Raw genomic sequence first — 57,671 nt, 5'->3', positions numbered from 1 at the left:
CTAGTAGCTCCTGGTGCGAAACCGCCTGTAGCGCGTATTATGGATTACGGTAAATACCGATTCGAACAACAGAAAAAAGAACGTGAAGCTCGCAAGAAACAAAAAGTGATCAACGTTAAAGAAGTTCGTTTAAGTCCAACGATTGACGTAAACGACTTTAATACAAAACTTCGTAACGCACGCAAATTCTTGGAAAAAGGCGACAAAGTGAAAGCTTCGATCCGTTTCAAGGGCCGTGCCATTACCCACAAAGATATTGGTCAAAAAGTTCTTGATCGCTTAGCTGAAGAAACTGGCGATATCGCGACAGTGGAACAAAAAGCGAAGATGGACGGACGTAGCATGTTCTTAGTGCTTGCACCGAAAGAGAAGAAAGACTAGCAATAATTTTGAGAATGCTTCTTTGACATTCGTTGAAGAGTATGCGAAATGAAAAGTAGGAGGAAATTTAGTCATGCCAAAACAAAAAACACATCGCGGTTTAGCAAAACGCGTAAAACGCACTGGTAACGGCGGTTTGAAACGTTTCCGCGCGTTCACGAGTCACCGATTCCACGGGAAAACAAAAAAACAACGTCGTCAATTACGTAAAGCATCAATGGTATCAAAGGGCGATTACAAACGTATCCGCCAACAATTGGCACGCATGAAATAATTGCGCAACCTGCTTTACAATTAAAAAAATTCAATGATTTATTTATTAGGAGGAATTAAACATGGCACGTGTTAAAGGTGGAACTGTAACTCGCAAACGTCGTAAAAAGACATTAAAATTAGCTAAAGGTTACTACGGTTCTAAACACACTCTATTTAAAACAGCTAAAGAACAAGTAATGAATTCATACAACTACGCATACCGCGATCGTCGTCAAAAGAAACGCGACTTCCGTAAATTGTGGATCGCTCGTATTAACGCAGCGGCTCGTATGAACGGCTTGAGCTACTCAAAATTAATGCATGGTCTTAAAGTTGCCGGTATCGAAATCAACCGTAAAATGTTAGCTGACTTAGCAGTTCACGATGCAGCTGCTTTCACTGCACTAGCTGACCAAGCAAAAGATTCATTAAACAAATAGGCTTATAAACGTTGATGTATCAACGTAAACCCCGCTCTTATTGAGCGGGGTTTTTCTTTTGATCAAATCGTCTTACAGTCTGAGCACTTATTTTGAAAAGTCTTTCTTTTTTAGATGGATCGCGACGACGATCGCTAAAAGAATTGAGAATCCGACTACTAGAAAGAAACCTGTACTGGAGCCTTTTCCCGGCAGTCCCCCAGTGTTCATTCCCCATATTCCAGAGATGAGTGCTGGGATTGCTAGAATCAGAGCGGCAGAATCAAGATATTTCATCAGATGGTTCAGATTATTATCCATCATATCAGTGAAAAGACCACCGACTGTTTCCAGTAAGTCTCGATAAATTTTGATGAGCTCTTCTGCATGTTTTTGATGCAGGCGAATGTCGTAAAGAACTTTGGGATTGTTTAATGTTTCAAGAAAATTCTCTTTCTTCCATAAATGCTCCAACGTTTCTTTTTGACCAGCAAGCTTGTGATCGATGTAAACAACTTTTCTACTAGTATCTGCTAATTGGAACAATGAATTGTTTTCGGTTGTTTTTCTTGCTGCTTCATCTAGCGCGTCGATCTCTTTTTTGATTTCCATCAGTTCACTGATGTAGTGGGTGTACACCATGAAAATACTAAAAGCAATCAATTCTTCAAAATTAGTTATTTTATTTTGATGTTTTTTTAGCAAATTATCTATAAACGAAGAATTTTTACCGACATAAGTAATCAATAGCGACTCAGACACAATAAAAATAATCGGCTCTAAACGCTTTTCAATCGTTTCGTTTGTATCTGCAAGATTTGTCAGGACAAGAGCGTAGGCATCTCCCAAGGAAGTTTGTTCTAACGGTTCTAAATGGGAGACTTCTTCCGCGTGGGTCGCCCCAATAAAAATCTCTTCAGGTAAACCATAGGTTCGAATAAGTTCTGCTTGTTCATCAGTTGTCGCTTCTGTTAAGACCAGCCAATTTCCATGTTCGGAACAACTTTCTGTGACACCATTTGCTGAACTGATTTCAAAATATTGAATCATATTCCCCAACCCTGTCTGTTATTAATTGTTATTAATTAATCTCGGCTAAAAACTACTCAAATCCTCTTACTTCCACTCATAGTTGTATATTTTTATTGAATTGTCAAATTTTAGAAAAAAAGTCATTGTAAAAAAAGAATTGAGCAGAATATTTCTTAAAAAATAGAGAATGCGTTACACTTTGAGATAGATAGAAAGGAGAATGTCAGGATGAAGCCAGTTTTAAAAGATCCGAGAAAGTTATTTTATTCCGACCGGTTTACTAAACAGGATCAGGATACTCCCGCGTTGCAAACAAATATGCAGCCGCGACCGGATTGTGGGGAAGAAAGTTATGTTGGAAATAAAAAACTAGAAAACCGGCGAGTACTCATTACCGGAGGAGACTCTGGAATTGGACGCGCAGCTGCCATTGCCTTTGCTCGAGAAGGTGCCGACGTTGCCATTCAATTTTTTCCGGGGGAAGAAAAAGACGCGCAACAAGTTGCCGACTATATCGAAAAAGCTGGGAGAAAAGCCGTTTTGCTGCCGTATGATTTAAGAAACGAAACGGCGCCGCAACAGATAATCGAGCAAACTGTCGCAGAATTGGGCGGATTAGACACATTGGTCTTAAACGCTGCCCAACAGATTTCACAAAAAGCGATTGAAGAATTACCAATCCAGCAAGTAAAGGATTCATTTACGATAAACATCATCGCGATGTTTGAACTGGTTCAATTGGCTTTGTCGCATTTGCCAGCGGGCAGCAGTATTATTACGACGACATCCATTCAAGCATTTAACCCTAGTGATCATTTATTAGACTATGCGGCAACAAAATCTGCGATCGCCAATTTTACGGTTGGTTTAGCAAAACAATTAGCCAAAAAAGGAATTCGCGTAAATGGTGTCGCTCCTGGACCGATTTGGACGCCGCTTCAATTAGATCAGGGCCAACCACCAGAAGCGATACCAGAATTTGGCCAAGAAGCCCTTTTGGAAAGAGCTGGGCAGCCTGCTGAGCTGGCACCAGTGTATGTTTTCTTAGCTTCAAATGATGCCAGCTATGTCACCGCTCAGATTTATGGCGTAACGGGCGGCGAGGCGATCAACTTATAGAGGAGGACGACGATGAAAAAAAGAACGAAATCCATTGGTATATTGTTGTTACTTAATTTGATTCCGTTGTTGTTCAGCCATTTTTTGATGCGGAGAAAAAAAGCATAGGTCGTTAAGTTAATCTGTAGTTAGTCAGCACAAGTCTCGTTATTTGTGAAGGAGGTGCACTATGAATCGTGGGATCAAAGCGATTGGAATAATCCTCTCATTGATATTGATGTCTGTTTTGTTGATGATGAGCGCAATCACATCGCCTTATTCAGAATTTCCATTTGGAATGAGGCGGGCAAGATTTATTTATGATTTGCTGTCAAATGAGTATTTTCAACTTTTTCTATTTTGGAGCGCTGTTGTTTTCTCAATCGTTTTATTGATTTTTATCTGTGTTCTGATTTTTTATCCGAGAATCAAACAGACTTTTGTGCTAAATGAAGACAGAGGACGCTTATCTTTGGATAAAAAAGCTATCGAAGGCTTTGTCCGTTCAAAATTAAAAGGAGTCGGCTTTGTTTCTTCACCAAAAGTAAAAGTTCGTGCAACAAAAAATACGATAAAAATTTATGTGACTGGTCAATTAACACGAACCTCTTCGATTATTGGAAAAACAGGAAACTTAATGGAAGAGATTAAAGATGAGCTGCAAGCCATCTTAGGTTCAGAGGAAAAGGTCAAAGTAGATGTCGCATATAAAGAATTCGAAAAAGAAGATCAAAGGACTGCAAATCGCTCAAGAGTAGAATAGGAGGGAGCGTATGAAAGAATTCATTTATCAATATAAACTCCCGATTATTTTTGGGGGATTGGGATTGATCCTAGCAATCTTATTAGTTTCGATTGGTTTTTTTAAAACGCTATTACTTGTTGTTCTTACAGTTTTGGGCACGATGATTGGTTTTTATTTGGAACAAAGCGGTTTATTTAGGGATATTTTTAAGCCTCGAAACAAGTAGTAAGAACTGCCAATAGTTTTTTTAATGAATAAAAATAAAAAAATTATCTAACAGGAGGAATTTATAATGGTCAATAATTTTGAGAACAAAGATGTCCGTGATAAAACCGTAGGAGTAAATCCAGTTGATGGCAATTATGAAACCTTTGCAGATACCAATAAAGTAACCGAGATCAAAGGCGAATTGACGTATGCGGACAAGGTAATCCAAAAAATTGTTGGAACGGCTGTCGATCAAATCGATGGATTATTAACGGTTGATGGCGGATTTTTTTCGAATATCGCAGAGAAGTTAGTCAATACAGAGAATGTTACTTCAGGAATTGAAACAGAAGTTGGCAAGAAGCAAGTAGCAGTCGACATGGATGTAGTCATTGAATATGGTCGCGACATTCCTAAAATTGCAGAGCGAATCAAGCAAGTCATTCATGACGAAGTAGCCCACATGACACATCTTGAAGTGATCGAAGTAAATGTTAACGTTGTTGATATCAAATCAAAAGATGAATATCAAGAAGACAGTGAAACAGTTCAAGATAAAGTAACCAGCGCGGCTAAGACTACCGGACGCTTTGCAGCAAAACAAACAGACAAAGCAAAAGAAGCAGTTAGCCGTGGAACCAATACAGCACAAGAAAAGATCGAAGAAAAACAAGAACCGCGCGTAGAATAATAGATTAGAGGAGGAATTATCATGGGACTTATTTGGTCATTAATCGTCGGAGCAATCATCGGCGTTATAGCAGGTGCGATCACAGGTAAAGGAAGCAGCATGGGATGGATCGCCAATATTATTGCAGGATTAGTCGGGTCAGCACTAGGCCAAGCGTTATTAGGACATTGGGGCCCTTCACTTGCCGGAATGGCACTTGTGCCATCAATTATTGGAGCAATCATCTTAGTACTGATTGTTTCATTTTTCTTAGGCAGAAGTAAATAAACAGACAAATAAAGAAAATAGTGATAATAAGGGGAGATAGGATAATCATCCCAGCTTCAATGAGTAGGGATGATTATTTTTATGGATACTTTTTATGGATACTAATGATAAGAATTGAATCAAGAGGGATGCTCCACTGATTTCTCAGGTGAGATAACTTTTAGAAAAGTAAGAGAAATTGGAGAGTTTGCTTTATTATACGGAGGTCACAATTCCCTAATAGAAGAAGTAGTTAAGACTCAGAAATCATTTGTTGATTCCTGAGTCTTCATTTTTTTATTTACTAGGGATTGGCGTCATTAGATGCTTACTTTCTTACTAAAAAACAATTGAAAAAAATTTTTTTGTATAAGATAATAATTGTTATAAAAAGGAAGGAATCAGACAATGTCGGAACGATAAATTCATGTATTTAGAATAATTAGGTGAATTTATTACAGGAAATAATCGAATTGTCGTCGCTTTGGTGAAGGTGAATGAACAAGAAAATTGATATATTAAATGCTTGGATCACGATTGAGCAATTATCAGAAGGCTCTATAAAAATATCGGATAACAATTACAGGACTTTTGACAATCAATTAAATAATGAATTTTATGAGACCTTCTTTAATCTCTTAAATCTACAAAGATCAGCTCAAAAAATTTCTGACAAAAACTTTAAAAAATCAGGAATAGTATTCTACTTTGATATATTTGATTTCCAAGAAATAACTGACATACTTCGCGAAAAATATGGAATTCCTGCCTCTCATGAAGAAATTAGTCATTCTAATAAATTTACATTTGCTTTATATTTTGATAATCAATTAAATTTTATCCCTGAAAAACTATTTTTTACAATGAGTGGCTACATACGTTACAAGAAGGAGTTACCTAAAGACTTTTTAAAGGCTGAAAATAGTTTACGTGCTGATTTAAGTAAACAATTTGAAGATAAGGAATTTGATGTTGTTCTAAAGGATTTACTAAAGCAATATAGAGTTGAGTTAGGTTCTTGCTGCTATGGATTTGTAAAAGATTTGGAAAATGGGGATATAAATCTTCATTCATTTTTTATTGATGATTTAGAAAAAGCCAAACTTATTGATACAAAAAATTTAAATCGCTATTTTACTGGTTTTTCTGGTGAAAAAATTAATTTAGATAGTAATAATAAATCAGCCAATTTTGATCCAATAATTATTCAAGAGATTTTACAACCAAAATACTATCCGTTAGGTCGATTTCCAAGTGAGTCAAAGTATTCACTTTCGCTTATGCAAGAAATTGCAGTCAATTTGGCACTAAATGAAAAAAATGATATCCGTAGTGTTAATGGCCCGCCCGGTACGGGAAAAACAACATTACTTAAAGATATCTTCGCTGATTTAATTGTTCAACAAGCTGAAGAAATATGTAAATTAGCGAATAAAGAAGTAAAAGGAAGTATCCCTTATTGGGAAAAAGCAAAATTAGGGGTAGTGCCTCAACAAATTTCAGATAAAAACATAGTTGTTGCTAGTTCTAATAATGGAGCTGTACAGAATATTGTTAATGAGCTTCCCCAAATAGATGAAATCTCTAAAGAATTTAGAGAAAAAATATTTCTAGTAGATTATTTTAAAACAATATCTAATTCAAAGCTCAGTGGGAAATGGATTAAAGCAGGAAATAAAAATAGTAGAGAACTTACTATCGAGAAGTTAGAAGATAAAAATTGGGGGGCTTTTTCACTTGAAGGCGGAAAAGCTGAAAACATTAGTAATTTGTTATTAAACATTGAATTCATATATAAGTATCTAAAAGAAGAATATAAATCTAATCGTAAAATCTATGAAGAATTTTCAAAACTACAGAAGCAACTATTAGCTGAACAGAACCAAATTCAGGAATATTATGATAAAGTCCAAGAACTTCAAATTTTGAACAGTGAATATAAAAGAAAAAAAGATCATTACTCTCAAGAGAAAATTGAAAAACAGGAAGAGCTAATAAAACTTTGCGAGAACAAAGAAAAACAGTCTGAATCTTTATCAGAAAAAATTAAAATAACAGAAAATATGTTAAAAATCTCTGAAGCAAAACTTGAAGAACTCTCCGTACTTTTTAGAGAAGCCCAAAGAAACTTTGATGTAGTTGTCTCACAAAAACCAAGTTTGATGTGGGTACAAAAGGTTTTGAAAACGGGAAAAGCTAAAAGCTATTATGAAGAATTAAAATATGCCAATGATAGCTTAAATAAACTTGCTGAACAAAGACAATATTTAAAAAAACAAAAAACAGAAATGAGTCAAAAACTTCATCAAGCTCAAAATGATTTTGCTGATATAGAAAAGAAGATCCAACAAGCAAACGCTGATTTTGATAATTGGAGAGAACGGCAAGATCAAAAAATAAATCGTATAAAAAAACAGATAGAATTGATAGAGGAATTAAAAAAGAGGACAAATATAGACGAGATTGATTTCTCAAAATCATATGAGGAACTTCAAATCTCAAATCCATGGTTTACTAAAGAATTTCGTGTGAAACAAACGGAATTATTTATGAAAGCCTTAGAAGTTAAAAAACAATTTTTATATGAAAATAGTAAACACTTAAACACAGCGAGGATAGTCTGGGATAAACAAGATGAGTATATGTCTAAAGAAAATGGTCAACAGCTAATACTTGAATCTTGGCAGTGGTTAAACCTTGCTATTCCAGTGATTAGTACAACATTTGCGAGTTTCGGACGAATGTTCAGAAATTTACAGGAGAATTCTCTCGGCAACTTATTTATCGATGAAGCAGGTCAGGCTTTACCGCAAGCAAGCGTAGGGGCAATATTTAGAAGTAAAAAAGTCATGGTTGTTGGCGATCCTTCACAAATTAAACCTGTATTATCGTTAGATTCAAACATGTTGAATTTATTGGGACAAAACTATCAAGTAAATGAAAAATTTGTTTCTTCTAGTTCATCCACGCAAACAATTGTGGATGATACTAGTCAATATGGATTTCAAAAAGATGATGGTGAATGGATTGGGATCCCATTATGGGTCCATAGGCGTTCGAATTATCCAATGTTCACAATTTCAAATGAGATTTCATACAATGGGCTCATGGTTCAGGGGAAAATTTTTGAAGAGTCTCAAGGTAAATCAAAGTGGTTTGATATTTCTGGTCAGGCAAATGATAAGTTTGTAAAAGAACAATCAGAATACTTAAAAAGTAAAATCGTGAATTGCCTAAGAGAAAAGCCTCTGTTGTCAGGAGAAATATATGTGATTACCCCATTTAAAAATGTTGCATACAGATTAGCTAAAGAGTTAGATGAGATTGGCTTCACACAGTGAAAAGATGGTAAGCCTGTAAATGTTGGAACAGTTCATACTTTTCAAGGGAAAGAGGCTAAGATCGTATACTTTATACTTGGAGCAGACACTAATAGTAAAGGAGCCGCTGGATGGGCAGTTTCTGAACCAAATATAATGAATGTAGCTGCAACCCGAGCTAAAGAAGAATTTTATGTTATTGGTGATAAAAGTTTATATAGTAAACTTGGAAGTAAAGTAGCAAATACTACAATGTCAATTATTGATGATTATAACTCCAATTGATTAGCTGCCTATAATTTTCTATACTAAATTGTTTTTAAGCAAACAAATTTACTTTGATGAACCTCCTTCAGCATGTAAATTAAAATTGTACTGAATTTTCTGATTTATGGACCAAAAAAATCAGATCAAACAGATCGAAGTTAACGTTAAACAGGAGGATACAAAAAAGAGGCTAATGCTAGTCTCTTTTTTTGTCTTCAGATGTTATATAAGAAAATAGATTGTTTTTTTATCGTTAAGATCTGTTGGAGGTCTATCTTAGTTTCTTGTCTATTGATAGATTGCGTAGTTTGAACAGAAATATATTATGTTATTTTTGTATAAATTATTTTTTCGGTTCTTTTTCTGTCTGTGTATTTATAATATAACGTTTAGCAAGCACAATAATTTCTGTCTTCCATGAAATTATCGACCGCAAGTGCGGTGATTTCTCCGTATACTTAAAGTATCAAATGATTGATATGGGGGAACAATAGATGAAGTGGTATAAATTATCGATAGAAGATGTTTTGAATAAATTAACCGCACAGACTACTGGGTTGACTAAACAAGAGCGAGAGGTACGTTTAAAAAATAATGGGCCGAATAAAATTGAAGAAAAGGAACAAGTGAAATTATGGCGTAAAATCGCTAAACATTTCACGGATCTGTTAATGATTGTCTTGATCCTTGCGGCTGTCTTGAAATTTGCGACGGGTGAATGGGTCGAAGGCGGGATTATTTTCTTAGTTGTTATTGTCAATGGTCTGGTCGGGTACTGGCAAGAGCGTAAAGCAGAAGAATCATTGGATGGATTGAGGCAGATGATGGGACAAGAAGCAACGGTCTTGAATGAAGGACAGCCGATCAAGCTAGACGCAGAAGAATTAGTCGAAGGGGATATCGTACTTTTAAAAGCTGGCGATGTTATTCCGGCGGATCTGCGATTGATCGAAGTTCATGATTTAACGGTGGAAGAATCCATCTTGACTGGCGAATCTGAGGCGGTTGAAAAAATAGTAGCGCCGATCGAGCGAGAAGCATTAGCTGGTGATCAGTTGAACATGGCTTTTTCTGGAACATTAGTACAAACAGGTTCAGCTCGTGGATTGGTCGTTGAGACTGGTGATGCGACAGAAATTGGAAAAATCAATCATGCCTTGCAGGCAATTCAAGCGCAAGAGACGCCATTAGTTAAAAAAATGCATCAATTGAATAAACAGATTTTTAGAGGGATTTTGGCTTTGATTCTTTTCTTGCTATTTTTTACTAGTTTCAGATATGGAATGGATTGGAATTTGATGTTTTCTGCTAGTATCGCCTTAATCGTGGCGATGATTCCAGAGGGACTGCCAGCAGTCTTGACGATGATTCTTTCGATGGGGGTCAAAGAGATGGCTGATGAAAATGCGATCATCAAAGGAATGCCGGCAGTGGAAACGTTGGGCTCAATGACGGTGATTTGTTCGGACAAGACGGGAACTCTTACGAAAAATGAAATGACTGTTCAAGCAGTCGTAACAGAAGAACTGTCGGTAGTCAAAGAGATCATGAATAATTGTCAGGAATTGAAAACACGCGATGAGCAAAAAATCGAGACGATCCATGGCAATCCGACAGAGCTCGCATTGTTGAAATATGTTGCAGAAGAAGAGCAGCAGTTAAAACCAGTAGTGGCAAAAATTCCCTTCAGTTCTCGTTACAAATATATGGCAACGATGCATACTGATGGTGAAGAACAAGTGATCTTTGTTAAAGGAGCGCCTGAAGTATTGTTGGAAAAGGCGGACGTAACGAATGAGGAAAAAGTAAATTGGGAGAAACAAGGATTGGATTTAGCCAGCAAAGGACAGCGTGTGCTAGGTTTTGGTTATAAAAAAGGATTCTTAACAGAGTTGACGCATGAGTCATTGAGTAATCTCACGTTTGTTGGATTAGCAGGAATCATTGACCCGCCAAAAGAAAGTGCGGTTCGAGCAATTGAACAAGCTCAGCAAGCAGGGATCTCAGTCAAGATGATCACTGGCGATCACAAAGCGACCGCACAAGCCATCAGTGAACAGATTGGCTTAAAGCACACATCGATAATTTTAGAAGGTGCGGATATTGATGAGATGTCTGATGAGGAGTTAGCAGAAACGGTTGGTGTAGTAGATGTCTATGCCCGCACGACACCAGAACATAAATTAAGAATTGTGACGGCATTGCAAAAACAAGAAGAAGTCGTAGGAATGACTGGTGATGGTGTGAACGACGCCCCCGCTTTAAAACAAGCAGATATTGGGATCGCGATGGGGATCAAGGGCAGCGAGGTAAGTAAACAAGCCGCCGATATGGTTTTAGCCGATGATAACTTTTTTACTATTGTAAAAGCAGTGAAGGAAGGACGCAGAATTTTTGATAATCTGCAAAAGACGATCAATTTCTTTTTACCAACGGCATTAGCGCAAGGTTTGATCGTAATTTTAGCGATGCTGATGAATCAGCCATTGCCGTTGACGCCAATCCAAATTTTATGGGTCAATATGGTAACGACAATCACTTTATCTTACGCGATTGGTTTTGAGCAAGCGAGTCGAGATACGATGACTCGTCCGCCGCGAGACGCGAAGATGGGGATTTTATCAGGTTACAGCTTCTTTAGAATCGTGTATGTTTCCTTATTGATCATGATCCCAGCCTACTTTTTATCAATGCGCTTTGAAGGAACAGCGTTGCAGCAAACGATTCTTTTACAAAGCATTGTTTTAGGTCAGGCAGTTTATATGATTAATTGTCGTGAGAAGTTTGATCCAGCAATCAATCGCCGCTTCTTTGAGAATAAATTTTTATTTATTTCATTAGGTCTTCTTTTCATTCTTCAATTAGGCGTGGTCTTCTTACCGTTAGGACAACAGCTGATCGGCACGACGGCGCTAAATCTAGCTCAACAATTGCTGATTTTAGGGAATGCCTTGCTACTGTTTCTGATCGTAGAACTGGAGAAGCGGATCAGTAAAGAAATCTTCAAGCGAAAAGAAAAAACGGCTATTCGTTATCAAAACGACTAACCATTTTACTTAAAGATACGAATAAGAAGTGAGTTCGGTCAATTGATTGAGCTCATTTTTAGTTGGCGTAGTAGACAAGTAGATTACCGGTAATGGGGCTGAGTCCAGCGGAATATTTGAAAGAATCAGATCGCCAGTTTGGACAGCTAATGTTTTGAGTTGAGAAACCTCAAGCGGAACTAATTTGATTCGTTTGCCTAAAAGGTCAGCCAATTCTTGCTGCAAGAAATTTTTCCAAGCTGGTTCACTTTGAAAAATAAAGAAAACGGTCCGCAGATGAGGCCGGATAGAAGAAATTGCTTGCTGGCTCAAAAGAGAAAAAAGATTCACAAAATAGGTAGTGTCTCCAATCATTGAAAATTGTGGTAAGTCATTAAAAAGTTTCGTACTTTCCTTAGTCAAAACAGTATATTCTTCATTGCGCTGCAGCAAAATTTCTTGGTATTCCAGCTGGAATTGTTTAGACAAGGCAGGAGATTCTGCGTACTTTAATAGAAGAAGCAGTAAATTAGTTGCCAAATTTGTCTGATTCAATGCTTGCAAGGATAGTTCATCAGCGATTTTTTGGACGGCATGCTGGGCCTTTTCACGTAAGAACGAATAGTTTTCATTTAAGATGTCTGATACTTGGTTTCCCAGTGAGCTGTTGTAATTCCAACTTTCTAAAAAACAAAAGAAAGCAAAAAAGATCTCTTCATCTTGCAGATAAACGCCTTCTTTTTTATATAGCTCTTTTAAGTAGGGAACATACAGCAAGAACAGCGGATCATCTGACGCAAAAGTGAAACCTTCGATTGGACAGCCGGCTTTGATCCGAATGCTGTTGATGAAAAACCAGCAAATACCAAAAATTTGTTCTGTATCAACAGTGGATTCTTCCGGCAGTTCTTTGGTTAAAAAGTGCAAGTAATGTTCTTCGTGAATCGAATAGTCCGCAAAGAAATAATTATTGTGGGTGAACGGGAGCAATAGTCGATGATAAAAGATTCGGATGGCACTTTCGTCACCAGTTAAAATTGCTTGAGCGGGTGTTAAGTGGATCTTGATATTAAACGCGGCTAATTGTTGATTGATTTTTGTTTTCTGCCGTTTGAGTGTTTCGTATGAGATGCCGATCTCAGCCAAAAAGTGTGGAATATTCAATTCTTTGGTGAAAAACAATTGCTTGATCAACTGCAGACTAGCAGAATGCGGTAAAAAAGTTTCCCAAAGATCATTAGTCAGTGAATTTTTTTGTGCAAGCAGGCGAATACCGCTTTTGTCAGAAGCTAATTCCCAATTTTCTGGCAAATAGCTGCGGATCAATTGTAGATCAGAAAAAATCGTTCGTTCCGTTGTTCCAATCTTTCCAGCCAGTTCTTTAGCGGTCAGCTGAGAATGATGCAGCAAGTGTTCTAATAGTAAAATTTGCCGATAGATGTCTTTTTCGGTAATGATTTTTTTTAGCATCGAGTACATCAGAAACGCTCCTTTCAAAATTAAGCATACGGAGAAAAACGAGACGGGTCAAGTAGTAGCTGTTCAAACTAGCGACTAGGAAATGTTCCTCTGAGTGCGGGGGATTTTTTTTATATCTAAATTAGTCTATACTTCTAATAGTAAGGAAAAATATTTTTTCAGAAGGGATGAACAGAATGTTACAACGAAAAATCGGCAACAGCTATTGGGAAGCTTCCGCGATCGCTTTAGGAATCATGCGAATGTCAGCGTTGACTGTAACGAAGGCGGCAGAAGTTTTAGAAACAGCGTTAGAAAGTGAAATTAATTTTATTGATTCAGCGGATATGTACGGCGATGGAAAGTCAGAACTGATTTTTGGAGCAGCATTGAAGGAAGCCAAAATCTCCCGTGATAAATTTTTCATCCAATCAAAAGGCGGTATCGTAACAGGCGCTGATAAACGATACGATTATTCAAAACAACATTTATTGGATTCAGTGGATGGTATTTTGGAACGGATGGGTATCGATTATTTGGATAGTTTCTTATTGCATCGCCCGGACCCGTTGATGGAACCAGAAGAAATTGCAGAAGCTTTTGATAGGTTACAAGCCAGCGGGAAAGTGCGTCACTTTGGCGTATCTAACTTTAATCCGGAACAATTTCAATTATTGCAATCATACGTCGATCAAAAATTATTGATCAATCAATTGCAATTTTCAATCATGCATACGGGAATGATCGATTACGGAATGCACACGAATATGACAGATGCACGGTCTTTCGATCATGACGGCGGTGTATTAGAATTCTCTCGGCGCAAGGGCGTGACGATCCAAGCGTGGTCGCCATTCCAATACGGCTTTTTCGAAGGGGTCTTTGTTGACAATGACAAGTTCCCAGAATTGAATGAACAACTAGAAAAATTAGCGCAGAAATATCATACCAATAAAAATGCGATCGCAACTGGTTGGATCTTACGCCATCCGGCTAACATGCAAGTAATTTTAGGTACGATGAATCCAACTCGAATCAAAGAAAGTGCAGCAGGCGCAGCGGTGACATTAACAAAACAAGAATGGTACGATGTCTACTTTGCAGCAGGCAATGATCTACCATAATGATCGAAATAAGGTTGTGACAAAAATTTTGTCGCAACCTTATTTTTTTTGAATTAAATAAAAAGAGTCGATTGGTGAATTGATTCTCGTAACGACGGATGTAGAAATGAACGAATTAAAGGAGGCTATCGGTAAGAACATCCGATTGTTTTGCAGAAATTTGTCCGATTCTAGTGAAAAAGAAGTAAAAAAAGTAAGAAACAGAATTTATATGAAAAATAAAAAACGTTTTATTTGAATTTGGTTAGAAGACGAGAGGCGGTAAGAAGGCGGATTCTTTTTTTCGAATACATAAAAGTATTTCCATTTTTGTGATAAAAATACTGGATCACTTATCTCCCGATTTGAATGGTACATAAGCCTTTAACGCTTTAAATTATTTTATTTTTACATTTAAACTAAGTGATTGTGAATATAAAAACTTATTTGTCAACGGAGAAATCTGACTAAAAAAATTTTGTTTTTTTGAATAAAACAGAACTTTTGCAGCTATTAAATAAAACAAATTAGAAACTCTCTAACTTTTATGATAATTCAAAGAATTGTCATGAATTAACGTTGTAAACGTTATCAACTGCCGATAAACTAAGTATGTAATTTAAGAAAGCGCAAACAAATATCTAGGCTGTTTATTTTTTAAAAGTTTATAAATAACAACTTTAATTGCGCAATAAATAGTATGGAGGAGAATAGTTATGAGTTCAAAAGTTCTTGACCAATTTCTAGAAACGAACTTGGAAGATCTAAAAGAAAAAGGATTGTTCAGCACAATTGATGTTTTAGAAGGAAGCAATGGTGCGATCATTACTGTTAAAGGAAAGAAAATGATCAACTTGGCTTCTAACAACTATCTAGGATTTGCGACTCGACCTGAATTGATCGAAGCAGACGTAGAAGCAACAAAACATTATGGTGCTGGTGCCGGTGCTGTTCGGACAATCAACGGAACTTTAGACATTCACCAAAAATTAGAAGAAAAAATTGCTGAATTTAAAGGAACAGAAGCAGCAATCGCTTTCCAATCTGGTTTCAACTGTAATATGGGTGCAATCTCAGCAGTCATGAAAAAAGGCGATGCGATCCTTTCTGATGAATTGAACCACGCATCAATCATTGATGGCAGCCGTCTATCAGGCGCTAAAATCATCCGCGTAAAACACCAAGATATGGAAGATTTAGAAGCAAAAGCAAAAGCTGCAACTGAAAGCGGCGAATACAATAAAGTAATGTACATCACTGATGGTGTCTTTTCAATGGACGGCGACGTTGCTAAAATTCCTGAAATCGTAGAGATTTGTGAAAAATACAATGTCATCACTTACGTTGACGATGCTCATGGAACGGGCGTAATGGGTGAAGGACGCGGAACAGTTAAACATTTCGGCATGCAAGATCACATTGATTTCCAAATGGGTACATTATCAAAAGGTATCGGTGTTGTCGGCGGGTATGTTGCCGGAACAAAACAATTGATCACTTGGTTGAAATCACAAGCACGTCCATTCTTGTTCTCAACTTCATTAACTCCAGGAGCTTCAGGTGCTTGTATTAAAGCAATTGAATTGATTGAAGAACATCCTGAATATGTAGAAACACTTTGGGAAAATGCTAATTACTTCAAATCAGAATTAAAACGTATCGGCTATGATATCGGTCATGCTGAAACACCAATCACACCAGTAATCGTTGGTGACGAAAGATTGGCTCAAGAGTTCTCTAAAAAATTATTAGAAAACGGTGTTTACGTAAAACCAATCGTGTTCCCAACAGTACCACTAGGAACTGGCCGTGTACGTAACATGCCAAATGCTGGTCATACAAAAGAAATGTTAGATGACGCAATCAAAGTTTACGAAAAAGTCGGTAAAGAATTAGGAATCATCAAATAAAAAAACGAAAGATAATTAGGGAGGAAATCACACTTATGAAAAAAGTATTGATCACAGGCGCATTAGGACAAATTGGTTCAGAATTGACTGAAAGACTACGCAAAGATCTAGGTGTCGAAAATGTTATCTCAACGGATATTCGTACAATTGAAGGCAGCCCAGTTGTTGAAGGCGGACAATTTGAAGAATTAGACGTAACAGATCACGACAGTTTCTTAGACATGGCAAAACGCTATGAAGTGGACACAATCATCCACTTAGCTGCACTACTTTCAGCAACTGCTGAAAAACGTCCAGCATTTGCTTGGAATTTAAATATGACTGGTTTAATGAATGCACTAGAAGTTGCTCGTGAAATCGGACCAGAAACAAAATTCTTCGCACCATCATCTATCGCAGCTTATGGACCAGATGCTGAACCAGACAACACACCACAAGATACAGTAATGCATCCAACTACTATGTATGGTGTAACAAAAGTTGCCGGTGAATTGTTGGAAAACTACTATCATTCAAAATATGGTGTAGATACTCGTTCCGTACGTTTCCCAGGCTTGATCTCATACAAAGTAGAACCTGGTGGCGGAACAACAGACTACGCTGTAGACATTTATTATGAAGCATTGAAAAACAAATCTTACACATCATTTATCGACAAAGGCACAAACATGGACATGATGTACATGGACGATGCAATCGAAGGGATCGTGAAATTAATGAATGCGGATGCAAGCCGTTTGGTACACCGCAACTCATTCAATATTACAGCAATGTCCTTTGAACCAGAAGAAATCGCAGCATCAATTCGTCGTCGTATCCCTGAATTTGAATTGAACTATGATGTGGATCCAGTTCGTCAAGGGATCGCAAATTCTTGGCCAAATTCGATTGATGACAGCGATGCACGTAAAGAATGGGACTTCAGCCCAAGTTTCGACTTAGATAAAATGACTGATGAAATGTTAGAAAAATTGTCAGCAAAATTCAAAGCTGAAGGCGTTGAAACAAAAGTATCTTTTGACAGTGTAAATTCTTAAGATAGTTGGTCTTTCTTAACAAAACATGAGGGATAAATGAGAAAAAAGGGAATGTTTAAAATAACGTTTCCCTTTTTCTTTCCCCGTGTTAAAATAATATCTGGGCAAGTAAAAAAAGTTATTGAATACTTGGTATAACGCAATTTTTTATTCTGTTTCTTTTATCTAATAACTTTATCTATTTGTTTTAAAAATCAAGTTAAGAAGTGAACAAACGATCACTTCGCAATTAAGGAGGAAAAATTATGTCAGACAACCAACAAGATGTCGTCGGTTCACACGAAGGTGAATTGAAACGGACGATGACGTTCTTCCCGGCCCTTTCAACAGTAATGGGTACCGTAATTGGAGCGGGAGTATTCTTCAAAGCAGCCAGTGTTGCTACAGTAACAGGATCGACTAGTTTACATATGCTATCTTGGTTTCTAGGAGGCTTGATCAGTGTCTGTGCCGGCTTGACAGGTGCGGAGCTAGCAGCGGCTATTCCAGAAACAGGTGGGATGTTGCGTTATATCGAACGTGCGTATGGTGAATTCTGGAGTTTCTTACTAGGTTGGGCACAAGTTATTATTTATTTCCCAGCAAACGTAGCAGCTTTAGCAATTATCTTTGCTACTCAGTTCATCAATTTGTTTGGTATGAGTCAATCACTATTAGTACCAATTGCAATTATTGCAGCTACATCAATTATGTTGATCAACTTCCTAGGTTCAAAAGCCGGCGGAATGTTCCAATCAATCACATTAGTCTGTAAGTTAGTTCCTTTAGCATTGATCGTAATTTTCGGTTTATTACGTCAAGGCGATGTAACAGTCAGCTTGTTCCCTGTTGAAGCAGGCGCACACGTTGGCGGATTCGCTCCAGCGCTAGGTGCAGGATTATTAGCAACAATGTTTGCTTATGATGGCTGGATTCATGTCGGAAATATCGCTGGTGAATTAAAGAACCCAGCGCGTGACTTACCTCGTGCCATTGCAGGTGGGATCTTAGGGATCATGGTCGTTTACTTACTAGTTCAATTTGCTTTCCTACGTACGATGGATATCTCTGTTTTAGCAGGAAATGAAAATGCAGCGATGGAAGTAGCGAAAACTATTTTCGGCGGCATCGGCGGCAGATTAGTAACAATCGGTATTTTGATTTCAGTATATGGAACAATCAATGGGTACACGATGACCGGGATGCGTCTTCCTTATACAATGGGTCTTGAAAAACAATTACCATTCTCAGACAAATTAGTAAAATTAAATAAAAACCAAGTTCCTTATGTTGCTGGTATTTTAGAATTAGTCATCGCGATCGTTTTAATGATGGCTGGCGGATTTGATGTGTTGACTGACATGTTGATTTTCGTTATCTGGATTTTCTACACATTAGTATTCATCGCGGTAATCAAATTAAGAAAAACAGAACCAGATTTGGTTCGTCCTTACAAAGTACCGCTTTACCCAATCATCCCAATTATCGCAATTATTGGTGGTGTGTTCATCTTGGTTATGACATTAGTTAACCAGTTCCAATTAGCGATGGTCGGTATCTTGATCACAGCATTAGGAATTCCTTTCTACTTGTACATGAAGAGAAAATATAAATAAAAAGTTAAAGCCAGCAGCTTGTGCCGCTGGCTTTTTTTAATCATACTTTGTCATAAAAAAAAGCCGCTGGCAATTTGCCGCGGCTTAATTTGTTTCTTTGGTCGTTTCATAATAGTCTAAAAACAAGTGATGAAGTTCAGGATGTGTTTTTCGCAACTGAACCAAACGATTAGTCTCAGAAGACATGAAGCAATGTTGACTAGTTCCAGTCGTCACTATTTTTTCACCGTTATAGACGTGATAGTCAAAGTCGAGACGGGTACCGGTGTATTTGGTGACGGTTGGACGAATCAAAACTTCGTCGCCAAAACGAATCATTTCTTTATAGTTGCAGCTGACACCGAGGACTGGGATCATGATCCCGGCGGCTTCGATTTTTTCAAAAGGATAATCCATAAATGTCAGCGCATCGACACGGGCTTCTTCAAACCAGCGAATATAATTCGAATGGTGGATGATCCCCATCTTATCTGTTTCATAGTAAAAAGGTTTGCGCACATAGCCGGGATAGTTTTCCATAATCATTTCCTTTCGCTCGCGTATTTTTTCAGATAGCGGGGCAATGCCGCACTGATTGAAGTGGGGAGGACCACATAATTTGTTTTTGCCAAATCATCGCCGATCAAGCTGTGCAAATAGACTGCTGCTGCAAGTGTATCGATAGTTTTTTCAAACTGAGCTAAAAAACCAGTGATCATTCCAGCTAATGTATCCCCCATACCGCCAGTAGCCATCCCTGGATTACCTAAGGGATTCTGATAATAAGCCGCGGCTTGATCATAAAGTGTTGTACGATAACTTTTTAATACAATCTTAGCACCTAAGTCTGCTTGTTTTGCACAATTGTTTTTTTCACTCTGTTTATTGATTGATAAGCCGCTTAACCGTGCCCATTCAGCTTGATGCGGAGTGAAAACAGTTTGCTCAGGGAAATTCAATGCTAATTGGTATTCACTAAAAAGCGAAATTGCCGAGCCGTCGATCACCAGCCATTGCTGTGCTTGTTGATTTTTTAATATTTTTTGTAAAAGCTTCAACGCGGTTTGATCTAAACCAAGACCTGGACCAATTAAAACGACATCCGCTGTTTCTAAGACGGAATCGATCACTGCGGTTTCTTCAAAAGATACTACCATCGCCTCTGGTAAACGAGCATGGAGGGCGCTGTGATTTTTGGCTGCTGTGATTACGGTGGTAAGTCCTGCGCCACTTTTGACACAGGCTTCTGCGCTCATAATAATCGCACCGCCATATTGTGAGTTTCCACCGATCAGAACAGTTCGGCCAAAGGTTCCTTTGTGGGAAATTTCCGGCCGCTTTTTGATCGTTTGGGTTAAAATTTCTTTGCTTAATCGAGTCATTTCATCACTTACTTTCATTCAGTTGATTTTTCAGCATTTCTATGAAAAATAATGGGATAAAATTCGTTATAATTTTATTATAGGGGAAAAATCGTGTCTGTCCTAGTATTTCTTAAAGAGTTATCATTGTTTTTCTATTGGATAGAGTGCTATCATTATAGTGGTTTTAATTAAAGGAGGAATCTTTCAATGACAATCGATTTTAAAAAAGAAGTCGAAGCACGTAAAGAGGATCTATTAGCTGATTTATTCACCTTATTACGGATCAAAAGTGAACGTGAAGACGACAAAGCAACCAAAGAAGCACCATTCGGACCTGGACCGGTTGAAGCATTAGAAAAAATGCTTGAGATCGCAGAACGTGATGGCTTCAAAACAAAAAATGTCGACAACTATGCCGGTCATTTTGATTACGGTGACGGAGATGAAACATTAGGAATCTTCGGACACTTAGATGTCGTACCTGCTGGCGACGGTTGGGATTCAGATCCTTACGAACCAGAAATTCGCGACGGAAAATTATACGCTCGCGGATCAAGTGATGACAAAGGCCCTTCAGTTGCTGCCTATTACGCAGTTAAAATCATCAAAGAATTAGGCTTGCCAGTTTCTAAAAAAATCCGTTTTGTTTTCGGTACTGACGAAGAAAGCGGCTGGGGAGACATGGACTATTACTTTGAACATGAAGAAAAACCTGACTTTGGTTTCTCACCAGATGCGTACTTCCCAATCATCAATGGTGAAAAAGGAAATGTAACTATGATTCCTCATTTTGACGGAACAAATGGAACTGCCTATGTTTTAGTAAGCTTTGAAGCGGGTCTGCGTGAAAATATGGTTCCCGGAAATGCCGTTGCAGAAGTGAAAGTTGCAGACGCAGCAGCTGCTGAAAAGATCGCGGCAGATTTTGCGAATTATGTAGAAAGCAATCCAGTTAGCGGGAAAGCAGAAGTATCTGGTTCAACTGTTACTTTACATTTAGACGGAAAAGCAGCTCACGGTGCCAGCCCTCAATTAGGGACAAACGCCGGAACGTTCTTAGCTGTTTTCTTGAACAATTATGACTTTGACAAAGGTGCAAAAGCCTTTATCGAAAACAGTGCAAAATACATCCATGAAGATGTTTATGGTAAAAAATTAGGCGTTGATTTCGATAACGAAAAAATGGGTGAATTAACAATGAATGCCGGCATCTTCAGCTTCAAAGATGGTCAAGACAATGATAACCGGATTACATTGAATTTCCGTTATCCTAAAGGGACATCTGCTGAAGAAATCAAAGCAAAACTTGATGAATTATTCGGCTCAGATGTAAATGTGACTCAAGGTGGACATCATATGCTGCCTCACTACGTACCAGCAGATGATCCGTTAGTTGCTACATTGTTGGATACATTTGAAGAACACACAGGAATCAAAGGCGAAGAAAAAGTGATCGGCGGTGGAACATTCGGTCGCTTACTAGAACGCGGTGTTGCATACGGCGCACAATTCCCTGGCTTTGAAGATACAATGCACCAAGCCAATGAATATATGTCTGTTGAAGATATCTTAAACTCTGCAGTCATCTATGCTGATGCAATCTATCGCTTAGTAAAATAAGTTTGATCAATTTAAATGATTCAGTTAAAAACGAGCCGAATCTTAAAGGATATTAGATATACTAATGGGGTGTGACAAAAGTCTTGTCACACCCCATTTTTTTTAAATTATAGATTCAATCAGCAATCAGTCGATCAATCTTTAAAACAGCACCAGTCTTAGCATCTGCTTTAAATTCATATGCCACCAAATGATCGTCTTCGGTGCGGGTAATTCCACCAGAAAGGACATCCATTGTGATAGCAAATTTTTGCATCCGTTCAGTATCAAAAGAAATCCATGAACCTTCGATCGGACCTTCTTTCAAAAAATCAGTTTTGATTTGCTCTAAGACCTTGTCGGGAGACATTTTTTGTTTTTTTTTGTAATAATGATGTGCAATAATGCCGGTAGCTAGTCCGATTGACGAACCAACAATGAGACCTTGGGCAAATTTTTTGGTTTTTTCCATAGTACAAACCTCCTTGTTCTTTCACTTGCTTTTTGCATACTCAACGAAATGACCTCAGAAAAACAGGTATCGATCATTCATTCAATCTGAGGCATTTTTTTTACAAATTTTTTCGATAGTTAAAGTGAAACCAGTAGCTGTCACTTTCATTTCGGGCTCATCTTATTTTAACATAAATCCGCACAAAGACTGGAAAGAAAGATGACGAGTGCCCTTCTTTCTCAAAAAGATCGAAAAGTGTATAATCAAGATAGTAAAAGAAAAGGTCGTGACGAAATGATTATCCCTAAAAGTATTGAAGAGTTAGCTGGTTACGCAGAAAAAGGAAAGAATGTTTTCTTCTTTACCGCGGGCTGGTGTGGTGATTGCAACTTTATCAAGCCGCAGATGCCAGAAATCGAAGCAGAATTCCCGCAATTTCAATTTATTCAAGTTGATCGCGATGAGTATATCGATGTAGCAGCTGAGTGGAATATTTTTGGGATTCCGAGTTTTGTCGTAGTAAACGATGGGGAAGAATTAGGTCGGTTAGTTAATAAAAATCGTAAAACAAAAAACGAGATTGCTGACTTTTTGCAACGCGTAGAAGGGTAGGAGAGTGTCATGTTTACACAATCGTATCAAAATATCTTAGTCGGAATCGATGGCAGCGACCAAGCAATGGAAGCTTTCAAAAAAGCGTTAGCCGTCGCTAAACGAAATCAAGGAACTGTATATGTAGCCAATGTGATCGATCATCAAATCTACACGTTCATGAGCTACTCACCGTTAAATCAAAATATTATGGATCAATTGGCCGCCGATGCGAAAGACTTGATCAACGAATGTAAAGATTTAGGGGCTGAATTAGGTTATAACAAAATTGAAGGCATTATTGCCTATGGATCGGCAAAAGAAGCGATGGCAAAAACATTACCAGAAAAATACGACATTGACTTGATCATGGTCGGACAATCTGGTCTGAATGCTGTGGAGCGTTTCATGACGGGCAGTGTAGCTAGTTATGTTATCAAAGAAGCAGCGTGTGATGTCTTGATCGTTCATCCAAGTGCTGAATAAAAGCTGGCTTGACCAGCTTTTTATTTGGGGAAAAATGAGCGAAAAGCGAAATACTAGCAATTAGGAATCTATAAAATTGAGTGTGCAGATGGCTGTGATTTAATCATTTGTATAACAAGTACTCATTTACTAAGCTGGAAATGAAAAAAAACTCATGCAAAAGTCCTGTTAGATTTGTTAAGATACGAGAGGACTATGACTGGAGGTAGAACCGTGATTTTTGCGTATAATAAACAAAATATTGGCGACACGTTGATGGTGATCGTCAAAAATGATGAAAACAAAGACAATGCCATCGAGAAAAAAGGAGATGTTGCCCGCGTCCAAACGACAGATGGGACAACAGTAGCCTGGAACTTTTTTAATGTTTCAGAGTATTTACCGATCCATGGCAATGGTCAAGTGGAATTGTCTGAAAAAGAAATCGAAATCTTAAATGAACATTTGAAGCTAGCTGGTTTTGAAGAACGATTGGCAACTGATCTTTCGCCAAAATTTGTAGTTGGTTATGTGAAGACTTGTGTGCCACATCCTGACTCAGACCACTTGCATATTACTGAAACCGAGATCGACGGCGGAAAGACCTTGCAGATTGTTTGCGGTGCGCCGAATATTGCGGCAGGACAAAAAGTTGTGGTCGCAAAACCTGGTGCGATGATGCCGGATGGTCAAATGATTTGGCCGGGAAATTTACGCGGTGTTGATAGTTTTGGAATGATCTGTTCAGCTAGAGAACTTCATCTACCAAATGCACCGGAGAAAAAAGGAATCTTAGTTTTAGCTGAAGATGCTAAAATTGGTGAAAAATTTGAAATAGGCAAATAAAAAATTCCGTTGAGTCAGCTCAACGGAATTTTTTTATTTAATTATTACCTTGTTGCTCAGTATTAGATTGTAGCGAAGTAGTGTCAGTACTCAATTTGATTGAAACAGTCTCTTTCTTATCTTGACGATAGTAAGTAATTTTTATGGTGTCACCAACTTTGTATTTGTACAATGCTGATTGTAGTTCAACGCCAGTTGCCACTTCAGTATCACCGATCTTAGTGATCACATCGTATTTCTTCAAGCCGGCTTGGTCTGCTGGCGTGGAAGATTGGACTTTAGCAACGACAACCCCATTTGTAACAGAGCTTGGCACTTTAACGATTTCACTTAATTGTTCTGTTGATAAATCAGATAGGTTGACCATCGAGATACCAAGTGCAGGCCGGATTACTTTGCCGTCTTTTTCCAGTTGATTGATGACATTGACCACATCATTACTTGGAATGGCAAAACCAATTCCTTCAACACTAACATTTGATTCAGTTTGGACGATCTTGCTAGAGTTGATTCCGACTACTTGCCCAGCCATATTTACTAAAGGTCCGCCAGAGTTGCCGGGATTGATCGCAGCATCTGTTTGAATCGCGTTGATGTTGACTGTTTGCCCGTCGTCATTTTGATTGACAACTTGCCGGTTCAAGGAAGAAATAATCCCTGATGTAACTGAGTTTGCATATTGAGAACCAAGAGGAGAACCTAAGGCAATTGCCGGTTCGCCGACTTTTAGATTGCTGGAATCACCAAAAGTAGCCGCGGTGATATCTGCCACTTTATCCGATTCCACTTTTAAAACGGCCAAGTCAGTGTATGCATCTGTTCCGATCAAAGTGGCTTTGACTTTTGAACCATCTTTCAATAAAACTTCAAGACCGTCTTGACTTTCTACCACATGATTGTTTGTTACGATATAGGCAGTTTTGCCTTCTACTTTATAGATGACACCAGAACCTTCTGACGCTTCTTCTAGTTGATCATCAGAACTTTCTGATTGCTCTTCACTGCTGCCGAAAATATCAGAAAAGCCGCTGATATCGCTTTGTGATTGCTGATTTTGTAAATTGATGACCGAAACGACGGCATCTTGTACTTTGCTAGCAGCATCAGTAACATCGGAATTAACATCCACTTTCATATTGCTGACAGTTGTATTGCCAGCACTTGGCGAGCCGCTAGTACTTTGAGTATTTGGACTAAGCAATGAACCGTTCGCTACATAGAAAATTCCGATCGTAAGAACCGCGCCGAGTATACCGCCTAATAAACTAATCCCAAATCGTCTAAAAAAACCCGTTGATTTTTTTGGCGTGGGTGTAATATCTTTTCTTATCATAATTTCCTCCACCTCTACTATAATTTAAGTTATATTGAGTATAGTATTTTTCTGTAAGTTAAGTCTACTACACCGATTTGACTTTTTTATGAAAAAGTTTTGGAGGAAAATGTGGAGAAATGAAGAAAAATTGTTTTCCACAAAATCAGTGGAAAACTAAGGAAAAAGATTGTTGATTAATTAAATTATTTTATCCACATAAATGTGGATAATAGGGATAACTCAGTGGAAAACATATGTTTGTATCGAAAACAGCCCTAAAAAAGGCTAGAGAAATCCTAAATCTGGGGATAACCCTGTGACTAATGTGTATAACTTAGTGGAAAAAGGTGAAAGAAAATGAATATCAAAATTATTTCTGTGGGAAAACTGAAAGAAAAATACCTCGTTCAAGGAATTTCAGAATATACTAAACGCTTATCAAAGTATTGCAAGATCACGTTAATCGAAGTGGCAGACGAGAAAGCACCAGAAAAACTCAGCGACGCCGAGATGATCCAAGTCAAAACAAAAGAAGGCGAGCGAATCCTTGCTAAAATCAAAGAACAAGAATACGTCTTTGCACTAGCGATCAATGGCGAAAATCCTAGCAGTGAAACGTTTGCAGCTATATTAGACAAACTCCAAATCAGTGGAAAAAGCCAATTCGTTTTCGTCATCGGCGGCTCATTAGGCTTGAGCGATCAAGTCCTCAAACGCAGCAATGCTCAAATCTCATTCGGGAAAATGACCTACCCGCACCAACTAATGCGCCTGATCCTAATAGAACAAATTTATCGAACATTCCGAATCAATGCAGGGGAGCCGTATCATAAATAAGGCGTTTTTCAAAGAAATGAAACTTTGAAGGTAAGAAATGACCTTCGATAAAATAGTGGCTTGCTTTCAGGATTTAGAAAAAAATATCTAGCAATGATTTCAATCTAAGAAGGGGTTTTAGAACATAGTTAAGGTGGATTCAAGAATTCAATCTTGATTAAGCTAAATCAATTCTTATGGATCGAAAAATAATTAAAAGTCATACCGGGTTGGGGCGCTATCCTAAAGTATAATAAGTATCCATCAAAAAAATTCCGATTATCTTGAGTGATGATCGGAATTTTTTTGATGGATACTACAGATTTTCAGTAACCCAAATTTTGAATAGCCAAGGCCAGTTAGATACAGCTTTATCAATTTTTTGTGGATCACTGGTTGTTTCAGAAGTGGCTAAGCTCAGCCCGTGAATACCTTTTGGAAAAATGTGTAATTCGAAGGGAACACCGACAGATTGTAGCTTGTTTGCAAACAGTAAACTATTTTCTACAGGAACACTTTGATCTTCCACAGTATGCCAAATGAACGTTGCTGGAGTATCCTTCGTGATTTGATTTTCTAGAGACATTTTTACTTTTAGTTTATCGTAGTTTTCACCCAATAAATTTTGAAGAGAACTTCCATGGGCGAAGGGACCAGAGGTGATTACTGGGTAGCATAATAACAATCCATTTGGTTTCCATTCCTGCTCATTACCAAATAACTGTTCTTTGAGAAATGCCTCGTTCCAAAATACTCCTAAGCTTGCGGCAAGATGTCCACCAGCAGAAAATCCGGCAACGATGATTTTATTTTCATCAATATTCCATTTTTCAGCATTTCTTCGAATAACTTGCATGCTTTTGGCTAATTCAATGAGTGATTGTGGAAATATTACAGGTTTAATACTGTATCGTAAAATAAAGGCATGAAATCCTAAGGACATCATTTTGACCGCAATTGATTCGGTCTCGGTATCTGATAATAATTTATAAGCTCCACCAGGGCAAATTACGACTGCTGGACGTTTTCTATTGAGATCAATTTCGGGATAATTGTCTAAAATATATGTTGTCAATTCTGCTTTGTCAATTTCTATTTTTTCTTGTATCATTTTCCTCCTCCAATGATTGAAAAATTATAAGTTGTTTTGGAATGGTAAGGTTTTTTCGGTCCAAATGTCACCCTCTCCAATTGGTTTGCTGGATACTGGGTTTCAAAAGTTATTCCACTATAAATAGGGTAAAGTTGATGATCACTAGCGAAAGTTTCTTGTGTAGTGTTGAATGTATAAATAACAACACTAGGCAAGGTTGTAGTAAATGTTATCTGTCGTCCATTCGTTGGATGTCTCAAAATTCCAGCCTGCTCGTTGTGGAGTTGGTATGTGTGATTGATTCCTTCAAAATTTGCTAATGTGGAAAGATCGTTTAACGACTGAAAATTCAGCTGACTTGGGACAGGAAATGGTACTGTTGATTGAATCAAACCGTTTTTTTCGTGAAATAATAAATCAGAATTAATCTGAAAAAGATGGTTGGTTATAGGTTGGAAAGCTGAACCATTCAAGTTGAAATACATATGATTTGTTGGATTTAGATAAGTCTCAGCTGTAGGATTTACCAAGATTTCCATAATAAGATTGTAACCGCTATCAATGCTGTAAATAACTGAAGCCACGTAGTCTGAGGTTGAATGGCAAAAAGAAATGGTAATAGAATCATTATTTTCAGTAACTGATTGTTTCCATATCAGCTTGTCCCAGCCATTAGATCCCCCGTGGAAATGAATGGGCGGTCGATTCCTTTCAAGGGTCGTTTTACCAACCTCATAACGTCCAGCTAAAGGCCCGACAATACTTCCAGCAAAGGTTTTATTATTCAACCAAATATCTTTTGGTGGAGCGACTAAAATATTTTCCAAATTACTGCGATTATCTGAAAATGAAATATTGAAAATTGAAGCTCCAAGATTTGAGAAGGTCACCTCTAACTCTTTTTTTATTGAAACTTTGGTGAAAATTACGCTTTTGTCAATATGATCATAGGATAATTGAAACATTAGATCCCTCCTTTCTGTCAGTATAACTTTATCTGAAAAAAATTTCCATTAGTATTGACACTTTTTGGAAATGATGTATTATTGTTTTTGTAAACGCAAACAGAAAGGGGTTGCATTTTTTGTATTCAAGTATTTTGAAGGAAAACTACGATGTAGTAGTAGCTGGTGGAGGGATGTCTGGAACATTTGCCGCAATTGCCGCTGCGAGAAATGGTGCAAAGACATTAATCATTGATCAAAACGGTTATTTTGGAGGAACGCTTACAGCAAACGGAGTAGGTCCAATGATGACGTACTTTGCTGGGGATAAGCAAGTTATTTTAGGATTAGGACAAGAGATGGTCGAACGTTTGGTTGAACGGGGATATTCTCCTGGACATGTTCTAGATTCCACCAATTATATTTCTTACGTAACACCATTTTCAGCTGAGGGTTTAAAAATCGTTTTAGATGAGATGGTCAGTGAATCAGGCGCAGATGTTTTATTTCATACCTATCTAATTGGATTAGAAAAAGAGGCTGCCGAGATTAAGAGTATCTCGATTGTTAATAAGGATGGAATCAGCCAAGTTTCAAGTAAGATATTTATTGATGCAACGGGAGATGGTGATCTAGCAGTAATGTCAGAAGTACCTTTCCAATTAGGTCGAGAAACAGATAATGCGATGCAGCCGATGACGATGAATTTAAAAGTCTACGGTGTTGATACACAAAAACTACGTGCGGCAGTGTTAGATGATCCAGCAAAATTTCCACGATTAAATAGAGATTTGGATGTTATGAAAAATACAGAGATATTATCTTTCGTCGGATTTGATGATGAATTCAAAAAAGCTAAAGAAGAAGGTCGAATCAGTATTCCGCGAGAAGATATTCTTTTCTTTGAAACAAACGTTCCGGGAGAATTCATTATGAACACTTCACGAATCATTAATGAAAGCGGTGTATCAGCTGAAGGGTTGACTCGGGCAGAAATGATTGGTCGGAAACAATGTGAGGAATTGTATCACTTTTTAGTTGAGTCAGTGCCTGGTTTTGAAAATGCCCAAATCGCTTATAGTGGACCGAGCGTCGGTGTTCGTGGAACAAGACAGATCAAAGGAAAGTACACATTGACGAATCAGGATGTTTTAGAAAACAAACCATTTGCGTCAACCATCGCCCATTCCGGTTACCCAATCGATATTCATAATCCAAAAGGTGAAGGAACAGTTTCTGTGCATGCTAACCAAACTGAAGAGGTTGCTCATGAAAAATTTGATAAATCTGTATTTGATAGCTATTATCGTATCCCTTATGAAATCATGATCACAAATGAAATTAGTAACCTGATTGTAACAGGACGTTGTGTCTCTGCCTCGTTTGAAGCACAAGCTGCGATTCGTACGACACCAACGATGACAGCGCTAGGACAAGCAGCTGGAACAGCTGCAGCAATGGCCGCAGCAGACAACAAAGCAATTGGAGAAATCGACATCAAAGCATTACAAAATAAATTGATTGAGCAAAAAAGCTTTATCGAAGTCTAGGAGGAAAACAATGACAACAGTACAGTTAATAGGGATACTTTTAGTATTCTTCATTTTAGTTGGATTGATGATGACAAGAAAGGTACCGACGATCTTGGCTCTCCCTATCATGGCGATAGCAATTTCTTTAATCGCGGGAATCACGTTAATCTCGAAAGATCCAGAGCAATTTACAATCGTGAAAGATGTTTTAGAAGCTGGTTCAATGCGGATGTCTACAGCACTTTCAGGGTTAATCTTTGGATCATTGTTCGGAAAGGTATTGTCTAAAGTTGGGGTTACTGAAACAATTATAAAAAAAGCAGCAGAAATGGCGGGGGATAAAGCTTTACCAATTGCCCTATCATTTTTAGCAGTTTGTTCAGTTATTTTTGCAGCAAGTAACGGACTTGGTATGGTGATCTTAGTAGGGACAATTATTGTTCCAATCATGATCTCAGCAGGTCTTTCACCAATGGTCAGTGGAATCATTTTGTTACTGGCGAATGGGATTGGCGTAAACTTCTCAGTTTCAACATTAGCTGTTTATATCGATGTATTAGGATTAAAATTAAGTGAAGTTACTTCGTATTCATGGATGGTTGGTTTACCATTGATCATCATTTCAGTTATTATGGTTGTTTATTATGTTCAATTCAGTGGAAAACGTCGTAAAGCTTGGGCGATGCCGACAAAGCAAGGCAGAAATGGTCAAGTTCGCAGTATTGCTTTAATCTCACCGATTATCCCAGTTGTTCTCGTTTTTGCTTTCCAAGTTCCATTAGTAGCAGCAATTATTGTTGGGATTATCGTAACTTTGATTTTGAGTACACCAAAAAATCCGATCCATGTCGTGAGTAGCGCTTTTGTTGAAGGGATTCAAGAAGTTGCAGGGGCAGCAGGCCTAATGATTGGTATCGGAATGTTGCTGAATGCAGTAATGTCTGCTGAAGTATCAACTATTTTGCAGCCTGCAATTTCTATGATGATTCCTAAAAATCAGTTGATGTTTGTTTTGATTTTTGGGCTTCTTTCACCTTTAGCAATTTACCGAGGCCCATTAAACGTTTGGGGATTAGGTAGCGGAATTATTTCTTTACTTGTTGCAGGGGGAATGAATCCAATCGCTGCTATGGTAGCTCTACGTTTAGACAGTAACGTACAATCTGTTTGTGATCCAACTAACTCGCACAATGTCTGGGTCTCCGATTTTATTAAGACAGATGTCAATGAAGTAATGAAGAAAACTCTCGGATGGGTAGCGATATCCACCTTTATCGGATTAATTGTTGCTTCGTTCTTCTTATATTAATTAGAGATTGAAGGTAAAGAAAATGGGGAAAAAAGTAAGAATTGGAATCGATGTCGGTGGTACATTTACAGATGCAGTAGCGATTGACAACGAAACATATGAAGTAATTGCAAAATTAAAAATTCCGACTACTCATGAAGAAGGAGTAGCGCGAGGGATTGTAAAAATTATTCAGAAGCTTCTATCTGAAAATAATATCGCGCCAGAAGATGTGATCTTCATTGCACATGGAACCACTCAAGCAACCAATGCGTTGCTTGAGGGTGATGTAGCAAAAGTTGGAATTGTTGGTATGGGTACAGGAATGGACGCTCGAACTGCTAAAAAAGAAACTTCGATTGAACACATTGAACTGGCTCCGAATAAATACTTGCAATCTGAACATGTTTTTGTTGATTCAGCGAAATTGACAGAACAAGAAGTTGAAAAAAGTATTCATGAACTAGTAAATAAAGATTGTCAGGTAATTGTTGCCAGTGAGGCCTACTCTGTCGATGACCCTGAGAATGAAATGCATGTAATCCAAAAAGCTCAAGAAGAGAAACTATTTGCCACAGGCGGACATGAGATCTCTCAACTTTATGGTTTGAAAATGCGTACCCGGACAGCAGTTGTGAACGCGTCATTAATTCCGAAAATGATGCAGACTGCTAACATGACGGAATCAGCAGTCTTAGATACGAAAATCCAATCAGGGTTAATGATCATGCGTTGTGACGGTGGTGTGATGAGTATCAACGAAGTACGGCAACGCCCAATTTTAACAATGCTATCTGGTTTAGCTGCTGGTGTTGCGGGTGCATTGATGTATGAAAAAGTCAGCGATGGAATCTTCTTTGAAGTCGGTGGAACCAGTGTTGATATTTCTGTTATTAAAAATGGGAAAGTAATGATCAAGTATGCTCAAGTCGGAGGGCATAAAACGTATCTCCGTTCATTGGATGTTCGAACATTAGCCGTTGCTGGTGGAAGTATGATTCGTGTGAAAGACCAAAAAATCGTTGATGTTGGGCCGCGGAGTGCGCATATTGCTGGGTTAGAATACGAATGTTTCACTGATGTAAAAAACTTGGATGATCCGATGATCGAATTCGTTTCTCCTCGTGAGGGCGATCCGAATGAATATGTCGTTGTTAAAGGAACCGGTACCCATACGTATTCTTATACTTTAGCAGGAGCAGCGAATTTATTAGGCTACGTACCTGAAGGGGATTATGCCCAAGGAAATGCGGAAGCAAATAGAAAAGCTTGGGATACATTGGGAGCTTATTTGGGAACTTCTGCTGAAGAAGCCGCTAAAGAAGTGATGAACTTTGCAATGGAGAAATTAGAACCAGTCATTAATGATTTGATTGATGAATACGAAATGGATCGTAATTTTATTACGTTAGTCGGTGGTGGCGGATCTGGAGCGATCGTCGTTCCAGCATTAGCAGAATACTATGATTATAAATGGAAATTAGCAAAAAATGCGCCGTATATTTCAACGATCGGCGTTGCTTTAGCGATGGTCCGTGAGCAAATCGAGCGTTCAATCACGAATCCAAGCGAAAGTGATATTAAGAAAATTCGAGCAGATGTTATTGAGAAGATCATTCAGTCTGGTGCCAATGAAGAAACTGTCGAAGTCAATATCGAGATTGATACTCAACGTAATATTGTTCGTGCTGTTGCTACAGGTGCAACTGAATTGCGTCAAAAGAGTTTAGGCGCATTGGAAGTGACAGAAGATCAATTAAAAACAATTACATCAGAAGCATTGGGATTAGATACGAATAGTATTAAATTTGCGGGGAAAGTCGGTCGTTGGAATCTGATGGATGCGACAGTCATTAAGAAGAAATTCTTCTTTAAAAGCAAACGTACAAATATCTGTGTGGTTGATCGAGAGGGAGTGGTACGGTTCAAACACAGCAATGCTCATTATTTTAAATTCCCTAAGAATCAATCAGATAAAGAGTTTCTTTCTTTTATTGATGAACACACGATTTATTCAGACGCTAATGCAACGATTCCCAAAGTCTTCTTGTTCTTCAGAGAAAAAATGTTAGACTTAACTGGAATGCAGACACTAGAACAATTAACATCGATCATGGATGTTGAAACGGAAAATTTAGATACGAATGAAGAAGTCATTGCGGTAGCGTATAAATAAAAAGGAGCAACAATGGATTATTTTTCAGACGAATTTTTAGCTTATTTGGAATTGAAACAGGATATGCTGTTTCATAAAATACCAGCAGAAGTTATTTGGAGCTATCTTGAGAAATCTTTAGCAATTGGTAAAACCTTCGCTTCACAGCTAAATTCAAAGGATATCTTTGAGCTGTATGCGGAAAGTGATATTAAGATTAAAGAAGAAAAACATGATGGTGTTTTTTATAAAGTACAGATGCGGGCACAATTTGAGTCGGATCGAAAGGGTAACAATCTGGTTTATTTATACGAGAAATCCATTACTCAGTTGGCCGAGATGAATAAACTGAGTCTAAAAGAGATGAAGCGAATTATTTTGGCTCATGAATATTTTCATTATTTAGAAGAAAAAGGGAACAAACATGTCTATGATCAATTCATGCCGATTGAGAGTATAAAAATTCTAGGATTTTCTCAAAAAGCTCACATTCGTCGAACGAGTGAAATAGCAGCGAATGCTTTTGCAAAACACTTGTTGAGTCTAAAACATTTACCCAGCTTTTACGATTATCAGTATCTATTGAGAACAAACCAATTGTCGATGAAAGATATTGAAGAAGAATACGATCAATTTAATACGTTAGAAAGAACGCAAACAAACAGCTAGATGCAAAAGCGTCTAGCTGTTTGTTTCGAAAGGAAGATTAGATGTCAGAGAAAAGATTTGGAAGTATCGAAGCAGGTGGAACGAAATTTGTTTGTGCTGTAGGAAATGAACAGTTTGAAATTCTCGAAATTAGTATTTTTCCAACTGAAGCTCCGAAAAAAACAATGAAGCAAGTAGAAGAATTTTTTAGTCAATATCCAGTCGATGCGTTGAGCATCGGAACTTTTGGACCGGTGGATATTGATCACACATCTCTAACTTACGGAGAAATTTTAGCTTCTCCAAAAAAAGCTTGGCAGGGATTCAATTTTATTCAATCAGTCAAAGAATGGTTTTCAGATCCAGTTTTTTTAACCACCGATGTAAATTCGAGCGCCTATGGAGAATACGTGATGGGCAGTGCTAAAATGGTAGATTCCTGTGTCTATGTCACGGTCGGAACAGGTATTGGTGCTGGGGTGATTCAAAATAATCAGTTTGTTGGAGGGACGACTCATCTGGAAATCGGACATGGATTGGTCCATCGACATGAAGAGGATCTAGCCTTTGCTGGCGTCTGTCCTTATCACGGAGGTAGTTGTTTTGAAGGAGTAGCTGCTGGTCCAAGTATTGAAAAACGTACGGGAATCAGTGGTGAAGAGCTTCCGAAAGATCATCCTGTTTGGAAAATCGAAGCATATTACTTAGCACAGTTAGCTTATGATTTACGGGTAAATTTCGCACCCGCCAAAATTATTTTTGGTGGAGGGGTTATTAATGAACAGTTGATGGAAAAGGTCCGCGAACAATTTGAAGCAATTAATGCTGGTTATGTAACAGTTCCTGAATTGAATGGATTTATCGTTGCTTCGACATTTGAAGATAACGCAAGTGCAACGATTGGAAATTTTGCCTTAGCCAAAAAAATACTCATGGAAAGTAAGAAAGCATAAAAATACTCAATCAACTCTAAACGGTTGATTGAGTATTTTTATTACCATTCATAAATAGCCGAATCAGCGGATTCATAGGAGTTAATAATCGTATCGCTGCTTAATTTTCGCTGCCGCAAACTACGGTTATCCCGCAAAATCGTCGCGAAAATAATATCGAACACTAAAGAGATCATCGTGGAGTTGGTCAATACGAGCGAGTTGTTCGCGGACATGTGGTCTGGAATAATAAACTTGATATCGATCATATCACTAACCTTTGGATTGTCGTTACTGGAGATCAAAATAGTTTTTACATCTTTTCGTTTGATCTTCGTCAAGAATGGAATAATGTCTTTGGTGATCACTGATGGAACGACTGCGATCAGTACCGAATCACTACTCATATTTTCAATCGCCAACTGTGTTTCTAAGTTCTCTTTTAGAGTCGTAACTTCCATCCCTAATTGTCGTAGTTTGAAAGCAAATTCCTTACTAACAAAGGAAGTGTTGTAGATCGATAAAATGAATACTTTGCGATTGAGTGTAATCATTGAAGCAGCATCTTCAATATCTTTAGCATCCAGCATTGCACATGTATTCGTTAACATTTTTTGGTAATCAAGCGTTACATATTCGATCAGGTTCGATTCGTCGAAGGACTTTTCTTGATCCTCCAAATGAGTCATGCTATGAGCTAAAGCGATCTTAAATTTATTGAATCCTTTAAAACCAATTTTCTTACTAAAGCGATTAATGCTAGCCTCTGAAGTATTAGTTTTTTTGGCTAAATTTGTGATGGTATTTGAAATAACATATTCAGGATTTTCAATTACAAATTTACTGATGTCGTGTTCACTAGAAGTAAAACTTGATTCTAATGATTTTATTTTTAATAATACAGCGGATTGCATGTCATCTCCTCGTTTCTTTCCCCATTATATCAATAAAACTAAGTACTGAGTAGTTAGTTAACTTAAGTTTTTTGAAAATAGAATGTTGGAGGAGAGAATTTAAATAAATAGTCTCAGGAAGACTAAATACATAGATCTTGCATCAAGAAGACGATGGCTATTAATAGTTATAAAAAACAAGGAGACTCAGATTGTCGTGCGCCAATTCTAGCAAAAAAAGCGCTACTCAGTAGACAAACAAAAGAGAAATCAGATGAACATTTGAACTGCAAATAATGATTCGAAACATTGAATTATAAATGATGTATTTTTTAAATGTAATTATTTTAATGTAATAGTTATTTAATATACATCAACAAATAGATCTATTGCTACTGTTAAATTATAATAAACTTTAAAAAAATATTGACAATATCGGAAATTTGTCAAATTACTGCTATTAAATTAATGGAAATACTTGAAATTTAAAGAGAGTAGAGTATACTAAACACATTTTAGTGTTGATTTTTCAGATATATTTTGGATATAAAGTGAATAAATTCAAATGAAATGTATGAATTGTAAACGCTCTAACGTTTTTTTATTTATTAATTTAATCGGGGGTTATTATTATGAAAAAATTGTCGTTAAGTTTTTTATTCTTAAGTCTTACTGCTAGTTTATTTGTTGGTGGAGGTTATAGTGCTTTAGCAGATACAACAACACCAAATGCGACAACAAGCAATGAAACTGATAATGGTCAAGTCGACGCATCAACTACTGCTTCAGTATTCTTTGAAGGAGGCACAATTAGTTTGTATCACGTTCAAGATGCTGCTAAATTTAATACTGATGCGACAGCTTTTAATGCTGGAACGATTTTTACCAATGGTTTGAAAGCAACAGCAACAAATAAGGTGACAGCTACGGTTGATGATTTTCTTGGTCAAGAAAATGGTGCATGGACATTAACTGTTGCAAAAGGAAAATGGGCAGCTGGTGAAAAGGGTGCGGCTTCAGGTGCGACAGCCTTAGATAAATCTGCTCAATTAACTGTAGATGCGGGTGAAATTACCACTGATGGAATAAAGTATGCAACTGGTGATGAAGGTCACAATGAATTGACTCCGCAAGATTTAGAACTTTCAATCGATAAAGGAACGGTAGTAAAAGCTGGTTCTTATACGAATACGTTGACTTGGAAACTATCGAATTCAGTAGCCGAAACACAGGATTAAGGTGACTGTTTATGAGATTAAAGCGACCATCCGTACTAACATTAGTACTAGGTATTTTATTGATAGCATTGATGGTTCCAGTGAAAGTGCAGGCTGCTAGCCTGCCTTTTTCGATTCGTCCTGTTATTCCTCAAGCGCAACGTGATACCTCTGAATCTTTTTTTGATGTAGTCGTTGCACCAAGTGAATCAACCGAGTTACAGGCACAGCTAGTCAATAATACCGATCAACAAATTCAAATTCAGGTTAAGGTGAATACCGCACAAACTAGTGACAATGGGATCGTCGTATATGGCGCAAAAGAGCAAAAAGATACGGCACAATACTCGCTGACCGATTATCTGAAAGGTCCCGATAAAATAACGATTCCAGCTAAGGGTACATATCTATATACCGCACAGTTGACGATGCCAACAAATCAACTGCCGGGTGTAATGGCAGGTGCTTTGACATTTAGTCCAAGTAATCAGACCGATACGACGGAGGACAAGTCAGGATTGTCCGTTGTTAATCAATATAATTATGAAATTGCCGTGATTACACGTAATGTGAACCAAACTTGGCAGCCAGAATTGAAAATAGGTCAGGCAAAAATTCAGCAGCATGAGTATCAAAACACGCTGGCTGTCCCACTTCAAAATATTTCAGCTACCTTTTTGAATCAATTGCATGTTGAAACACAGGCAATCAATTTGACGACGGGTAAGAAGTATCAGCGAACGGCAGACAGTATGCAAATGGCCCCTAATTCGCAGTTTGACTATCGATTGGAATTGCCCAGTGCGACAGCGGGTAAATATCGTGTGACAACAAATGCGTACTATGTAAAAAGTTCTACCGGTGAATACAAAGATTCTGCTGGAGAAACGTATAAATATAAACTTTCACAAGAATCAACTTTGATAGTTAGTCCAGAAAAAGCGAAAAAATTAAACAAGAAATCGGACCAAGCAAAAGGTGGTCGTCCATGGATGATTTATGCCATCATCGCCGGCTTTGCTCTTTTGATCTTGATCATTATCTTGCTGTTGATTTTGCTGCTTAGGAAAAATCGAAAGACAAAGAAACTATAGCCGAAGGGAGGAGAGCTTAGATGCGATTACTACGTAACGTGATGCTAGTCATATTTTTGCTGTTTTTAGGTGTGTGTTGCACAAGTTCTCCGACCCATGCGGCGGCCAGTTATGATTCGAATACACTAATGGCCTATGATATTCCCGATGAAGTAATCCAAGTGATTTTAGATAACAGCACTTACTCAGATGGGACAACGCCTAGCAGTCGCGGACAAACGCCCGCTTCATTTACGATTGGGGATGTCGAGCAACTCGTTACGATAAGCCTTGCCACACGGAGTAAAAATAACAATGGAACTTATACTTCAACACCCAATGCTGCAATCGCAAACTGGGTCGCAAGTTTAACCAGTTCAAGTGGATATGATGTCTCAGATAATGCCTATAGATTGAATGCTGCCGGTACAGTTGATTCAGTTACTGGTTCGTTGACAACTAAAGAACTTACCTTTGATTCGCACAGTGCGGGTTCAGGCTATCGACCACCTTTTAATTTCTTAATGCAGATTCTTGCTTCAGCAACAAATGCTACTACCGTTGATCTGACCGGAATGACATCAAAAATAACTAACACGACATTAGTCGAGCAGCTATTGTGTTTGTTTCAAACCGATCGCTTGCCAGCGCTGAAAACATTGATTTTAACTCATAATAATTTGGTTTCTACAACTTATTATAAAATGGCAAGTACAATTTTTGGTGTCACTGATGCGCAAAGTGTGACGACACTCGATTTATCTTATAATAACATGAAATATGATTCTACCTCTCTTGGTCAAAGTGCTTTTAGCATCATGAAAAAATTGACGAATTTAAACTTAGTTGGAAATGATGTTAATTTGATCTCTGGATGGTTGACTGATGCTTTGAATCAAGTAACGGGCAATGATGGTTCAATTGATATAAGCGATGGTCATTTAGATACGAATGACTACAACACATTAAACACAATTATGGTCCTACTCAATGCTGGTAAAGGTGATATTAGTCTGAATGACGAGACGATCAACGATGTGTTTGTTTCGGTACCACTTTATGGCACCCCCGCACAACCAACAGTTGATGTCATTACCAAATACTTACCACAATTGACAGATGAAACAATTCGAAATCTGATCGATAATAATCGTAACGTAGCCGCCAATCCAGAGTTCAAAAAAATGTTGGAAGAAATGCTTAACGGACATACAAAACCACCCGAAAGCAATTCACTTCAAGTCGAAGGTGGACTAAATTTTGGTCAGGATAATAAACTGTCACAAATAGGGACTGCAGATATCGTTGCAAAAGATTCTATTAAGTTGTCGGCTACAATAACTGCAGGCAGCAGCTTGATGGTTTCTGTGAATCAATGGGTAGGAACTGAAGATGGGAGTACGTTCAATGCAAGTTTGATAGTGCCCGCATATGATAGTTATTGGAATACGTTTGTAGTTGATACGGACAAAAAAGTGCTTTATCAAAATACGACAGCTCAAACGGTTAAGATCAATAAAGAAATCGTAGGGCTTACCCTAAATATTCCAGCAGATCAGCAGACAAAAATACACGCAGAAATTTCTTACAATACGACCATTAACTGGAGTATCAGTAATAACGTAGCTAAGACCCAAAATTAAAAATGACATCTGAGTGAAAACTACATCAACATCTGTGATTAACCAATTGAGTATAGAGAAAATGTTGGAAAGTAAGACTCTTTGTCAAATCGTGTCGGTGAAAAACTTGAATAAGAATTAGTCGTGTATGCGGTGCATTCTTTGCACCGCATATTTTTTTATTTTCAAAATTAATGAAAAAGTTAGTATAGAAATCATGTTATTATATCCAAATTTAATCATTCGCTGTTATAGATCAGAATGAAAATGTTACTTGACAACCAAAACAGAACAGCACATAATTTGTCCAAAGGATTGTGTAGGAGGTAACATAGGGGTGAATATGAAGGTAGACATGAAAAAAATGCATACTATTGGCGAAGCAGCTGACATCTGTTATGTTTCTAGAAAAACGTTACGCTTTTATGAAGAACTTGGATTGCTTGTTCCAGATCATGTTAGTCCACAAAATAATTATCGGTATTACAGTGAGGATACAGTAATGCTGATTCCTATTTTGAAGTACTATAAGCAAATGGGTTTTCACTTACAGGAAATGACAGGATTATCTGATACAAATGACTATTTTTTTCATCAACGTAATTTTCTCAGTAAACTAGATAGTTTAAAAAAAGAAGAGGAACGGATTCAAAATTGTTCTGAAGCAGTATCTGATTGGATTAGCTTGCTAAATGAGGGTACGATAGCAATGGAAAATCAGATGGGCAGTATTAATCTAAAGTACATTGAGCGTGAACACTTTTATTTTTTGGAGGAATCTTTTGAATACGATTACAAAAAATCGATTATTAATATTAATTGGACGAATTATTTAGAAAAATCAGAGAGTGAAATCACTGGACCCGTTATTTTAGAATTTTCAGATTATCAAGCTAAGGCTGAAGGTAGAATTAGAGAAGCCACCATTATGCAAAAGCCTGTTCGTAATAGCAAATTCTTATTGCCCCGCCGAGATTTTGGCGGTCAGATGTTTTTATGTATGTATCATCTAGGTAATCATCGAACAATCGACGAAAAGTATCGAATTTTAGTGGATTGGGCATTAGAGCACAAGTATCAAATTGGTCCTAACTGTTATGAACGTTATGTGATTGACTTTTGGTCGACCCAAGATCCTAATAAATTTGTGACAGAAATTATGGTACCGATAATAAAATAATAGAGAAACTAAGCATTTTCGAATGCTTAGTTTTTTTTGTCTGAATTAAAAAAGATATGAAAATAATATGAAAAAATGAAAACTAATCTGTCATTGTCTCTAAGGGAAAGGTTTCTATTCTGAAGTTATAGATAGTGATCATATAAGCATTGTTAGGCTATTGCAATAAGTTGAAACTATGATAATAGTTTTCAATTTTCTGATAGTTACCTAGTTTTTACCGACAGTTCGGTCAATTGTTTGAATATTCACTGTTTTTATTTTTTCATTTTTTATTTTTCCTGTATCAGTATTTGATAAATATTGAACGTTTTTAGAAAAATAATTTTAATTTGGAAAGTTACTTAAAATCAACATTGTTAAAGAAATCACTATACATTTAATCGTTGTTTCTCGTTTAATATCAGTAATTGAGAATCCAATCTGTTATAAAAAAAACTTGTTGTGTTGTATTACACAATTTTTTTGAAATTCGCTATTGACCCCTACCATTAGGGTACAACCTAAATTAAGAGTGTAAAAAAATTCACGCTAAAAGCGTAATTAGGAGGAACAAGCAATGAAATACGATGCTTTAGGAATGGTAGAAACAAAAGGATTAATTGGTTCAATCGAGGCGGCTGATGCAATGGTTAAAGCAGCGAATGTTTCACTAGTCGGAAAAGAACTTGTCGGTGGCGGAATTGTCACAGTGATGGTCAGAGGCGATGTCGGTGCTGTTAAAGCTGCTACCGATGCTGGTGCGGCTGCTGCTCAACGAGTTGGCGAATTATTATCTGTTCATGTTATTCCGCGTCCTCATAGCGAAGTTGAATCAATTCTTCCACGTCCAGCAGTTAATGAATAAGGAGATCTAGTATGAATAGTGAAAAGAGCGTAATGCAAACACCGCTTTCGGCGGAAACAAAAATGAAGACTGTTGGGAAAAAATTCCGTGTAGCAGGAATTGGTAATGGACTAATTTCTGGTTTGACCTATGGAGTGTACTCAACTTTAGTGATGATAGCTAGCGGTTTTGATCCATTAGTGAGTGCAGCAGGATTTTTAGCAGCTCCATTTGTTTGTTCAGGATTAAATGATTTATTTGCGGGAATTTGGCTATTATTTTATAACGCAAAACAAGGCCGCTTAAAGGAACTGGTAAGAACATTAAAGACAAAACCAGGAAAATTACTTGTAGTTGGGTTCTTATTGGGTGGTCCGATTGCAAACGGAGCGTATTTAGTTGGACTAGCAATGGCTGGTGCATATGCAATTCCGATCTCAGCAACTTGTAGCTTATTCGGAGCATTGTTTGCTTGGATTTTCTTGAAACAACGTCCAACTAAACGAGTTGTTTTTGGAATGGTATTGTGTGTGTTTGGTGCAATCATCATCAACTGGGTAGCGCCAGAAGGTACGCCAAACTTCACAATGGGAATTATTTGTGCATTGATTGCTGCTGTTGCTTGGGGACTTGAAGGTGTCTTTTCAAGTTTTGGCGGAGCCATGATCGATACAGATGTAGCTGTAAATTTAAGAGAATTAATTTCAGGATTAGTCGTATTGATTCTGATTGTGCCTCTTGTTGGAGGTATGAAATTATTAGGTAGCACGTTAACTGCGGGAATTCCGATTATTTGGCTTGTTTTATCTGGATTGAGTGCAGCCGTTTCATTTGTTTGCTGGTACAAAGCAAACTCAATGGTTGGTACAGCAATCGGAATGTCACTAAACGTAACGTATGCTTTTTGGGGAGTTTTATTCTGCGTCTTATTCTTGGGACAAACATTAACGACAACTATTGTTTTAGGTTCAATCATCATTGTATTAGGCGCAATCATCGTCACGATGAATCCTTTAGATTTATTCAGAAAAGGAGATGCATAAAATGTTATTACCAAGCAGAATGGCTGTTTTGAATCATATGTTTGATGAACCAGAAGTTGATGTAAAACAAGTAATGTCAGCATTAGAAGCCGATTACGGTAATGAAAAACAGTTTAATGAAAAAATGTATTTAGATCATTTATTAGCTTTAGAAGCAAATGGGCTAGTGGAAATGACTAGCTATGACTTAGATAGAAATGATGACTTGGTAATGCGTTATGCAATTACAGAAGATGGCCGTCATACAGTTGAAAAATATGTCGATGCGGCATACCGCAAATGTTAAGGAGGCATATCAGTGAGATATCAAGGTGAGGAAGCACTAGGGTTAGTTGAGACTGTCGGTTTAGTACCAGCATTAAAAGCTTGTGATGAAATGTTGAAAGCAGCAAATGTTGAATTAATTTCATATGAAAATATTGGTTCAACATTGGTAACTATCATGATTAAAGGTGATGTTGCCGCAGTAGAAGCTTCTGTTGCCGCAGGTGCTAGAGCAGCCGATGCGATTGGAAAATTGACTGCGCATAACGTCATGCCAAGACCAATTAAAGCAGTGGGCTCGATCGTTTCAGTCCACGATATTGACCAATAGAGGTGAAAAAATGGAAAGATACGAAGCAATCGGAGCAATTGAAACATTTGGTTTGGTTTTTGTCTTAGAAGCGGCCGATGCGATGTGTAAAGCTGCGGATGTGGAACTGGTAGGATATGAAAATGTTGCTTCTGGGTATATTTCAGTTATTGTCCGAGGCGATGTTGCAGCGTGTAAAACTGCTGTTGAAACGGGCATCCGTGCAGTAGAAGCGATGAGTGCTGAGGTCTATAGTTCAGTTGTCATTGCTAGTCCACACATTGATTTAGGTAAAATTATTGATCGTTATTCATTGGAGCAATTATTACCAGCATAGGGAGTGGATAAAATGCAATTTGTGGATAAAGATCTTAAATCAATTCAAGAAGCCCGCATATTAGTTGAATCTGCTCGCGACGCACAATCTTTACTTAAGGAATATGATCAAACGACGATTGATCGCATGATCAATGAAATTATCAACGAGGTAAAAAAAGAGTTACCAGAATTGGTGACATTTGAAATGACTGAGACAAATAAAGGAAAAAAAGAAGATAAATTATTTTTGTGGGAGAAATTTTTAGCCGAGCTCACGGATTCCTTAAATGAAAAAGTAATAGGTATTTTAGATGGTGAAAATACCAAAGAGTTTAAAAAGATCGGTGTTCCTTTAGGGGTAATAGTAGTAATTTTACCCGCTGAAAATGTACTATTGAATGCATTATTTGTCAGTCTAAGTGCACTTAAAGCTGGGAATACAATAATTTTTGTTCCGCAGCCTAAAACAGAACAACTTGTTTTTAAACTAGTCGAAGTAATTCAACGAACGAATCCAGGATTCCCTAAAACAAGTATCAGTTGGATGGAAAATACGACGGTTGAAGGTGTTGAAGCATTAATTGATCAAAAAGCGGTTGCTTTAGTGATCAATATTGATACACCAGCATATTTTGACTTGAAAACGAGTCAAAAGCCGAGCATTTATGGCGGTATTGGTTCGACACCAGTTTTTGTGGAACGCAGTGCGAACATTGTTGAGGCAGCTCAAAATATTATTAAAAGTCGATCATTCGACAATGGGTTATTGCCAGCAGCTGAACAATTTGTGATTGCAGAAAGTGTGATTGTTCAAGAACTTAAGGCAGCGATGATAAATGCTGGGGCTTATTTTATGAGTGCTGAAGAAGAAGGGAAACTTCTAAAACAGCTATTTTTAGGAACAGAAGTTAATCCTGCGATTATTGGAGAAAATGCAAAGACATTAGCAAAATTAGCCGGGTTTAATGTACCAACAGAAACGAAAGTTCTAGTATCAGAACAGCCGTATATTTTTGACGAGAATCCTTTCACTACAGCGCTAAAATGTCCGATTTTGACATTCTACTTAGAAGCAGATTGGATTCATGCTTGTGATAAGTGTATCCAGCTATTAAAAGAAAAACAAAATGGTCATACACTAGCAATTCATTCCAACAACCCAACGGTGATTAAAGAGTTTGCTCTGAAGAAACCAGTTGGTCGAATGATTGTTAATGCTGGAGCTGGTTTTGCTGGAATTGGGTTAGATTCTGATTTACCTGTTTCTTTAATTTTAGGCGGAATAACTACTAATAGAGGTTTTACAGCAAAAAATATCACTGCAAAAGATTTAACGTATGAGCGTGCAATTAGTTTTGGAAAGGCAGTTAAAGAAACCGTAACTAAAAAAATGGGTGTGAGTGAGGAACAAGTGCTTTTTGAAAAAATATTGAAAAAGTTAATGGAGCAGTAAAGTGAGGGAGATGGAAATAAATGGACATCAAAGAATTTTCGGCTAAATTAGCTGAAGCGACTAAAGAATTGAGCTCAGATGAAAGACAAGCATTGATGAAAATGTTCGCATCTGTATCTGATGATATTAAAGAAGATGAAGTAGTCCTAGAAAATTTTGTTTCAGATGAAGGTACAACTATTCCCAATGGGATTACTAAAAGACTGCGGGCATTAAAAGATAACTATTTAGAGCAAGTGCCATCTATTACAACCTATCGAGCACGGGCAATTACTAAAATTGCCAAAGAAAATCCAGGAATGCCAAAAATTGTTTTACGTGCAAAATGTTTCCGCTATTGTTGCGAAACAGCACCATTAGTTATTCAAGATCATGAATTAATTGTTGGGGCACCAAATGGTAAGCCAAGAGCAGGAGCGTTTTCTCCAGATATTGCTTGGCGTTGGATGGAAGATGAAATTGATACGATTGGCAGTCGTTCACAAGATCCATTTTACATTTCGGATGAAGATAAAAAAATTATGCGAGAAGAATTATTTCCATTTTGGAAAGGTCAATCGGTTGATGAATATTGTGAAGATCAGTATCGTGAAGCGGGTGTTTGGGAATTATCTGGTGAATCGTTTGTTTCTGACTGTTCGTACCATGCATTAAATGGTGGCGGTGATTCTAACCCTGGCTATGATGTGATCTTGATGAAAAAAGGAATGCTTGATATTCAAAACGAAGCCAAAGAACATTTGGAAAAATTAGATTATGAGAATCCAGATGATATTGAAAAAATTTATTTCTACAAATCAATTATTGATACGACTGAAGGTGTTATGATCTACGCTCGCAGAATGGCTGATTATGCAGCGGAACTAGCAGCTAAAACAGCAGACCCACGCCGTAAAGCAGAACTTTTGAAAATTTCGGAAGTAAATCGTAAAGTCCCAGCTCACAAGCCAGACACTTTCTGGGAAGCAATCCAAGCTGTTTGGACCATCGAATCTTTACTTGTGGTAGAAGAAAATCAAACCGGAATGTCAATTGGTCGTGTGGATCAATATATGTATCCATATTTCAAAGCAGATCTTGATGAAGGTCGGATGAATGAATTTGAAGCCTTTGAATTAGCTGGTTGTATGTTGATTAAAATGTCTGAAATGATGTGGATTACTAGTGAAGGCGGTTCGAAATTCTTTGCTGGGTATCAACCATTTGTCAATATGTGTGTGGGCGGTGTTACACGACAAGGACGGGATGCAACGAATGAATTGACTTATTTATTGATGGATGCTGTTCGCCATGTAAAAGTTTATCAACCATCCCTTGCTTGTCGGATTCATAACCATTCACCAAGAGAATATTTAAAGAAAATTGTGGATGTTGTTAGAGCTGGAATGGGATTCCCAGCCTGTCACTTTGATGATACACACATCAAAATGATGCTGGCTAAAGGCGTTTCAATCGAAGATGCTCGTGATTATTGTTTGATGGGTTGTGTGGAACCACAAAAATCTGGTCGTTTGTATCAATGGACTTCAACAGCATATACTCAATGGCCGATTTGTATCGAACTTGTTTTAAATCATGGAGTCCCTTTATGGTACGGCAAGAACGTCTGCCCAGATATGGGAGATATTTCACGCTTTACTACTTTTGAAGAATTTGAAGCGGCTGTAAAAGAAGAAATTAAATATATTACTAAATGGACTGATGTAGCAACAGTTATTTCACAACGTGTTCACCGTGATTTAGCACCAAAACCATTAATGTCAATCATGTATGAAGGATGTATGGAAAATGGTAAAGATGTATCATCCGGTGGTGCTATGTACAACTTTGGACCAGGGGTTGTATGGTCAGGATTAGCAACATATGCCGATTCAATGGCAGCGATTAAAAAATTGGTCTTTGATGAAAAGAAATATAGTCTACAAGAATTAAATGAAGGATTAAAAGCAGACTTTGTTGGGTTTGAACAAATGCGTACAGATTGTTTAAATGCACCAAAATATGGTAATGACGATGATTATGCTGACTTGATTGCAGCGGAATTGATCAACTTCACAGAAGCAGAACATCGTAAATATAAAACGTTGTACTCTGTTTTAAGTCATGGAACATTGTCAATCTCAAATAATACGCCATTTGGTCAAATGACAGGTGCTTCTGCTAATGGTCGTAAAGCTTGGACTCCTCTATCAGATGGTATCAGTCCAACTCAAGGGGCTGACTACAAAGGACCAACGGCGATTATTAAATCTATTTCAAAAATGTCTAATGATAGCATGAATATCGGTATGGTTCATAACTTTAAGATTATGTCTGGCTTGTTGGATACACCCGAAGGGGAAGAAAGCTTGATCACTTTATTGAAAACTGCTTGTCATTTAGGAAATGGAGAAATGCAATTTAACTATTTGGATAACAATACTCTGATCGAAGCACAGAAACATCCAGAACAATTCAGAGATTTAATCGTACGAGTCGCTGGATATAGTGCCTTCTTCGTAGAATTGTGTAAAGACGTGCAAGATGAAATCATTTCACGGACAATGTTGACAAAATTTTAAATAAAAAGCTGGAGCTAGGAATGGATGGTTAATGTGAAAGAGGAACGGATAGAACGGCAAGCGATGATTTTTAATGTACAAAAATACAGCCTATACGACGGTCCCGGAATCCGAACTATCGTCTTTTTCAAAGGATGTCCATTGCGTTGCCAATGGTGTGCCAATCCAGAAGGTATTAAGCGGAAATATGAAGTGATGTACAAAGAAAGTGTCTGTAATGATTGTGGTTCCTGTGTAGAAGCTTGTCCATTAGGTATCCACTATATTGATGAGAATGGAAAGCATCAAGTACGCCGCGATATTTCATGTAATGGATGTCAAAAATGTGTCGAGGTTTGTCCGATGCAAGCATTGAATATTACTGGTGCCATTAAGACAATTTCAGAATTAATGGAAGTTATTCACGAAGACGACGCTTTTTATGAAATGTCTGGTGGTGGTGTCACTTTTAGTGGAGGGGAATGCACTGCTCAACCGGAAGCGGCGTTGGAGCTTTTGAAAACTTGCAAAGCGGATGGAATAAACACAGCAATTGAAACTTGTGGACATAGCCGGATGAGTAAAATTTTGGAGATGGCTGATTATGTTGATCTATTTTTATATGACATGAAACATATGGACCCAATTCGTCACAATGAATTGACAGGAATCAGCAATGAAAAGATCCTAGCTAATTTAAAAGAACTGCTGATCCATGGTTACCAAGTCCAAATTAGAATGCCGATGCTAAAAATGATTAATGATAGTCATGAAGAAATCAAACAAATTATTGATTTCTTATTACCATATAAAGATCTTCCGAATTTTAAAGGAATTGATCTATTACCTTATCATAAGTTGGGTGTCAATAAATATGGTCAGTTAGGTATGGACTATCCCGTTGAAGGAGATCCTAGTTTAGCTGAGGCAGATTTAGATCGAATCGAAGGTTGGATCGCTGATTACGATTTTCCGGTTCGAGTTGTTCGCCACTAAAAAGGAGGAAAAAGAATGTCAGAGGAATTGACGCAACGAGTCATTGAAGAATCGGTTCCTGGTAAACAGATTACTTTAGCTCATGTAATCGCTTCACCTGTTAGTGATGTGTACCAATCATTAGGGATTGATGAAGCAGGAGCGATTGGTATTTTGACACTTTCTCCTTTTGAAACGGCGATGATTGCAGCGGATACGGCAGTTAAAATTGCAGATGTTACCATCGGATTTTTGGATCGTTTTACCGGTTCGGTTGTTATCACGGGAGATGTCGAAAGTGTAGAGACAAGCTTAAGAGAAGTGATACGAATTTTTAAAGATGTACTACATTTTAATGTGGTAGATGTGACCCGGACATGAAAAAGCTTCTTTTAGTGGGACCTAAAGATAGTGGGAAAATGACAATCGCTAATTTTTTAGAAGGCAGAGAAGAGTCGCCTTTAAAAAAAGTAGCTAGTATTGTTTACCATCAGAAAACGATTATCGTACCTGATAGTTATTTAGAAAGCCCTTGGATGCATAAACATATCATTGCTTTACAACAATCAGCGACAAGTATTTTGTTTTTACAACCAGTTACCGCTAAACGACGCAGTTATCCTCCAAATTTTGCCAAAGTATTTAGGATTCCAATTTATGGTTTAGTGACATATCACCAAGCCTATACTGCAAATGCTTTGCAGCAAGCGCAAGATCAACTTATGGCTTGCGGGCTCAAAAAAGTAGATTTAATCCTTGATTTATCAAGTGAAAATGACAAAAAGAAAATTCAACAATTATTTTAGGAAGGAGGCGAAAAAATGGGAAGTTTTAAAATGAGGACACAGATTTATTCTGGCGTAAATTCAACCGATCACTTAAAAGATTGCCAATTACAAAAAGTGTTGATCATCTGTGATCCTTTTATGGAGAAAAGTGGCAAAGTTAATCTGGTTACTGAAAGTTTAGCAGCAGAAAATGTACCATATCAAATCTTTTCTGAAGTTGTACCAGACCCGACGATTGAGGTTGTGACCAAAGGCGTGGCATATGCAGCAGCACTTCAACCAAATGCGATTGTTGCTTTGGGCGGTGGTTCAGCATTAGATACAGCAAAAGCTGTCCGACAAATCTATCAACAAGCTGAAGCAGGCATACATGTTCAATTGATTTGTATTCCTACTACAAGTGGGACAGGCAGTGAAGTTACTTCTTTTGCTGTTATTTCTGATCCATCAGTGAATGGAAAATATGCGCTTGTTGATGATGCAATGATCCCTGATGTAGCTATTTTAGATCCAGAATTTACTTTAACGGTACCAAGCAATGTCACCGCTGATACTGGGACAGATGTTTTGACACATACTTTAGAAGCATATGTTTCAACGGATGCAACAGATTTCACTGACGCTTGTGCAGAAAAAGCAATGCGGATTATCTGGCAAGATTTGATACAAGTTGCAGCTGATGGTAGTGATGCTGAATTAAGAGAAAAAATCCATAATGCTTCTTGTTTAGCAGGTATGGCTTTTAGTGAAGCTTCATTAGGGATTTGTCATAGTTTAGCACATGCTTTGGGTGGTCAATTCCATGTTCCCCATGGTCGGATCAATGCAATCTTATTACCACATGTAATCACTTTTAATGCAGGGTTAGAATTGAATCAAGATACTCCAGCATTAAAAAAATATGCTGAAGCTGCCCGTTTATTAGGTATACAGGCTGGGACAGAAAGAACAACTGTGAATTTATTGATTGCAGGTATCCAAAAAATGACGAAAAAAATGGGTATTCCTAAATTAATCACTGATTTAGGAATAGATGCGACTGAATTTGCCGAAGCAATCCCAACAATGGCTCAGGCTGCATTGAAAGATAAATGCACATTAACAAATCCACGGTCAGTTACTGCGAAAGACTTAGAAGCTATTTATGCCAGAATTTATCGAGGTGGGTTCTAATGCGCTATATCACAGAGCAAGATTTACAGGTGCAACATCGTCATGAACCGTTAAAAAAAATTATGTTGACCCAAAATGAACGATTAACCCCGGGTGCCAGACAGTTTTTAGCGGACCATCAAATTAGGATAATTGATTGTGATAGTCCGATCGAAACAGCTGAAGAAACAGATAATTCTTTAAAAATCGCGGCCTTAACAACAAAGCGGCAAACTTTTTTTCCATTGTTGGAATTAGAATTATGGGAAGCTGCTTTAAAGGCAAGTGAAGTTAATCGAGATAGTTGTCAGCGAATCATTGAATTAGTTTCATTAGTTAAGCAGATTGCGACAGAAGATATAGCAGAGTTAGAAATTTGTGAAGTTGCCGAGATTAACACAGATGAACTCACTAGTGAGGAGATCTTTCAACCGACCGGCAAGATTATTTTGAAATTACGTCGAGCGTGTGTTTATAGCACGACTTTAAAAACGTGTGTTACAGCAGAACAAAAGGGTGCCTTAGAGTATTTAATTTATTTGATAAATAATGAGATTTGTCAGTTATTGACGTGATAGGATCTCAGAAAAACTGGGAAAAGATGAAGGAGTATTGTCTATGATGACTTTGACCGTAAGAGACTGCGATCAGCTAGTTGCAGACTTTGAAGCAGTAATTAAAAAGCCAAAAAAAAGTGCTACAGGTACTTATTATACCGGTGTCGATCTTGGGACCGCCTGCATTGTCTTAGCCGTCATGGACGAACACCATCAACCAGTAGCAGGAGCCTATCGTTATGCGGATGTTGTTCGTGATGGGATGGTTGTTGATTATATCGGGGCAATTACTATTGTAAGAGAATTAAAAGCTGAACTTGAGGCTAAACTTGAGACCGAATTGGTATACGCTGCCGCAGCTATTCCGCCAGATACAGATGAATTAGACGGTGGGGCAATCAAAAATGTAGTTCAAGGTGCTGGTTTTGAATTGACGAATGTCCTAGATGAACCAACTGCAGCAAATCAAGTATTAAATATTCAAAATGGGGCAGTAGTAGATATAGGTGGTGGAACAACTGGTATTTCCATCATTAAAGATGGTCAAGTCGTAAAAGTAGCCGATGATGCTACAGGTGGAACACATTTGACTTTGGTGACAGCTGGTGCTTATGGGTTTTCAATTTCGGAAGCAGAACTATATAAACGAGAACAAAAAAATCATCAAGAATTAATCGCCGTGTTAAAACCAGTTGTTGAAAAAATTGCGACTCTTATTATTAATCAGATCGCTGGTCATGAAATTGATGAATTATATTTGGTCGGTGGGACCGCTTGTTTAACAGGAATTGAAGAGATTATCGAAGCAAAAACGAAAATCAAAACTTATAAACCCCATAATCCAATGTTCGTTACGCCTTTGGGGATTGCTTTAAGTTGTACAGATGAGATTTCTTAAAAGAAACTATCTGGCAATAAGCTAAAAGTTTTAATCTCCATATATAATGGTAGCTTTTATTCTTTTATCTTATTGCCGGAGCCTCATTTAAATTTAAGGTTAGCAGTTAAAGACGTTTTTTAGTAAAAATATAAATGTATAAGGAGATCAGCAAATGGATTGTCGAATAATTAAAACACCTGGTGAAGGAACATTAGCGATTTTAAATCGACGTAAAGGTTCTGGTCCTAAAGCAGCATTAGAAGTATCGGATGCAGTTGGCTTGGTCCAAGGTAAATTGATTGAAATGGTTTGTGCCGCTGATATAGCTGAAAAAGCGGTGGGTGTAACCGTTGAAGATATTCGCGGCAGTTGTCCGCAAAATATGATTATGCTAGCGATTTTTGGCGATACCGCATCCGTTGAATCAGCGTTAGATGAAATAAAACGTAAAGAGAAGGAACACAAATGGTAACCGCGCGTTTGATTGACAATATTTGGGCAACCAGAAAGTCTGAACGTTTAAACGGGTTGAAGCTTATGATCGCAGAAGTGATTGGAGGTTCTCGTGATGGCGAGCAAATGATTGTCTGCGATGTGATTGGTGCGGGGATTGGTGACCGAGTAATCGTGACGACTGGCAGCGCGGCGAGACGAATGTTAGAAGATGATTCGATCCCAGTTGATGCTGCGGTAATCGGAATTATTGATGAAAGTTGTGAATCTGTATAGAGAGGATCAAAAGCAATGAAGAAATTGATTTGTGTGAGTAATGTAACACAAGCACATAAAAATGGGGAAGCGATCTTTGTGGATCAGAATACGATCATCACCCCCGCTGCTAAGGATTTAATTGAAACTTTTCAAGTCCCATTAGAAGAATGCGATAAGCAAGTCCTGACAGATACTATTTTACCTAATAATCTCAATAAAGAGACCTTATTACAGTTATTAAAAATGATTTTAGCAGATGAAAATCAACCATTTAGTTGTGAGAAGCATTCAACTGGCTTAAAGGTAGTTCGGGGCGACAGTGTAGAAATGGCTGTCTTTGATACTGGTAACCCAGCAGACAAGGTTTATTACCAAGAATTAGTCAGTAAAGAGGAAAGTAAGATAAGTGCAGGCTTTTTAGAAATTGATCATTCTCAATTTGATTGGGAATTAACGTATGAAGAAATTGATTATGTTATTAGCGGCACATTGGAAATCACAATTGAAGGCAAAAAATATACAGCACATCCTGGTGACGTTGTTTTTGTACCAAAAAATAGCAAAGTTATTTGGGGATCACCGGATAAAGTGAAACTATTCTATGCTACGTATCCCGCGAACTGGCCAGATTTAATTTAGTCTGGTTATATAAACGGCAGGAATTTTAGCTATCGTCATCGTAGGGGACATTTTTAAGCTATTCCAATATTAATTGAAGGAGTAAGCAATGAGTGCATTAGGATTAATCGAAACACAAGGCTTATTGGCAGCTATTGAAGCAAGTGATGTAATGTTGAAAACTGCGGAAGTAAACTTGTTGACCAAAGAATTAGTTGGCGGTGGTTTAGTTACAGTTATTGTGACCGGCGATGTCGGTGCTGTTAAAACTGCTGTTAATGCAGCGGCCTCGTCCGTTGAAAGATTAGGAAAAGACTTATTATGTTCAAAACACGTAATTGCTCGCCCAGATGAGAGTCTAATGCGTGAACAGCTGATCATATCAATCAAACAAGACAAACCAGCAGAAGTCGAGCCGTTATCTAGTGAAGTAGTTGAGGCTGAAGTAGTCGCAGTGGAAGAGAAGAAACAATCCAACAACGAAGCTGCAAGCTCTGAAAAGCTAGAACTATCTTTAGAAAAATTGAGTGAAGAAGAATTGAAAACAACACTATCAGCGATGAAGATAGTAGATTTACGCAAATTAGCAAAAAAACAGCCACATTTTTCAATTACTAATAAAGATATTTATAAAATCAATAAAGAAAAACTTATTGAAGCATTAAGCACTTACTTTAATAGGAATTGATCAAAAGAGGAGCAACAGTAATGAACGAATTTGATAAAGATTTACGCTCAGTTCAAGAAGCTCGTGATTTATCCCGAGCTGGAAAAGCTGCAGCACAAGAGTTTGCGACATTTACGCAAGAACAAGTAGATTCTATTTTAAAAAGTATGAAAGAAGCTGCTGAAAAATTTTCTGTATGTTTGGCTAAAGCTGCAGTAGATGAGACAGGGTTTGGGAAAGTCGCAGACAAAGCTTATAAAAATCATGCCGCTGGAACATTATTGTATGAACAAATCAAAGATGAAAAAACAGTAGGAATTATTAGTGAAGATAAAACAAAAGGAACACTTGATGTAGCAGAACCAGTTGGTTTAATTTTAGGGATTGTCCCTTCTACCAATCCAACTTCCACAGTGATTTTCAAGTCAATGGTAGCGTTGAAATCAAGAAATGCCATCGTTTTTGCTCCGCATCCGGCAGCAGCACAATGTACTAAAAAAGCTGCTGATATGATGGCGCGAGCAGCCGAAGCAGCTGGTGCTCCTAAAGGAATCATCAGCTGTGTATCAACGCCAACAATGGCAGCTACTAATGAATTGATGCACGCTAAAGAAATTAGTTTGATTATTGCGACGGGTGGTCCTGGAATGGTGAAAGCCGCATACAGTTCTGGCAAACCAGCAATTGGTGTAGGTGCTGGAAATTCACCTGCTTATATTGAAAATAGTGCAGATGTGAAACAAGCCGTTTCACAAATCATTGCTAGTAAAACTTTTGATAATGGAACAATTTGTGCTTCAGAACAATCTATCATTTGTGAAGAAAGTAATGAAGCTGAAGTTGTTGCAGAATTGAAAGCACAAGGCGCTTACTTTATGTCTGAAGAAGAAACTAACAAAGTTTGCGGCTTACTCTTTAAAAATGGTGGTCATGCAATGAATGCGAAATTTGTCGGTCGTTCACCGCAAGTTATCGCTGAAGCAGCTGGATTTACAGTCCCTCATACAACAACTGTTCTAATTGGTCATCAAAATGGTGTAGGAGAAGGTAATCCATTATCTTATGAAAAATTGACGACAGTTTTAGCTTTTTATGTAGTTAAAGATTGGGAAGAAGCTTGTCAATTGAGTATCGATCTTTTGCAAAATGGGATTGGTCATACGATGAGCATCCATACGAATAATCGTGATATCGTGTTAAAATTTGCAGCGAAACCTGCTTCGCGAATTTTAGTTAATACAGGAGGGAGCCAAGGAGGAACAGGAATTAGTACCGGCTTACCGATTTCATTCACATTAGGGTGTGGAACTTTTGGCGGCAGTTCTGTTTCTGAAAATGTCAGCCCTAAACACCTGTTGAATATTAAAAAAGTTGCTTATGGCTTAAAAGATGTCACAACATTGGTTCAGGGAGATCCTAGTTTTTCACATGCTGAATTAGAAGGACCAATTGAAGCTTGTTTAACATCTGATAAACCCTCAAAAACTAGTTCAGAAAAGAGTTCAGATACCAAGTTTAGCGAGACCGAACTATCAGAATTAGCAGAAGTGGTACGTAAGGTTTTAACTCAAATGAACGCATAAACAACGATCAGATAAAATAAAATTAGCTAAATAAGGAGAAAAAATGGAAGATTATGAAGCCATATTAAATGCACTAATGGCACATTTAAATCCCGCGGGTATGCCACAAGATAACACTATTCCTGTAGGAATTTCAAACCGACATATTCACTTAAGTCAATCAGCTGTGGATAAATTATTTGGTAGTAACTATCAATTGACTAAATTAAAAGATTTATCCCAACCTGGTCAATATGCTTGTAAAGAATGTCTGATGATTTGTGGACCCAAAGGTGTAATTGAAAAAGTTCGTATTTTAGGTCCGGTTCGTCCAGAAACACAAGTAGAAATTTTGCAAAGTGATACGTTTAAATTAGGTATAAAAGGCGCATTACGTCTGTCTGGAGATTTAGCTGGAACTCCAGGGATTACTTTGGTAGGTCCGAATGGTTCATTTGAAGTTATTCAAGGAGCGATTGTAGCTAAGCGTCATATTCATATGTTGCCAGAAGAAGCAGTTCGTTTTGGAGTAACCGATGGTGAGTCTGTTACTATTGAATTTGCGGGTGAACGAGGCGGCAGTTTAGCCAATGTTATTGTCCGGGCGAAAGAAAATTCCGGATTAGAATGTCACATCGACACTGAAGAAGCGAATGCTCTTGGCGTTAAGTCAGGAACAAAAATAAAAATTAAAAAATAATTAGGAGGAATATAAAATGAAATCAGATGCATTAGGAATGATTGAAACAAAAGGATTAATCGGATCAATTGAGGCGGCTGACGCCATGGTCAAAGCAGCAAATGTTACTTTGGTTGGTAAAGAACGAGTTGGTGGTGGAATCGTCACTGTATTGGTTCGTGGTGATGTAGGTGCTGTTAAAGCAGCAACTGATGCTGGTGCGGCAGCAGCTCAACGTGTGGGAGAATTGTTATCTGTTCATGTTATCCCACGCCCACATGCAGAAGTTGAATCGATTTTACCAACAACAAATGCTTAATTTGAACAACTAAAGGTATTTATTAATAGTATGGTCAATAACGAGGTAGTTTTACAATCTTGGTAAATGACTGCGGCATGAGAAAAAATGACTCTAAAAGTTAACTATAAACTACGCCTCCTGAGTTAGAGAAAAGAACTAATTCAAGGGGCGTAGTTTACACTCTGAGCTTTTTAGGCAAATTACTCATTTGAACATTAACCATTATTTCAGAATAAATATTTGCTGGACTAAAGTAGTTCAGCGATTTCTTCATCGATAATTAAGTCAGTAATAACATTCATATTAAGTAAGGTTTGGACACTTTCAGTTTTTTCTTTTCCTGTAGCAACAATTGCTACCCGAGGAATCTTCTTAATATCTTTCAATTCAATTCCAAGCAATCGTTGAGAGAACCCTTTTCTTAGGGGAGTACCATCAGCGGTAAAAATAGTGCTGCCAATATCACCGATAGCATGTTCGTTTTTCAGTAGCTCTGCTTCTGTTTTGGAGATATATTTCAATTTTTTATAAGTAGAAGAATGAATTGGATTGCTGACCCCTAATAGAGCAAACTCAACGTTTTTTCCTTCATCAATAATTTCTTTTATTAATTCTGTACGAAGAAGAGTTTCTTTTACTTCTACGGTGTCCGCTATAGCGGGTGCGTAAAAATAGGACACATCACAATTATATTTCTCAGATAATACAAAAGCTAAATGATTGGAATGAAAGCGAACTTCAGAAAGTCCAATACCACCAATTAACGGAGTGATTTTTAAATGGTTTAATTTTAGTAAGTTTGCTTGTTCCACATATTCATAAAGCGTAGTCCCCCAACCAATTCCTAATTTGGTGATGTTTTTAAGCAAAGGTTCAATAAGATCAGCACATAATTTACCTGCCGCGGTCTTCATATTTTTTTGTCCTTTTGCAGCGATTTTAACATTTTTCAAGTCATATTTTTCTGTAAGCTTTTCCTGAAGTTTTACTAAGTGTAACTCATTATGTTGTATTGTGATCTTCACAATACCATTTTTTTTAGCTTCATGGAGCAATGAGGCAACTGTCGGACGTGAAATGTTTAATTTTTTTGCAATATCACTTTGAGTCTCTTCGTTTTCATAGTATAAAAGAGCAACCTTCAGTATTAAATCTTCTCTGTCTAACATATTTCATTCCCTCCTAGAACATGAGTAACATATGTTCCAAAATTATGTTTTTTGTATCAAAC

58 protein-coding genes and 1 pseudogene (1 of these 59 only partly in view) are annotated in these 57,671 nt (G+C 37.6%); 49 read left to right on the top strand and 10 right to left on the bottom strand.

Translation table 11 applies throughout. The features are described from left to right. From infC to rplT, 3 genes are all read left to right on the top strand, one after another. On the top strand, positions 1-381 hold the 3' portion of the coding sequence (gene infC / locus FFM68_RS09740; protein ID WP_137609944.1) for a translation initiation factor IF-3. 144 nt of this gene lie to the left of the window's left edge; only the last 381 of its 525 coding nucleotides appear in the window; its start codon lies off the left edge, out of view; the stop codon is at positions 379-381. A 73-nt stretch (positions 382-454) separates the two neighbouring features. Continuing rightward, positions 455-655, top strand: a complete 201-nt coding sequence (rpmI, locus tag FFM68_RS09735) for a 50S ribosomal protein L35 (RefSeq protein WP_010742869.1) — start codon at positions 455-457, stop codon at positions 653-655. A gap of 61 nt (positions 656-716) precedes the next feature. Beyond that, on the top strand, positions 717-1,076 hold the full coding sequence (gene rplT / locus FFM68_RS09730) for a 50S ribosomal protein L20 (protein WP_137609945.1): 360 nt from the start codon (positions 717-719) through the stop codon (positions 1,074-1,076). An 87-nt stretch (positions 1,077-1,163) separates the two neighbouring features. Here rplT and FFM68_RS09725 read toward each other — a convergent pair whose 3' ends face one another. Then, the gene (locus FFM68_RS09725) at positions 1,164-2,105 is read right to left on the bottom strand and encodes a magnesium transporter CorA family protein (protein ID WP_137619145.1); all 942 of its coding nucleotides are present in this window, start codon (positions 2,103-2,105) and stop codon (positions 1,164-1,166) included. Between the two features lie 210 nt (positions 2,106-2,315). Between FFM68_RS09725 and FFM68_RS09720 the strand changes: the two genes are divergently transcribed. The 8 genes and pseudogenes from FFM68_RS09720 (at position 2,316) to FFM68_RS09690 (ending at position 11,708) form a co-directional block, all read left to right on the top strand. After that, a complete protein-coding gene (locus FFM68_RS09720) occupies positions 2,316-3,206 on the top strand; it encodes an SDR family oxidoreductase (RefSeq protein ID WP_137619144.1) in 891 nt (296 codons plus the stop codon). A 169-nt stretch (positions 3,207-3,375) separates the two neighbouring features. Continuing rightward, on the top strand, positions 3,376-3,948 hold the full coding sequence (amaP, locus tag FFM68_RS09715; protein WP_137619143.1) for an alkaline shock response membrane anchor protein AmaP: 573 nt from the start codon (positions 3,376-3,378) through the stop codon (positions 3,946-3,948). Between the two features lie 10 nt (positions 3,949-3,958). Continuing rightward, on the top strand, positions 3,959-4,156 hold the full coding sequence (locus tag FFM68_RS09710; RefSeq protein WP_137619142.1) for a DUF2273 domain-containing protein: 198 nt from the start codon (positions 3,959-3,961) through the stop codon (positions 4,154-4,156). 66 nt (positions 4,157-4,222) lie between these two features. Next, positions 4,223-4,828 carry an Asp23/Gls24 family envelope stress response protein gene (locus FFM68_RS09705; RefSeq protein WP_137619141.1) on the top strand — a complete coding sequence of 202 codons (606 nt, stop codon included), beginning with the start codon at positions 4,223-4,225 and terminating at the stop codon, positions 4,826-4,828. A gap of 21 nt (positions 4,829-4,849) precedes the next feature. Then, positions 4,850-5,095 (top strand): GlsB/YeaQ/YmgE family stress response membrane protein, encoded by a 246-nt coding sequence (locus FFM68_RS09700; protein WP_137619140.1) that lies wholly within the window; start codon positions 4,850-4,852, stop codon positions 5,093-5,095. 476 nt (positions 5,096-5,571) lie between these two features. Continuing rightward, positions 5,572-8,415 carry an AAA domain-containing protein gene (locus FFM68_RS09695; RefSeq protein ID WP_239585151.1) on the top strand — a complete coding sequence of 948 codons (2,844 nt, stop codon included), beginning with the start codon at positions 5,572-5,574 and terminating at the stop codon, positions 8,413-8,415. 24 nt (positions 8,416-8,439) lie between these two features. Further along, positions 8,440-8,679, top strand: a pseudogene (locus tag FFM68_RS13265) (AAA domain-containing protein); the annotation flags it as partial. 476 nt (positions 8,680-9,155) lie between these two features. Next, a complete protein-coding gene (locus FFM68_RS09690) occupies positions 9,156-11,708 on the top strand; it encodes an HAD-IC family P-type ATPase (RefSeq protein ID WP_137619139.1) in 2,553 nt (850 codons plus the stop codon). 9 nt (positions 11,709-11,717) lie between these two features. Here FFM68_RS09690 and mafR read toward each other — a convergent pair whose 3' ends face one another. Further along, entirely contained in the window at positions 11,718-13,166 is a 1,449-nt protein-coding gene (gene mafR / locus FFM68_RS09685; RefSeq protein WP_137619138.1) for a global transcriptional activator MafR, read from the bottom strand. A 176-nt stretch (positions 13,167-13,342) separates the two neighbouring features. On the opposite strand from mafR, the gene FFM68_RS09680 reads away from it, so the two are divergent. From FFM68_RS09680 to FFM68_RS09665, 4 genes are all read left to right on the top strand, one after another. Continuing rightward, on the top strand, positions 13,343-14,269 hold the full coding sequence (locus FFM68_RS09680) for an aldo/keto reductase (RefSeq protein ID WP_137619137.1): 927 nt from the start codon (positions 13,343-13,345) through the stop codon (positions 14,267-14,269). 695 nt (positions 14,270-14,964) lie between these two features. After that, a complete protein-coding gene (locus FFM68_RS09675) occupies positions 14,965-16,158 on the top strand; it encodes a glycine C-acetyltransferase (protein WP_137619136.1) in 1,194 nt (397 codons plus the stop codon). 35 nt (positions 16,159-16,193) lie between these two features. Continuing rightward, positions 16,194-17,195 (top strand): NAD-dependent epimerase/dehydratase family protein, encoded by a 1,002-nt coding sequence (locus FFM68_RS09670; protein ID WP_137619135.1) that lies wholly within the window; start codon positions 16,194-16,196, stop codon positions 17,193-17,195. 245 nt (positions 17,196-17,440) lie between these two features. Then, entirely contained in the window at positions 17,441-18,790 is a 1,350-nt protein-coding gene (locus FFM68_RS09665; protein WP_137619134.1) for an APC family permease, read from the top strand. 84 nt (positions 18,791-18,874) lie between these two features. On the opposite strand, the gene FFM68_RS09660 is transcribed toward FFM68_RS09665, so the two are convergent. Together FFM68_RS09660 and FFM68_RS09655 are read right to left on the bottom strand one after the other, a co-directional pair. Further along, the gene (locus FFM68_RS09660; RefSeq protein WP_137619133.1) at positions 18,875-19,309 is read right to left on the bottom strand and encodes an acyl-CoA thioesterase; all 435 of its coding nucleotides are present in this window, start codon (positions 19,307-19,309) and stop codon (positions 18,875-18,877) included. A 2-nt stretch (positions 19,310-19,311) separates the two neighbouring features. Further along, positions 19,312-20,151 (bottom strand): NAD(P)H-hydrate dehydratase, encoded by an 840-nt coding sequence (locus FFM68_RS09655; RefSeq protein ID WP_137619188.1) that lies wholly within the window; start codon positions 20,149-20,151, stop codon positions 19,312-19,314. Positions 20,152-20,340: 189 nt separating this feature from the next. Here FFM68_RS09655 and pepV point away from each other — a divergent pair, with 189 nt between their 5' ends. Beyond that, positions 20,341-21,753: a dipeptidase PepV gene (gene pepV / locus FFM68_RS09650; RefSeq protein WP_137619132.1), complete on the top strand. Its 1,413-nt coding sequence runs from the start codon at positions 20,341-20,343 to the stop codon at positions 21,751-21,753. A gap of 115 nt (positions 21,754-21,868) precedes the next feature. Here the strand turns inward: pepV and FFM68_RS09645 are convergent, their stop codons facing one another. Beyond that, complete coding sequence (locus FFM68_RS09645) at positions 21,869-22,204, bottom strand: hypothetical protein (protein ID WP_137619131.1); 336 nt, start codon at positions 22,202-22,204, stop codon at positions 21,869-21,871. Between the two features lie 201 nt (positions 22,205-22,405). Here FFM68_RS09645 and FFM68_RS09640 point away from each other — a divergent pair, with 201 nt between their 5' ends. From FFM68_RS09640 to ytpR, 3 genes are all read left to right on the top strand, one after another. Beyond that, on the top strand, positions 22,406-22,798 hold the full coding sequence (locus FFM68_RS09640; protein ID WP_275578074.1) for a thioredoxin family protein: 393 nt from the start codon (positions 22,406-22,408) through the stop codon (positions 22,796-22,798). Positions 22,799-22,807: 9 nt separating this feature from the next. Beyond that, positions 22,808-23,263 (top strand): universal stress protein, encoded by a 456-nt coding sequence (locus tag FFM68_RS09635; protein WP_137619130.1) that lies wholly within the window; start codon positions 22,808-22,810, stop codon positions 23,261-23,263. Between the two features lie 213 nt (positions 23,264-23,476). After that, positions 23,477-24,088, top strand: a complete 612-nt coding sequence (ytpR, locus tag FFM68_RS09630) for a YtpR family tRNA-binding protein (RefSeq protein ID WP_137619129.1) — start codon at positions 23,477-23,479, stop codon at positions 24,086-24,088. A 37-nt stretch (positions 24,089-24,125) separates the two neighbouring features. Here the strand turns inward: ytpR and FFM68_RS09625 are convergent, their stop codons facing one another. Continuing rightward, complete coding sequence (locus FFM68_RS09625; protein WP_137619128.1) at positions 24,126-25,421, bottom strand: S1C family serine protease; 1,296 nt, start codon at positions 25,419-25,421, stop codon at positions 24,126-24,128. A 339-nt stretch (positions 25,422-25,760) separates the two neighbouring features. Between FFM68_RS09625 and rlmH the strand changes: the two genes are divergently transcribed. Continuing rightward, the gene (gene rlmH, locus FFM68_RS09615) at positions 25,761-26,240 is read left to right on the top strand and encodes a 23S rRNA (pseudouridine(1915)-N(3))-methyltransferase RlmH (protein ID WP_137619127.1); all 480 of its coding nucleotides are present in this window, start codon (positions 25,761-25,763) and stop codon (positions 26,238-26,240) included. A gap of 295 nt (positions 26,241-26,535) precedes the next feature. Here rlmH and FFM68_RS09610 read toward each other — a convergent pair whose 3' ends face one another. Together FFM68_RS09610 and FFM68_RS09605 are read right to left on the bottom strand one after the other, a co-directional pair. Beyond that, the gene (locus tag FFM68_RS09610; protein ID WP_137619126.1) at positions 26,536-27,330 is read right to left on the bottom strand and encodes an alpha/beta hydrolase; all 795 of its coding nucleotides are present in this window, start codon (positions 27,328-27,330) and stop codon (positions 26,536-26,538) included. Then, positions 27,327-28,277: an aldose epimerase family protein gene (locus FFM68_RS09605; RefSeq protein ID WP_137619125.1), complete on the bottom strand. Its 951-nt coding sequence runs from the start codon at positions 28,275-28,277 to the stop codon at positions 27,327-27,329. Before FFM68_RS09605 ends, FFM68_RS09610 begins: the two co-directional genes overlap by 4 nt. 119 nt (positions 28,278-28,396) lie before the next feature. On the opposite strand from FFM68_RS09605, the gene FFM68_RS09600 reads away from it, so the two are divergent. From FFM68_RS09600 to FFM68_RS09580, 5 genes are read left to right on the top strand one after another with little or no spacing between them, the layout of a single operon-like run. Next, a complete protein-coding gene (locus FFM68_RS09600) occupies positions 28,397-29,806 on the top strand; it encodes an FAD-dependent oxidoreductase (RefSeq protein WP_239585149.1) in 1,410 nt (469 codons plus the stop codon). 10 nt (positions 29,807-29,816) lie between these two features. Further along, positions 29,817-31,097, top strand: coding sequence for a citrate transporter (locus FFM68_RS09595; RefSeq protein WP_137619124.1), 1,281 nt, complete (start codon positions 29,817-29,819; stop codon positions 31,095-31,097). Positions 31,098-31,119: 22 nt separating this feature from the next. After that, the gene (locus FFM68_RS09590; RefSeq protein WP_137619123.1) at positions 31,120-33,252 is read left to right on the top strand and encodes a hydantoinase/oxoprolinase family protein; all 2,133 of its coding nucleotides are present in this window, start codon (positions 31,120-31,122) and stop codon (positions 33,250-33,252) included. A 12-nt stretch (positions 33,253-33,264) separates the two neighbouring features. Then, positions 33,265-33,900: a hypothetical protein gene (locus FFM68_RS09585; RefSeq protein WP_137619122.1), complete on the top strand. Its 636-nt coding sequence runs from the start codon at positions 33,265-33,267 to the stop codon at positions 33,898-33,900. 41 nt (positions 33,901-33,941) lie between these two features. Beyond that, positions 33,942-34,832 (top strand): ROK family protein, encoded by an 891-nt coding sequence (locus FFM68_RS09580; RefSeq protein WP_137619121.1) that lies wholly within the window; start codon positions 33,942-33,944, stop codon positions 34,830-34,832. 41 nt (positions 34,833-34,873) lie between these two features. On the opposite strand, the gene FFM68_RS09575 is transcribed toward FFM68_RS09580, so the two are convergent. Then, positions 34,874-35,725: a MurR/RpiR family transcriptional regulator gene (locus FFM68_RS09575; protein WP_137619120.1), complete on the bottom strand. Its 852-nt coding sequence runs from the start codon at positions 35,723-35,725 to the stop codon at positions 34,874-34,876. Positions 35,726-36,336: 611 nt separating this feature from the next. Between FFM68_RS09575 and FFM68_RS09570 the strand changes: the two genes are divergently transcribed. The 24 genes from FFM68_RS09570 (at position 36,337) to FFM68_RS09455 (ending at position 56,458) form a co-directional block, all read left to right on the top strand. Further along, on the top strand, positions 36,337-36,942 hold the full coding sequence (locus FFM68_RS09570; protein WP_137619119.1) for a hypothetical protein: 606 nt from the start codon (positions 36,337-36,339) through the stop codon (positions 36,940-36,942). A gap of 11 nt (positions 36,943-36,953) precedes the next feature. Further along, positions 36,954-38,015, top strand: a complete 1,062-nt coding sequence (locus tag FFM68_RS09565; protein ID WP_137619118.1) for a DUF916 domain-containing protein — start codon at positions 36,954-36,956, stop codon at positions 38,013-38,015. Positions 38,016-38,035: 20 nt separating this feature from the next. Continuing rightward, positions 38,036-39,637 (top strand): leucine-rich repeat domain-containing protein, encoded by a 1,602-nt coding sequence (locus FFM68_RS09560; RefSeq protein ID WP_137619117.1) that lies wholly within the window; start codon positions 38,036-38,038, stop codon positions 39,635-39,637. Between the two features lie 322 nt (positions 39,638-39,959). Continuing rightward, positions 39,960-40,796, top strand: a complete 837-nt coding sequence (locus FFM68_RS09555) for a MerR family transcriptional regulator (RefSeq protein ID WP_239585154.1) — start codon at positions 39,960-39,962, stop codon at positions 40,794-40,796. 559 nt (positions 40,797-41,355) lie between these two features. Continuing rightward, positions 41,356-41,643: a BMC domain-containing protein gene (locus FFM68_RS09550; RefSeq protein WP_137619115.1), complete on the top strand. Its 288-nt coding sequence runs from the start codon at positions 41,356-41,358 to the stop codon at positions 41,641-41,643. A gap of 11 nt (positions 41,644-41,654) precedes the next feature. Then, positions 41,655-42,665: a DMT family transporter gene (locus FFM68_RS09545; protein ID WP_137619114.1), complete on the top strand. Its 1,011-nt coding sequence runs from the start codon at positions 41,655-41,657 to the stop codon at positions 42,663-42,665. A 1-nt stretch (position 42,666) separates the two neighbouring features. Further along, a complete protein-coding gene (locus FFM68_RS09540) occupies positions 42,667-42,951 on the top strand; it encodes a hypothetical protein (RefSeq protein ID WP_137619113.1) in 285 nt (94 codons plus the stop codon). Positions 42,952-42,963: 12 nt separating this feature from the next. Beyond that, a complete protein-coding gene (locus FFM68_RS09535) occupies positions 42,964-43,260 on the top strand; it encodes a BMC domain-containing protein (RefSeq protein WP_137619112.1) in 297 nt (98 codons plus the stop codon). Between the two features lie 10 nt (positions 43,261-43,270). Further along, positions 43,271-43,576 (top strand): BMC domain-containing protein, encoded by a 306-nt coding sequence (locus tag FFM68_RS09530; RefSeq protein ID WP_137619111.1) that lies wholly within the window; start codon positions 43,271-43,273, stop codon positions 43,574-43,576. A gap of 12 nt (positions 43,577-43,588) precedes the next feature. Continuing rightward, on the top strand, positions 43,589-45,010 hold the full coding sequence (locus tag FFM68_RS09525) for an aldehyde dehydrogenase family protein (RefSeq protein WP_137619110.1): 1,422 nt from the start codon (positions 43,589-43,591) through the stop codon (positions 45,008-45,010). A gap of 20 nt (positions 45,011-45,030) precedes the next feature. Continuing rightward, positions 45,031-47,571, top strand: a complete 2,541-nt coding sequence (gene cutC / locus FFM68_RS09520) for a choline trimethylamine-lyase (protein ID WP_137619109.1) — start codon at positions 45,031-45,033, stop codon at positions 47,569-47,571. Positions 47,572-47,595: 24 nt separating this feature from the next. Then, positions 47,596-48,546: a choline TMA-lyase-activating enzyme gene (gene cutD / locus FFM68_RS09515; RefSeq protein ID WP_137619108.1), complete on the top strand. Its 951-nt coding sequence runs from the start codon at positions 47,596-47,598 to the stop codon at positions 48,544-48,546. A gap of 15 nt (positions 48,547-48,561) precedes the next feature. After that, complete coding sequence (locus tag FFM68_RS09510) at positions 48,562-48,906, top strand: BMC domain-containing protein (RefSeq protein WP_137619107.1); 345 nt, start codon at positions 48,562-48,564, stop codon at positions 48,904-48,906. Then, positions 48,903-49,331, top strand: coding sequence for a EutP/PduV family microcompartment system protein (locus tag FFM68_RS09505; RefSeq protein WP_137619106.1), 429 nt, complete (start codon positions 48,903-48,905; stop codon positions 49,329-49,331). Before FFM68_RS09510 ends, FFM68_RS09505 begins: the two co-directional genes overlap by 4 nt. Positions 49,332-49,346: 15 nt before the next feature. Beyond that, positions 49,347-50,486, top strand: a complete 1,140-nt coding sequence (locus FFM68_RS09500; protein ID WP_137619105.1) for a 1-propanol dehydrogenase PduQ — start codon at positions 49,347-49,349, stop codon at positions 50,484-50,486. Continuing rightward, on the top strand, positions 50,486-51,040 hold the full coding sequence (locus FFM68_RS09495; RefSeq protein WP_137619104.1) for a hypothetical protein: 555 nt from the start codon (positions 50,486-50,488) through the stop codon (positions 51,038-51,040). Before FFM68_RS09500 ends, FFM68_RS09495 begins: the two co-directional genes overlap by 1 nt. Before the next feature lie 43 nt (positions 51,041-51,083). Then, the gene (eutJ, locus tag FFM68_RS09490) at positions 51,084-51,920 is read left to right on the top strand and encodes an ethanolamine utilization protein EutJ (RefSeq protein ID WP_371852017.1); all 837 of its coding nucleotides are present in this window, start codon (positions 51,084-51,086) and stop codon (positions 51,918-51,920) included. Between the two features lie 154 nt (positions 51,921-52,074). Next, a complete protein-coding gene (locus FFM68_RS09485) occupies positions 52,075-52,374 on the top strand; it encodes a BMC domain-containing protein (RefSeq protein WP_137619103.1) in 300 nt (99 codons plus the stop codon). Next, positions 52,368-52,631 carry a EutN/CcmL family microcompartment protein gene (locus FFM68_RS09480; RefSeq protein ID WP_137619102.1) on the top strand — a complete coding sequence of 88 codons (264 nt, stop codon included), beginning with the start codon at positions 52,368-52,370 and terminating at the stop codon, positions 52,629-52,631. Before FFM68_RS09485 ends, FFM68_RS09480 begins: the two co-directional genes overlap by 7 nt. Before the next feature lie 15 nt (positions 52,632-52,646). Beyond that, positions 52,647-53,252, top strand: a complete 606-nt coding sequence (locus FFM68_RS09475) for a EutQ-related cupin domain-containing protein (RefSeq protein WP_137619101.1) — start codon at positions 52,647-52,649, stop codon at positions 53,250-53,252. An 88-nt stretch (positions 53,253-53,340) separates the two neighbouring features. Continuing rightward, complete coding sequence (locus tag FFM68_RS09470) at positions 53,341-53,919, top strand: BMC domain-containing protein (RefSeq protein ID WP_137619100.1); 579 nt, start codon at positions 53,341-53,343, stop codon at positions 53,917-53,919. Positions 53,920-53,939: 20 nt separating this feature from the next. Continuing rightward, the gene (locus tag FFM68_RS09465) at positions 53,940-55,481 is read left to right on the top strand and encodes an acetaldehyde dehydrogenase (acetylating) (protein ID WP_137619099.1); all 1,542 of its coding nucleotides are present in this window, start codon (positions 53,940-53,942) and stop codon (positions 55,479-55,481) included. Between the two features lie 43 nt (positions 55,482-55,524). Further along, complete coding sequence (locus tag FFM68_RS09460; RefSeq protein ID WP_137619098.1) at positions 55,525-56,160, top strand: phosphate propanoyltransferase; 636 nt, start codon at positions 55,525-55,527, stop codon at positions 56,158-56,160. Positions 56,161-56,176: 16 nt separating this feature from the next. Further along, positions 56,177-56,458 carry a BMC domain-containing protein gene (locus FFM68_RS09455; protein WP_137619097.1) on the top strand — a complete coding sequence of 94 codons (282 nt, stop codon included), beginning with the start codon at positions 56,177-56,179 and terminating at the stop codon, positions 56,456-56,458. A gap of 230 nt (positions 56,459-56,688) precedes the next feature. On the opposite strand, the gene FFM68_RS09450 is transcribed toward FFM68_RS09455, so the two are convergent. Further along, positions 56,689-57,609 carry a sugar-binding transcriptional regulator gene (locus tag FFM68_RS09450; RefSeq protein WP_137619096.1) on the bottom strand — a complete coding sequence of 307 codons (921 nt, stop codon included), beginning with the start codon at positions 57,607-57,609 and terminating at the stop codon, positions 56,689-56,691. Between the last annotated feature and the right edge of the window lie 62 nt (positions 57,610-57,671).

The sequence above is a fragment of the Enterococcus xiangfangensis genome (assembly GCF_005405365.1).
In the GTDB taxonomy this organism is placed as follows: domain Bacteria; phylum Bacillota; class Bacilli; order Lactobacillales; family Enterococcaceae; genus Enterococcus_A; species Enterococcus_A xiangfangensis.
Note: the sequence above shows the minus strand (reverse complement) of the source record. Positions and strands in the feature narration are given on the sequence as shown.

Excerpts from the sequence above, each read along its gene's own strand:
- FFM68_RS09590 (WP_137619123.1), top strand. The coding sequence starts at position 31,120 with ATGGGGAAAAAAGTAAGAATTGGAATCGATGTCGGTGGTACATTTACA.
- FFM68_RS09545 (WP_137619114.1), top strand. The coding sequence starts at position 41,655 with ATGAATAGTGAAAAGAGCGTAATGCAAACACCGCTTTCGGCGGAAACA.
- FFM68_RS09605 (WP_137619125.1), bottom strand. The coding sequence starts at position 28,277 with ATGTTTCAATTATCCTATGATCATATTGACAAAAGCGTAATTTTCACC.
- FFM68_RS09455 (WP_137619097.1), top strand. The coding sequence starts at position 56,177 with ATGAAATCAGATGCATTAGGAATGATTGAAACAAAAGGATTAATCGGA.
- FFM68_RS09705 (WP_137619141.1), top strand. The coding sequence starts at position 4,223 with ATGGTCAATAATTTTGAGAACAAAGATGTCCGTGATAAAACCGTAGGA.
- amaP (WP_137619143.1), top strand. The coding sequence starts at position 3,376 with ATGAATCGTGGGATCAAAGCGATTGGAATAATCCTCTCATTGATATTG.
- cutD (WP_137619108.1), top strand. The coding sequence starts at position 47,596 with ATGGTTAATGTGAAAGAGGAACGGATAGAACGGCAAGCGATGATTTTT.
- FFM68_RS09595 (WP_137619124.1), top strand. The coding sequence starts at position 29,817 with ATGACAACAGTACAGTTAATAGGGATACTTTTAGTATTCTTCATTTTA.
- FFM68_RS09470 (WP_137619100.1), top strand. The coding sequence starts at position 53,341 with ATGAGTGCATTAGGATTAATCGAAACACAAGGCTTATTGGCAGCTATT.
- cutC (WP_137619109.1), top strand. The coding sequence starts at position 45,031 with ATGGACATCAAAGAATTTTCGGCTAAATTAGCTGAAGCGACTAAAGAA.
- FFM68_RS09700 (WP_137619140.1), top strand. The coding sequence starts at position 4,850 with ATGGGACTTATTTGGTCATTAATCGTCGGAGCAATCATCGGCGTTATA.
- FFM68_RS09480 (WP_137619102.1), top strand. The coding sequence starts at position 52,368 with ATGGTAACCGCGCGTTTGATTGACAATATTTGGGCAACCAGAAAGTCT.
- FFM68_RS09710 (WP_137619142.1), top strand. The coding sequence starts at position 3,959 with ATGAAAGAATTCATTTATCAATATAAACTCCCGATTATTTTTGGGGGA.
- FFM68_RS09525 (WP_137619110.1), top strand. The coding sequence starts at position 43,589 with ATGCAATTTGTGGATAAAGATCTTAAATCAATTCAAGAAGCCCGCATA.
- rlmH (WP_137619127.1), top strand. The coding sequence starts at position 25,761 with ATGAATATCAAAATTATTTCTGTGGGAAAACTGAAAGAAAAATACCTC.
- FFM68_RS09460 (WP_137619098.1), top strand. The coding sequence starts at position 55,525 with ATGGAAGATTATGAAGCCATATTAAATGCACTAATGGCACATTTAAAT.
- FFM68_RS09670 (WP_137619135.1), top strand. The coding sequence starts at position 16,194 with ATGAAAAAAGTATTGATCACAGGCGCATTAGGACAAATTGGTTCAGAA.
- FFM68_RS09720 (WP_137619144.1), top strand. The coding sequence starts at position 2,316 with ATGAAGCCAGTTTTAAAAGATCCGAGAAAGTTATTTTATTCCGACCGG.
- FFM68_RS09550 (WP_137619115.1), top strand. The coding sequence starts at position 41,356 with ATGAAATACGATGCTTTAGGAATGGTAGAAACAAAAGGATTAATTGGT.
- FFM68_RS09680 (WP_137619137.1), top strand. The coding sequence starts at position 13,343 with ATGTTACAACGAAAAATCGGCAACAGCTATTGGGAAGCTTCCGCGATC.
- FFM68_RS09645 (WP_137619131.1), bottom strand. The coding sequence starts at position 22,204 with ATGGAAAAAACCAAAAAATTTGCCCAAGGTCTCATTGTTGGTTCGTCA.
- FFM68_RS09540 (WP_137619113.1), top strand. The coding sequence starts at position 42,667 with ATGTTATTACCAAGCAGAATGGCTGTTTTGAATCATATGTTTGATGAA.
- FFM68_RS09635 (WP_137619130.1), top strand. The coding sequence starts at position 22,808 with ATGTTTACACAATCGTATCAAAATATCTTAGTCGGAATCGATGGCAGC.
- FFM68_RS09500 (WP_137619105.1), top strand. The coding sequence starts at position 49,347 with ATGGGAAGTTTTAAAATGAGGACACAGATTTATTCTGGCGTAAATTCA.
- FFM68_RS09625 (WP_137619128.1), bottom strand. The coding sequence starts at position 25,421 with ATGATAAGAAAAGATATTACACCCACGCCAAAAAAATCAACGGGTTTT.
- FFM68_RS09655 (WP_137619188.1), bottom strand. The coding sequence starts at position 20,151 with ATGACTCGATTAAGCAAAGAAATTTTAACCCAAACGATCAAAAAGCGG.
- FFM68_RS09660 (WP_137619133.1), bottom strand. The coding sequence starts at position 19,309 with ATGGAAAACTATCCCGGCTATGTGCGCAAACCTTTTTACTATGAAACA.
- FFM68_RS09505 (WP_137619106.1), top strand. The coding sequence starts at position 48,903 with ATGAAAAAGCTTCTTTTAGTGGGACCTAAAGATAGTGGGAAAATGACA.
- FFM68_RS09450 (WP_137619096.1), bottom strand. The coding sequence starts at position 57,609 with ATGTTAGACAGAGAAGATTTAATACTGAAGGTTGCTCTTTTATACTAT.
- pepV (WP_137619132.1), top strand. The coding sequence starts at position 20,341 with ATGACAATCGATTTTAAAAAAGAAGTCGAAGCACGTAAAGAGGATCTA.
- FFM68_RS09690 (WP_137619139.1), top strand. The coding sequence starts at position 9,156 with ATGAAGTGGTATAAATTATCGATAGAAGATGTTTTGAATAAATTAACC.
- mafR (WP_137619138.1), bottom strand. The coding sequence starts at position 13,166 with ATGTACTCGATGCTAAAAAAAATCATTACCGAAAAAGACATCTATCGG.
- FFM68_RS09530 (WP_137619111.1), top strand. The coding sequence starts at position 43,271 with ATGGAAAGATACGAAGCAATCGGAGCAATTGAAACATTTGGTTTGGTT.
- FFM68_RS09585 (WP_137619122.1), top strand. The coding sequence starts at position 33,265 with ATGGATTATTTTTCAGACGAATTTTTAGCTTATTTGGAATTGAAACAG.
- FFM68_RS09555 (WP_239585154.1), top strand. The coding sequence starts at position 39,960 with ATGAAGGTAGACATGAAAAAAATGCATACTATTGGCGAAGCAGCTGAC.
- rpmI (WP_010742869.1), top strand. The coding sequence starts at position 455 with ATGCCAAAACAAAAAACACATCGCGGTTTAGCAAAACGCGTAAAACGC.
- FFM68_RS09560 (WP_137619117.1), top strand. The coding sequence starts at position 38,036 with ATGCGATTACTACGTAACGTGATGCTAGTCATATTTTTGCTGTTTTTA.
- FFM68_RS09725 (WP_137619145.1), bottom strand. The coding sequence starts at position 2,105 with ATGATTCAATATTTTGAAATCAGTTCAGCAAATGGTGTCACAGAAAGT.
- FFM68_RS09565 (WP_137619118.1), top strand. The coding sequence starts at position 36,954 with ATGAGATTAAAGCGACCATCCGTACTAACATTAGTACTAGGTATTTTA.
- FFM68_RS09580 (WP_137619121.1), top strand. The coding sequence starts at position 33,942 with ATGTCAGAGAAAAGATTTGGAAGTATCGAAGCAGGTGGAACGAAATTT.
- FFM68_RS09495 (WP_137619104.1), top strand. The coding sequence starts at position 50,486 with ATGCGCTATATCACAGAGCAAGATTTACAGGTGCAACATCGTCATGAA.
- FFM68_RS09640 (WP_275578074.1), top strand. The coding sequence starts at position 22,406 with ATGACGAGTGCCCTTCTTTCTCAAAAAGATCGAAAAGTGTATAATCAA.
- FFM68_RS09675 (WP_137619136.1), top strand. The coding sequence starts at position 14,965 with ATGAGTTCAAAAGTTCTTGACCAATTTCTAGAAACGAACTTGGAAGAT.
- FFM68_RS09575 (WP_137619120.1), bottom strand. The coding sequence starts at position 35,725 with ATGCAATCCGCTGTATTATTAAAAATAAAATCATTAGAATCAAGTTTT.
- FFM68_RS09610 (WP_137619126.1), bottom strand. The coding sequence starts at position 27,330 with ATGATACAAGAAAAAATAGAAATTGACAAAGCAGAATTGACAACATAT.
- FFM68_RS09695 (WP_239585151.1), top strand. The coding sequence starts at position 5,572 with ATGAACAAGAAAATTGATATATTAAATGCTTGGATCACGATTGAGCAA.
- FFM68_RS09475 (WP_137619101.1), top strand. The coding sequence starts at position 52,647 with ATGAAGAAATTGATTTGTGTGAGTAATGTAACACAAGCACATAAAAAT.
- rplT (WP_137609945.1), top strand. The coding sequence starts at position 717 with ATGGCACGTGTTAAAGGTGGAACTGTAACTCGCAAACGTCGTAAAAAG.
- FFM68_RS09485 (WP_137619103.1), top strand. The coding sequence starts at position 52,075 with ATGGATTGTCGAATAATTAAAACACCTGGTGAAGGAACATTAGCGATT.
- FFM68_RS09465 (WP_137619099.1), top strand. The coding sequence starts at position 53,940 with ATGAACGAATTTGATAAAGATTTACGCTCAGTTCAAGAAGCTCGTGAT.
- FFM68_RS09665 (WP_137619134.1), top strand. The coding sequence starts at position 17,441 with ATGTCAGACAACCAACAAGATGTCGTCGGTTCACACGAAGGTGAATTG.
- FFM68_RS09510 (WP_137619107.1), top strand. The coding sequence starts at position 48,562 with ATGTCAGAGGAATTGACGCAACGAGTCATTGAAGAATCGGTTCCTGGT.
- FFM68_RS09570 (WP_137619119.1), top strand. The coding sequence starts at position 36,337 with ATGAAAAAATTGTCGTTAAGTTTTTTATTCTTAAGTCTTACTGCTAGT.
- eutJ (WP_371852017.1), top strand. The coding sequence starts at position 51,084 with ATGATGACTTTGACCGTAAGAGACTGCGATCAGCTAGTTGCAGACTTT.